The sequence below is a fragment of the Listeria immobilis genome (assembly GCF_014322765.1).
GTDB lineage: Bacteria > Bacillota > Bacilli > Lactobacillales > Listeriaceae > Listeria > Listeria immobilis.
This window is the reverse complement of the sequence record NZ_JAASTZ010000001.1, coordinates 1-57671: the sequence shown is the minus strand read 5'-3', so window position 1 is coordinate 57671 and position 57671 is coordinate 1. Positions and strand designations below refer to the sequence as shown.

The 57671-nt window shown below is 34.9% G+C and carries 56 protein-coding genes, 1 pseudogene and 1 riboswitch (1 of these 58 running past the window's edge); of the genes and pseudogenes, 19 read left to right on the top strand and 38 right to left on the bottom strand.

What is annotated here, in order from left to right:
- The 9 genes from HCJ50_RS00285 to HCJ50_RS00245 all read right to left on the bottom strand — a co-directional run.
- Window positions 1-113, bottom strand: the start of a protein-coding gene (locus HCJ50_RS00285) for a sialate O-acetylesterase (protein ID WP_185347026.1). Its footprint begins 1312 nt before the window's first position; 113 of the gene's 1425 nt are visible here — the first part of the coding sequence; it begins with the start codon at window positions 111-113; its stop codon lies off the left edge, out of view.
- Window positions 103-441, bottom strand: a complete 339-nt coding sequence (locus tag HCJ50_RS00280) for a PTS lactose/cellobiose transporter subunit IIA (RefSeq protein WP_185347028.1) — start codon at window positions 439-441, stop codon at window positions 103-105. The genes HCJ50_RS00285 and HCJ50_RS00280 overlap by 11 nt, the downstream gene beginning before the upstream one ends.
- A 6-nt stretch (window positions 442-447) precedes the next feature.
- Entirely contained in the window at window positions 448-1806 is a 1359-nt protein-coding gene (locus HCJ50_RS00275; protein ID WP_185335885.1) for a PTS sugar transporter subunit IIC, read from the bottom strand.
- A complete protein-coding gene (locus HCJ50_RS00270; protein WP_187127460.1) occupies window positions 1803-2111 on the bottom strand; it encodes a PTS sugar transporter subunit IIB in 309 nt (102 codons plus the stop codon). Before HCJ50_RS00270 ends, HCJ50_RS00275 begins: the two co-directional genes overlap by 4 nt.
- Before the next feature lie 139 nt (window positions 2112-2250).
- A complete protein-coding gene (locus tag HCJ50_RS00265; RefSeq protein ID WP_185347030.1) occupies window positions 2251-2952 on the bottom strand; it encodes a GntR family transcriptional regulator in 702 nt (233 codons plus the stop codon).
- Between the two features lie 265 nt (window positions 2953-3217).
- Window positions 3218-4090, bottom strand: a complete 873-nt coding sequence (locus HCJ50_RS00260) for an ROK family protein (protein ID WP_185347032.1) — start codon at window positions 4088-4090, stop codon at window positions 3218-3220.
- A gap of 134 nt (window positions 4091-4224) precedes the next feature.
- A complete protein-coding gene (locus HCJ50_RS00255; protein ID WP_185347033.1) occupies window positions 4225-4767 on the bottom strand; it encodes an HD domain-containing protein in 543 nt (180 codons plus the stop codon).
- A gap of 67 nt (window positions 4768-4834) precedes the next feature.
- Window positions 4835-5536, bottom strand: coding sequence for a carbonic anhydrase (locus tag HCJ50_RS00250; protein WP_185347035.1), 702 nt, complete (start codon window positions 5534-5536; stop codon window positions 4835-4837).
- Between the two features lie 334 nt (window positions 5537-5870).
- Window positions 5871-6845 carry a DUF7916 family protein gene (locus HCJ50_RS00245; RefSeq protein ID WP_185347037.1) on the bottom strand — a complete coding sequence of 325 codons (975 nt, stop codon included), beginning with the start codon at window positions 6843-6845 and terminating at the stop codon, window positions 5871-5873.
- Window positions 6846-7063: 218 nt separating this feature from the next.
- Between HCJ50_RS00245 and HCJ50_RS00240 the strand changes: the two genes are divergently transcribed.
- Complete coding sequence (locus HCJ50_RS00240) at window positions 7064-7924, top strand: MurR/RpiR family transcriptional regulator (RefSeq protein WP_185347039.1); 861 nt, start codon at window positions 7064-7066, stop codon at window positions 7922-7924.
- Window positions 7925-8030: 106 nt separating this feature from the next.
- On the opposite strand, the gene HCJ50_RS00235 is transcribed toward HCJ50_RS00240, so the two are convergent.
- The 8 genes from HCJ50_RS00235 to HCJ50_RS00200 all read right to left on the bottom strand — a co-directional run bounded on the left by HCJ50_RS00235 (window position 8031) and on the right by HCJ50_RS00200 (window position 17078).
- Entirely contained in the window at window positions 8031-9317 is a 1287-nt protein-coding gene (locus HCJ50_RS00235) for a PTS sugar transporter subunit IIC (RefSeq protein WP_185381396.1), read from the bottom strand.
- A gap of 905 nt (window positions 9318-10222) precedes the next feature.
- Window positions 10223-11410 (bottom strand): spr1629 family repressor/antitoxin, encoded by a 1188-nt coding sequence (locus HCJ50_RS00230; RefSeq protein ID WP_185347043.1) that lies wholly within the window; start codon window positions 11408-11410, stop codon window positions 10223-10225.
- A 32-nt stretch (window positions 11411-11442) separates the two neighbouring features.
- Window positions 11443-12207 carry a spr1630 family ClpXP-sensitive toxin gene (locus HCJ50_RS00225; protein ID WP_185347045.1) on the bottom strand — a complete coding sequence of 255 codons (765 nt, stop codon included), beginning with the start codon at window positions 12205-12207 and terminating at the stop codon, window positions 11443-11445.
- A 538-nt stretch (window positions 12208-12745) separates the two neighbouring features.
- Window positions 12746-13819, bottom strand: a complete 1074-nt coding sequence (locus HCJ50_RS00220; protein WP_185347047.1) for an ABC transporter substrate-binding protein — start codon at window positions 13817-13819, stop codon at window positions 12746-12748.
- Window positions 13816-14622, bottom strand: coding sequence for an ABC transporter permease (locus HCJ50_RS00215; protein ID WP_185347049.1), 807 nt, complete (start codon window positions 14620-14622; stop codon window positions 13816-13818). Before HCJ50_RS00215 ends, HCJ50_RS00220 begins: the two co-directional genes overlap by 4 nt.
- The gene (locus HCJ50_RS00210) at window positions 14619-15428 is read right to left on the bottom strand and encodes an ABC transporter permease (RefSeq protein WP_185347050.1); all 810 of its coding nucleotides are present in this window, start codon (window positions 15426-15428) and stop codon (window positions 14619-14621) included. Before HCJ50_RS00210 ends, HCJ50_RS00215 begins: the two co-directional genes overlap by 4 nt.
- Window positions 15428-16522 (bottom strand): ABC transporter ATP-binding protein, encoded by a 1095-nt coding sequence (locus HCJ50_RS00205; protein WP_185347052.1) that lies wholly within the window; start codon window positions 16520-16522, stop codon window positions 15428-15430. Before HCJ50_RS00205 ends, HCJ50_RS00210 begins: the two co-directional genes overlap by 1 nt.
- Window positions 16523-16535: 13 nt before the next feature.
- Window positions 16536-17078, bottom strand: a complete 543-nt coding sequence (locus tag HCJ50_RS00200; RefSeq protein ID WP_185347054.1) for a helix-turn-helix domain-containing protein — start codon at window positions 17076-17078, stop codon at window positions 16536-16538.
- Window positions 17079-17282: 204 nt separating this feature from the next.
- Here HCJ50_RS00200 and HCJ50_RS00195 point away from each other — a divergent pair, with 204 nt between their 5' ends.
- Window positions 17283-17750 (top strand): hypothetical protein, encoded by a 468-nt coding sequence (locus HCJ50_RS00195; protein ID WP_185347056.1) that lies wholly within the window; start codon window positions 17283-17285, stop codon window positions 17748-17750.
- A gap of 139 nt (window positions 17751-17889) precedes the next feature.
- Here HCJ50_RS00195 and HCJ50_RS00190 read toward each other — a convergent pair whose 3' ends face one another.
- The 3 genes from HCJ50_RS00190 to HCJ50_RS00180 form a co-directional block, all read right to left on the bottom strand.
- Window positions 17890-19944, bottom strand: coding sequence for a Na+/H+ antiporter (locus HCJ50_RS00190; RefSeq protein WP_185347058.1), 2055 nt, complete (start codon window positions 19942-19944; stop codon window positions 17890-17892).
- A 126-nt stretch (window positions 19945-20070) separates the two neighbouring features.
- Window positions 20071-20709, bottom strand: coding sequence for a GTP pyrophosphokinase (locus HCJ50_RS00185; RefSeq protein WP_185347060.1), 639 nt, complete (start codon window positions 20707-20709; stop codon window positions 20071-20073).
- A 156-nt stretch (window positions 20710-20865) separates the two neighbouring features.
- Entirely contained in the window at window positions 20866-21222 is a 357-nt protein-coding gene (locus HCJ50_RS00180; RefSeq protein ID WP_185347062.1) for an iron-sulfur cluster biosynthesis family protein, read from the bottom strand.
- 152 nt (window positions 21223-21374) lie between these two features.
- Here HCJ50_RS00180 and HCJ50_RS00175 point away from each other — a divergent pair, with 152 nt between their 5' ends.
- Both HCJ50_RS00175 and HCJ50_RS00170 read left to right on the top strand, forming a co-directional pair.
- Window positions 21375-22136 carry a blue-light photoreceptor gene (locus HCJ50_RS00175; RefSeq protein WP_185347071.1) on the top strand — a complete coding sequence of 254 codons (762 nt, stop codon included), beginning with the start codon at window positions 21375-21377 and terminating at the stop codon, window positions 22134-22136.
- 70 nt (window positions 22137-22206) lie between these two features.
- Window positions 22207-22406: riboswitch (Lysine riboswitch) on the top strand.
- A 93-nt stretch (window positions 22407-22499) separates the two neighbouring features.
- A complete protein-coding gene (locus HCJ50_RS00170; RefSeq protein WP_185347073.1) occupies window positions 22500-23960 on the top strand; it encodes an amino acid permease in 1461 nt (486 codons plus the stop codon).
- Window positions 23961-24009: 49 nt separating this feature from the next.
- Here HCJ50_RS00170 and HCJ50_RS00165 read toward each other — a convergent pair whose 3' ends face one another.
- Window positions 24010-24471 (bottom strand): MarR family winged helix-turn-helix transcriptional regulator, encoded by a 462-nt coding sequence (locus HCJ50_RS00165; RefSeq protein WP_185347121.1) that lies wholly within the window; start codon window positions 24469-24471, stop codon window positions 24010-24012.
- Between the two features lie 255 nt (window positions 24472-24726).
- On the opposite strand from HCJ50_RS00165, the gene HCJ50_RS00160 reads away from it, so the two are divergent.
- The 4 genes from HCJ50_RS00160 to HCJ50_RS00145 all read left to right on the top strand — a co-directional run bounded on the left by HCJ50_RS00160 (window position 24727) and on the right by HCJ50_RS00145 (window position 27828).
- A complete protein-coding gene (locus HCJ50_RS00160) occupies window positions 24727-25257 on the top strand; it encodes a YceI family protein (protein ID WP_185347075.1) in 531 nt (176 codons plus the stop codon).
- Window positions 25258-25365: 108 nt separating this feature from the next.
- The gene (gene rarD, locus HCJ50_RS00155; protein ID WP_185347077.1) at window positions 25366-26292 is read left to right on the top strand and encodes an EamA family transporter RarD; all 927 of its coding nucleotides are present in this window, start codon (window positions 25366-25368) and stop codon (window positions 26290-26292) included.
- 89 nt (window positions 26293-26381) lie between these two features.
- Window positions 26382-27023, top strand: coding sequence for an NAD(P)-dependent oxidoreductase (locus tag HCJ50_RS00150; protein ID WP_185347078.1), 642 nt, complete (start codon window positions 26382-26384; stop codon window positions 27021-27023).
- 103 nt (window positions 27024-27126) lie between these two features.
- Window positions 27127-27828 (top strand): DUF554 domain-containing protein, encoded by a 702-nt coding sequence (locus tag HCJ50_RS00145; protein ID WP_185347080.1) that lies wholly within the window; start codon window positions 27127-27129, stop codon window positions 27826-27828.
- Window positions 27829-27914: 86 nt separating this feature from the next.
- On the opposite strand, the gene HCJ50_RS00140 is transcribed toward HCJ50_RS00145, so the two are convergent.
- Complete coding sequence (locus HCJ50_RS00140) at window positions 27915-28565, bottom strand: DUF5105 domain-containing protein (protein ID WP_185395446.1); 651 nt, start codon at window positions 28563-28565, stop codon at window positions 27915-27917.
- A gap of 119 nt (window positions 28566-28684) precedes the next feature.
- Between HCJ50_RS00140 and ybaK the strand changes: the two genes are divergently transcribed.
- On the top strand, window positions 28685-29161 hold the full coding sequence (gene ybaK / locus HCJ50_RS00135; protein WP_185347090.1) for a Cys-tRNA(Pro) deacylase: 477 nt from the start codon (window positions 28685-28687) through the stop codon (window positions 29159-29161).
- 103 nt (window positions 29162-29264) lie between these two features.
- Here ybaK and HCJ50_RS00130 read toward each other — a convergent pair whose 3' ends face one another.
- The 3 genes from HCJ50_RS00130 to HCJ50_RS00120 all read right to left on the bottom strand — a co-directional run bounded on the left by HCJ50_RS00130 (window position 29265) and on the right by HCJ50_RS00120 (window position 36169).
- Window positions 29265-33695 (bottom strand): 2-hydroxyacyl-CoA dehydratase, encoded by a 4431-nt coding sequence (locus HCJ50_RS00130; protein ID WP_185347092.1) that lies wholly within the window; start codon window positions 33693-33695, stop codon window positions 29265-29267.
- 266 nt (window positions 33696-33961) lie between these two features.
- Complete coding sequence (locus HCJ50_RS00125) at window positions 33962-35341, bottom strand: amino acid permease (RefSeq protein WP_185347095.1); 1380 nt, start codon at window positions 35339-35341, stop codon at window positions 33962-33964.
- Window positions 35342-35533: 192 nt separating this feature from the next.
- Window positions 35534-36169, bottom strand: coding sequence for an FMN-dependent NADH-azoreductase (locus tag HCJ50_RS00120; protein ID WP_185347097.1), 636 nt, complete (start codon window positions 36167-36169; stop codon window positions 35534-35536).
- Window positions 36170-36365: 196 nt separating this feature from the next.
- On the opposite strand from HCJ50_RS00120, the gene HCJ50_RS00115 reads away from it, so the two are divergent.
- From HCJ50_RS00115 to HCJ50_RS00090, 6 genes are all read left to right on the top strand, one after another.
- On the top strand, window positions 36366-39182 hold the full coding sequence (locus tag HCJ50_RS00115; RefSeq protein WP_185347099.1) for a sigma 54-interacting transcriptional regulator: 2817 nt from the start codon (window positions 36366-36368) through the stop codon (window positions 39180-39182).
- Window positions 39183-39507: 325 nt separating this feature from the next.
- Entirely contained in the window at window positions 39508-39942 is a 435-nt protein-coding gene (locus HCJ50_RS00110) for a mannose/fructose/sorbose PTS transporter subunit IIA (RefSeq protein ID WP_185347101.1), read from the top strand.
- Window positions 39942-40427, top strand: coding sequence for a mannose/fructose/sorbose PTS transporter subunit IIB (locus tag HCJ50_RS00105; protein ID WP_185347103.1), 486 nt, complete (start codon window positions 39942-39944; stop codon window positions 40425-40427). The genes HCJ50_RS00110 and HCJ50_RS00105 overlap by 1 nt, the downstream gene beginning before the upstream one ends.
- A gap of 170 nt (window positions 40428-40597) precedes the next feature.
- Entirely contained in the window at window positions 40598-41410 is an 813-nt protein-coding gene (locus HCJ50_RS00100; RefSeq protein ID WP_185347105.1) for a PTS mannose/fructose/sorbose transporter subunit IIC, read from the top strand.
- A gap of 17 nt (window positions 41411-41427) precedes the next feature.
- Window positions 41428-42306: a PTS mannose transporter subunit IID gene (locus HCJ50_RS00095; protein ID WP_185347107.1), complete on the top strand. Its 879-nt coding sequence runs from the start codon at window positions 41428-41430 to the stop codon at window positions 42304-42306.
- A 120-nt stretch (window positions 42307-42426) separates the two neighbouring features.
- Window positions 42427-42894 carry an Lmo0779 family protein gene (locus HCJ50_RS00090; protein WP_111143537.1) on the top strand — a complete coding sequence of 156 codons (468 nt, stop codon included), beginning with the start codon at window positions 42427-42429 and terminating at the stop codon, window positions 42892-42894.
- Window positions 42895-42922: 28 nt separating this feature from the next.
- Here HCJ50_RS00090 and HCJ50_RS00085 read toward each other — a convergent pair whose 3' ends face one another.
- Both HCJ50_RS00085 and HCJ50_RS00080 read right to left on the bottom strand, forming a co-directional pair.
- Window positions 42923-43132, bottom strand: a complete 210-nt coding sequence (locus HCJ50_RS00085) for a hypothetical protein (RefSeq protein ID WP_185347109.1) — start codon at window positions 43130-43132, stop codon at window positions 42923-42925.
- A gap of 34 nt (window positions 43133-43166) precedes the next feature.
- Window positions 43167-43840: pseudogene (locus tag HCJ50_RS00080) on the bottom strand (hypothetical protein).
- Window positions 43841-44176: 336 nt separating this feature from the next.
- Here HCJ50_RS00080 and HCJ50_RS00075 point away from each other — a divergent pair.
- On the top strand, window positions 44177-44602 hold the full coding sequence (locus HCJ50_RS00075) for an HTH domain-containing protein (protein ID WP_185347110.1): 426 nt from the start codon (window positions 44177-44179) through the stop codon (window positions 44600-44602).
- 23 nt (window positions 44603-44625) lie between these two features.
- Here HCJ50_RS00075 and HCJ50_RS00070 read toward each other — a convergent pair whose 3' ends face one another.
- Window positions 44626-45060 (bottom strand): hypothetical protein, encoded by a 435-nt coding sequence (locus tag HCJ50_RS00070; protein ID WP_185347112.1) that lies wholly within the window; start codon window positions 45058-45060, stop codon window positions 44626-44628.
- A 409-nt stretch (window positions 45061-45469) separates the two neighbouring features.
- Complete coding sequence (locus tag HCJ50_RS00065; RefSeq protein ID WP_185345004.1) at window positions 45470-45853, bottom strand: hypothetical protein; 384 nt, start codon at window positions 45851-45853, stop codon at window positions 45470-45472.
- 156 nt (window positions 45854-46009) lie between these two features.
- On the opposite strand from HCJ50_RS00065, the gene HCJ50_RS00060 reads away from it, so the two are divergent.
- Window positions 46010-46873, top strand: coding sequence for an ROK family protein (locus tag HCJ50_RS00060; protein ID WP_185345002.1), 864 nt, complete (start codon window positions 46010-46012; stop codon window positions 46871-46873).
- A gap of 38 nt (window positions 46874-46911) precedes the next feature.
- On the opposite strand, the gene HCJ50_RS00055 is transcribed toward HCJ50_RS00060, so the two are convergent.
- The gene (locus HCJ50_RS00055; RefSeq protein ID WP_185345000.1) at window positions 46912-47244 is read right to left on the bottom strand and encodes a hypothetical protein; all 333 of its coding nucleotides are present in this window, start codon (window positions 47242-47244) and stop codon (window positions 46912-46914) included.
- Window positions 47245-47284: 40 nt separating this feature from the next.
- A complete protein-coding gene (locus tag HCJ50_RS00050; protein WP_185344998.1) occupies window positions 47285-48214 on the bottom strand; it encodes a diacylglycerol/lipid kinase family protein in 930 nt (309 codons plus the stop codon).
- Window positions 48215-48389: 175 nt separating this feature from the next.
- On the opposite strand from HCJ50_RS00050, the gene HCJ50_RS00045 reads away from it, so the two are divergent.
- The gene (locus tag HCJ50_RS00045) at window positions 48390-49379 is read left to right on the top strand and encodes an NADPH:quinone oxidoreductase family protein (protein WP_185344996.1); all 990 of its coding nucleotides are present in this window, start codon (window positions 48390-48392) and stop codon (window positions 49377-49379) included.
- A gap of 44 nt (window positions 49380-49423) precedes the next feature.
- On the opposite strand, the gene HCJ50_RS00040 is transcribed toward HCJ50_RS00045, so the two are convergent.
- Window positions 49424-50074, bottom strand: a complete 651-nt coding sequence (locus HCJ50_RS00040) for a GntR family transcriptional regulator (RefSeq protein WP_185344994.1) — start codon at window positions 50072-50074, stop codon at window positions 49424-49426.
- Between the two features lie 21 nt (window positions 50075-50095).
- A complete protein-coding gene (locus tag HCJ50_RS00035; RefSeq protein ID WP_185344992.1) occupies window positions 50096-50848 on the bottom strand; it encodes an ABC transporter ATP-binding protein in 753 nt (250 codons plus the stop codon).
- A gap of 159 nt (window positions 50849-51007) precedes the next feature.
- On the opposite strand from HCJ50_RS00035, the gene HCJ50_RS00030 reads away from it, so the two are divergent.
- Window positions 51008-52120, top strand: a complete 1113-nt coding sequence (locus HCJ50_RS00030) for a GntR family transcriptional regulator (RefSeq protein WP_185344990.1) — start codon at window positions 51008-51010, stop codon at window positions 52118-52120.
- Between the two features lie 88 nt (window positions 52121-52208).
- Here the strand turns inward: HCJ50_RS00030 and HCJ50_RS00025 are convergent, their stop codons facing one another.
- From HCJ50_RS00025 to HCJ50_RS00005, 5 genes are read right to left on the bottom strand one after another with little or no spacing between them, the layout of a single operon-like run.
- Window positions 52209-53237 (bottom strand): glycoside hydrolase family 76 protein, encoded by a 1029-nt coding sequence (locus tag HCJ50_RS00025; RefSeq protein WP_185395448.1) that lies wholly within the window; start codon window positions 53235-53237, stop codon window positions 52209-52211.
- Between the two features lie 3 nt (window positions 53238-53240).
- A complete protein-coding gene (locus HCJ50_RS00020; protein ID WP_185344988.1) occupies window positions 53241-54497 on the bottom strand; it encodes an ABC transporter substrate-binding protein in 1257 nt (418 codons plus the stop codon).
- A 21-nt stretch (window positions 54498-54518) separates the two neighbouring features.
- Window positions 54519-55394, bottom strand: coding sequence for a carbohydrate ABC transporter permease (locus HCJ50_RS00015; protein WP_185344986.1), 876 nt, complete (start codon window positions 55392-55394; stop codon window positions 54519-54521).
- An 11-nt stretch (window positions 55395-55405) separates the two neighbouring features.
- Window positions 55406-56296 carry a carbohydrate ABC transporter permease gene (locus HCJ50_RS00010; protein WP_038406890.1) on the bottom strand — a complete coding sequence of 297 codons (891 nt, stop codon included), beginning with the start codon at window positions 56294-56296 and terminating at the stop codon, window positions 55406-55408.
- Window positions 56297-56312: 16 nt separating this feature from the next.
- Complete coding sequence (locus tag HCJ50_RS00005) at window positions 56313-57611, bottom strand: glycoside hydrolase family 125 protein (protein WP_185344984.1); 1299 nt, start codon at window positions 57609-57611, stop codon at window positions 56313-56315.
- Between the last annotated feature and the right edge of the window lie 60 nt (window positions 57612-57671).

Sequence of the window (57671 nt, the reverse complement as noted above, 5' to 3'; positions counted from 1 at the left end):
AATAATTTTACTTTCGCACCGACTCTTGCCTCTCCGAAAAACAAGATAGGTTTATCCCGTTGCAAAATCATCTGATCCGAAAAAATAGGCGCTAACTTAAAATCATTCGTCATCAGCTTGACTCGTCACCTTCTCTAATTTGCTATATAATACTTGGAACCGCTCTGCTAAATCAATCATAATGTTCGCAGTTGTAAAATGATCTTGCGAATGAATAAGGAGAATCGATTTCTCTATTTCTGTGCCATTCATTTCACTAGTCAACCACCCCGTTTGAATTGCATGCGCTTCATGTAGCGTTTGTTTTGCTTCTTTAACGGTCTGTACGGACTTTTCTAACTCCCCTTTTTCTGCCTCTAAAATTGCATTCATCGCCATTGATTTAGCATTTCCAGCAACAAAAATTAATTGCATCGCTTGTTCTAATTGCGTTTCATTCACTTAAAATCAAACTCCTTTCATTTTTTTCAGATTCATTTGGTTCGCTATACGTATAAATGGAATGTAAATAAGAACCGCGACAGCTAAATTAACTAATTGAACAATTGCACCATTAATCGTTCCTGTAAATAATAATCCAGAAATAAGTGGCGGAACTGTCCATGGTACATTATTAGTAATCACATCAATAAATCCGATATTAGTAAAGAATACTGCTAGATAAAAACAAACTGGTTGCACAAGCACAAAAGGCACAAACATAACTGGATTTAATACAATCGGCAATCCAAACGTAATTGGCTCACTAATATTAAAAACAGCTGGCATTAAAGCTATTTTAGATACCTTTTTTTCTGCGTTAATTTTAGAGAAAATCAAAATCGCTAAAACTGGCGCTAAAGCAAAAGTTCCTGCTGCAATGGTAGAAAAATTCATAAACATTGTCGAATATAAATGTTTCGCTGTTCCTAAAATATTTTCTGTATCTGCAACATTCCAAGTAACACCAAAAACAGGTCCCCAAATGGATGTTGGGTGAATTCCAAACCATTGTAATAGTGGCCAAGTAATTTGAACTACTAAAGCAAAAGCAGCTGTCCCTGAAATAGCCATTGCTGGTTTTTGTAGAATTTGTAATAATAATTCTGGCAATGAAACACCTGCCAAACCAACACTAATCCCCGTCCCAATAACAAATACTGCTAATGTAATAATCCCTGGAACTAATGATTCAAAACTACGCGCAACTGCTGGCGGAACTGAATCAGGCATTTTTATAATAATATTTTTTTGTAATACTTTATTATAGACAAAAACAGCAATTCCACTAATCAAAAGTGCAGAAAAAACGCCCGGTGTCCCTAAGAAATTAGAGTTTAGCATGCCTGTAATTTCTACATTTTTATTATTCACCATATAATCATAGTTCCATGGTAAACAAATAAAGAAAGAAGCCATCGCATATAGAACAGATGTCATATGCTCTTTATTACTTGGAAAGAATTTTTTAGAGAATGTATAGGAAAATACTACAACAATAAGTAAAGAAAATACGGATAAGGCACCTTGAGAGAATAGATTTACCAGCGATTGAATATATGTAAGGGTTTGAGCAAAATCAGAGCTAGCCCAAGCACTCCATGAACCGCTTATTAATTTTCCAATATGTAATCCTTGCTCTCCAAAAATCAAGCCATTTGGATCCAAGAAAACAGAACTAATCATTACAGCAAAACCAGCAATCATTGTAACAGCCGCAACGAGTATAAATGTATCACGAAGCGTAAGTAACAATTTATTTCCAGCAATTTTTCCTACAGTGCGAGTGAAAGAGGCCTGAAATCCACTAAATCCACCTGGCTTCATTCTGGAATCACTCCCTCATCATTTAATCTATTAATAATAGAAACACCATCCATTGCACCAAATTCCGCCATCGTTAAGGAAATTATTTTTTTATCTGGGTGTGCTGCTTTCACTTGATCAAATGCCCACGAAATCTGAGGAGCGATAATGATCACATCTACTTCATTTCCAACCTCATCAATCATTGCAAAATCATAAGCATCGACATCTACGTTTGTTTTCCCCATCGCTTCATACGTTTTTTTCATTTTTGATCCTACGAGACTTGTTGACATTCCACCACTACAAAATAATGCAATTTTCATTTTCATTTCTCCTCACTTTTTTAAATAGAAAACGTTTTCTTAATTAATAGTATAACCAATAAAAATAATAAGTCAATACTTATTAATATAAGTTATAACAAATTTAAATTAAAAAAAGAAATGAATTTTAGCTCATTTCTTAAATAATATTCACTGTTTTAAATTCGTATTCATCCGTTTTTATTTTAGTAAGTGAGTATTCACAAGGCCTGCCATTATCTAAAAATACTGTTTGTTCAATTTCTAGCAGTGGATAGTTCCAGTCTACCTGAAGCCATTTTCCCTCCAGCTTGGAAGGTCTAGAAGCTCGAATGCTACGATGAATACTTTTAGGTGTTAGACTAAGTTCTTCTTCCATAAACGTATATACCGAATCTGCTAAAACGTCCAATCGCATTCCCTGGATTAACTGAATTGGCATAAAACTGCGCTCTATCGCAATAGGTTGGTCGTTCTTCTTTCTTAGTCGATAGATATCATATACAAATTCACTCGAGGACAATTTTAATTTTTGTGCTATATCATCCGGTGATTTAATCACTGTAAAATCTATTACTTCTGTTGTAATCTCTCTTCCATTAAAATTTTCTAGCAGTGTTGAATGTGTGAATTCTTTTGGTTCTATATCTTTAACATAGCTTCCTGATCCACGCCTTTTATAGATATAGCCTTCATTCACGAGTATGTCCATTGCTTTTCTTATAGTGATTCTACTCGCATTATACGCTTTGCACAGGTCTTTTTCGAATGGAAGCTGTTCATTTGGTTCATATGATTTTTCTTGAATTTTCCTGCGTAAATCATTCGCAATTAATTCGTACTTTGTATTTGCTATATCCATTTTATACATCCTTTATTATTTGTCATATCTTTTAATAGTGTAACATAATTTGTATCATAGTACTGCTTTTTTCCTCCATGATGTTCTACTTCTATAATTTTATACAGATAAAGTCCATTTCCCATCAATCGTTTAGGCTCTTCTATTCTAGCAAAAGTAATCCTTTTTGTGTATAAAAAAATGGATTTAATCACTCCTTTTAAAAAGGAATTCTTAAATCCGTTTTTCTATTTACTGAAATCTAAATTTCATTATTTGTATATGATTAATTTGTTTTTTCTGCATCGACAGCAAGTAATACACAACCAGTAATCCCCGCATCATCTTCCAATTTTGGCGGAACGATATATGTTTCTAAATCGGGTAACTGTACATAATTATTTACTAGCGCTTTTAGTTTTTGACGAACTAATGGGAAAAGTTGCCGTTGTTTCATCACGCCTCCACCTAAAACAATTCTTTCAGGAGATAAAATCAATGTATAATTCATTAAGGCTTGGGCAATATAATGAGCTTCTAAATTCCAAACTTCTTCATTATCTGCAAGTTCGGCTGCTTTTTTACCCCAACGTTTTTCAATTGCGCCCCCCGCTGCCAGTCCTTCCAAGCAATCACTATGACTTGGGCAACTACCAGTAAAACGATCTAGCTTATGACGGCGAACCATAATATGACCCATTTCTGGATGAGAAAATCCTTCTAATATCTTCCCAGAAACCACTGCACCTCCGCCGATTCCTGTTCCAATTGTTAGATATACACAACTTGATAAACCTGCTGCTGCTCCAAGACTAACCTCTCCAAGCGCTGCGGCATTTACATCTGTCGTGAAACCAATCGGGATATTAAATTCTTTTTTGATTGCACCAACAATATCATAATTTCTCCAGGCAAGTTTTGGCGTTTGCGTGATATATCCGTATGTAGGACTAGATTTTTGAATATCAATCGGACCAAAAGAACCAATTCCAATTGCCTTTAATTCATCTTGATACTGTTTAAAAAATTGAATTACTGCTTTCATTGTCTCTGCTGGTTCCGTTGTTGGGTAGCTTTCGCGTTTAATAATTTTACCGGATTCTTCTCCAATTGCAACAACAAACTTTGTTCCACCTGCTTCAATTGCTCCATAAACCATCCAAAAAACTTCCTTTCTCGTATGTTTATAACGCTTTCATTTTACATCAGATTTTAAGAAAAAGAAACTTATTTTCTAAAAACTTTCTAAATTAATTCTAAATACCTAAATTAACAGTTATTTTTACTTAAATATTATCTTTTAAAAATCCATCTAACTAAACGAGCATACTCTGCAAAAAAGGGTGGAATTTCAGACGAATTTAGCCCATATTCCATATTATTTTTAATGCCTTCATTATACCATTTTTGCTTGTCATAGCCACGTTTAAAATAATTCCACACTGAATCACCTTCAGAGCTTAAAGCATATCTTACAGAGCTTAGATTATCTAACTTATCTGCAACAATAAGCGCTTTTTCTTCTAAAGTACCCGTACGAACCTGTTCTATTGTGTGCGCTTTCCGTTCTTCCCAAGATAAATCCTTATTTTCTGTATGAGCTGCCACTAAATCTGCCACCTTCTCGCCAAACATATCACGAATGTCTTTATTAGTCATCGAAGTGTCTTCTACTGCATCGTGGAGTAACCCAGCAATAACCACCTCTTCTGAAAAACCCGCACGGCGCAATATTCTTGCCACATTTAAAGGGTGCGAAAAATAAGCCTCTCCTGTAATTTTACGAACTTGTCCACTATGTGCTTCAATCATTTTTTTGCGTGCTTTTTCATACATAAAAATAAGCCTCCACTCGTAAATCTATGCTTATACTATACAAGATTCGAGCGAGGCTTTCTAGTTTTTAGTTGTAAAAAGTAATTTCACGACCATTTAAAGGTTGCACTGGTCGACTGGTATTGCCAATCGCTTTATCTAATTCTGTAAAATCAGCTTGTTTAAGTGACTTCGCATTTTTCAACACAATCCACGTAACACCTTCCACTGTTGGCGGTGTTGTCCGTGAACCTTGGTATGTATAAAAAACACGCTCCTCTGGCATAAATTCATTAACATCTAACGTAATTTCACGTTCTGTTTCAAAATCCACAAAAACTTCTGGGAAATGCTTCGGTAAATCTTTTAATTCCACATTGGTCGTATTATCGATTTCCATCCAAGCACTCATTACAAGCGTCGTTCCATCTGCTTTTTCATGTACAAAATGCCATTCGATTGGATAAATATACCCGTCTAAAAGATGCTCTGCCGGTATATGGGCATGAAATGAAACAAGTGGAAAATATTCACCATTATAGCGTAGCCCTTGTTCTTTATCATGCGGAAATACATGCACGGATTGTTCTATTCGTTTAATCGTATAATCGGTCTCTTTATAGTAAAATTTCATGGTCGATGGTTTGATTTGCTCTACATCAGATTGTTCGATATTCACCGGTGATTGAGCCCTACCAGTATCCGCTATTTCAAAGTCTGAACAAATATGTCCCCACATATCTGGACCGGTCTTTTCATCATAGCCCCACTTCACTTTTTCCACTGTCATAATCAATTCCCCTTTTCAAAAAAATTGCGTAATATTATTTTAGCGGATTGCGGATCTATTCCACAAGTTATTTGCCTAATGTTCGTGTTTCAACTTGGCAAATAACTTGCGTAAAGATACTGATAGCTTTATTTTCGGTACATATTTAATAGGATTTTGTTGCTACTAATTCAAAATTTGCTATAGGACGGCTATCCATATGAAAGCTATTGATATTAGTATTTTCAAGATTAAGTAAGTATTGCTTAAGTTTGCAGACATCATTAGAGATAGACTATTTTTTATAGCATATTGTATGTTCCTCTTAATCTATAAATTATAGAGATAATACTGATTATCTGCCGCCTGCTCCTAGCCTTCTAAAAGTAAGTCTTCTTCCTTTTAAAGCAATTGACATGGTGTATATTCCTTCTGGTGAGCTCATACCACTTAAACCTGCATCACCAATTGCATGAATGTCAGCACCAGTCATTTTAGACCATAGAGCACATTGTCTGATGGAATCATCATCCGCGCCTTCTACAGAGCAATCTAAGAAGGACATTACCAAAGTTCCAGGTTTATAAGTGTGCGTAAAAGTTGTTAATTCTCGAATATCCTCCACTGTGATACCCGGTCTACAGCCAGGCATTGGTAGGCAAATAACATCAGCTCCAGCATCAATCAGTTCTTGTACAAACTGTTTATGAGTAGACATAGGAACTTGTGGATCTCCAAGTACTTTCTCAAAGACACCATCTTCCCACTTTCCAGCAAATAGTAACATTTTATCACCAACAACAGCTTTAGCCTGCCTAGTTGCTTCAACAATTGTCTGATAAGATGTTCGAGTACCTGGATTTCCAGCTAATACAACGAAATCACACTCTTCCTGAATAGCCTTCTCCAAATTTTCTTTTGAAGCAATTCGATCATTTTTAATCAACTGCTTTTCTGGAGCTGTTGAAGTAGTAGCATCATCACCTGCACCACATTCTAAATAGACTCCTAAAGGGACATTAATTAGTTTTTTCATCTCTTTCAAACGATATTGCTTAGTATCAAAAGTTTCGGTAGCTTCATTCCATTCCTCGACAATCAGACCTTCTTGAATAACACTCGTATCCATTGAGTAACCATTAAAGAAAATCATATCTGCCCCAAACGCTTGACTAACTTCTGCGTTGGTAGTTCCTTCACATAAAGTATGACCAATAAAATTTTGACAAAGGACAGTTCTTCCTTCACTTGCCAAAATAGAAGTTTTTAAATCATTGGCACTCATTTTTCTAATTTCACTTCTACTGCTACTAATTAATCTTCTTACCATATCAAATACCTCCTAGTTTTTCATTACATATTCTAAATAAAAAGCAAGCATTCCTCTCTACTTGTCCTCAGTATAGCATTGGCATATACTAAGTAAATAGAATCCAGTTATATTGGAAAATAGTACCAGTTTATTGTTTTTATGCGAAAATAAAAACGGTACTTTTTACCAAAAAGCTGTTGTATAATTAAAGAAACCAAATTAGGAGAGTGAATAAAATGATTCTTACTAAGTTAGCAGATATTTCTCTTTTTTCTGAAAGGGAAACCGAAGTCGCTCACTTTATTTTAAAAAATGGTAATACTGCATGTAATATGAGCATTAAAGAATTGGCTAAAGTTACTTACAGCTCACCTTCAACTATTATGAGGTTATGTAAAAAAGTAAAAACAAGTGGCTATTCCGAGTTCAAAATTAAGCTAAGTAGAGAGCTAGCAGAAAATGAAAAAATATCTCCTACTAGTAATTATAATTTTCCGTTCACACAAGAAGATTCTTATGAGACTATCATTGATAACATGTATTATATTTTTAAAAATTCTATCCGTGAGGTGAAATCTGAATTCAATGTGGAAGAGCTTCATAGTATTATTGATAAAATGAACCAGTCCAGTATCATTGATATCTATGGACAAGGTTCGTCTCAGGCGGCAGCTTACGAATTCAAAAGTAAGTTAATACGGTTGGGTAAAAATGTTCACTTGGAACCTTGTTATACAGAACAGATACATCAAGCAATTAATTCTGATTCTACACATATGGCTGTAGTTATTTCACACTCAGGTGAAAATCCAGAAACGCTAAAAATTTCATATAATTTAAATAAAAGTCAAACGCCAATTGTTGCTATTACAAAAGATAAAGCTACAATGTTAGCTAAAATAGCTGATTATGCAATCTATACAGGAATAAATGAGGCAAAACTATTGAAAGGAAAAATGGAAACTTTTAGTTCTAGTATTGCTACACAATATATTTTGGATTGTATATATAGTTTTATTTATCTAAAAGATTTTGAATCTAATCTTGAAAATACAAAACGTAACGAAATTGATTTGCGTAAACGATTTTTTGAGTAAGTTATTATCAGAAGATTTATCATAAAATCATTTAATATTTCCTGTTATCTAATAAGAATCTACTACGAGACAACTTTTGTCCCATAGTAGATTCTTATTTTCGTTATTATTCTGTAGCAGGAACATCTTCACTTGTATTGATTCTTTTTAACTCTTCCCGTTCAAATGCTTTCACAAATGGGTAATAAATCAAGGCTCCTAAAACAATGTTGAAAATTGCTGCCAGAATATACTTCCAGTCACCAGATGCAATAAAGCCTATAAGAACTGGGGGTGTTGCCCATGGTAATTCTAAAAAGGGTCTTGCAAGTATAGCAATTTGGCAAGCACCATAAGTTAGAAAAGCTCCCAATGTTCCACTAAGAATAAATGGAATAAGTAACATAGGGTTCATCACAATAGGTAACCCAAAAACTACCGGTTCGGCAATGGAGAAAAAGGCAGCTGGAAGGGCAGCGAAAGAAAAGGTTTTTAAATGCTTAACCCTTGAAAACATTAATACTGTTAATAGTCCTAATACTGGTCCTGTCCACAAGCAAGTTCTTTCTAAAGCGGTGGTCCAAATATGGGGTAATGGGTCACCGGCAATTTTTGCTGCACTATTTTCGGCAATCCAAGTTAATTTGAGTGGGTCAAAAATACCTTGAAAGAGGGAGTCGGCGTGAATACCAAAAGCCCAAAGTAATTTTGTAAAGAATCCATAAAATGTAAATACGAAAATATTATCCGTTCCACTAAAGATTGGGCTCATAACATCTCTCATGATTTCTGTAATGTTAAATTGTAGCATCGTTCTAAGGAACCAATAAAGAAGTCCGATAGTTACAAAAGGAATCAGGGAGGAGAACGCTTGCCCAACTGCTGGCGGAACACCTTCTGGCATACGAATAACAATATTTTTATTAATAAATATTTTGAATATCTTTAAAGCTAAAATGGAAGTGACCATTGTTGGAAAAAGTGCGTTTGCTCCAAATGAAGAGACATCAATAGTCCCATCAGTTACTTTATCTATATTTATCATTAAAAATGACATTAAACTCACAAGTGCAGCATTTATTTCATTAAGCTTATATTCTTTCGCATAATTAAGTCCAATTGAAACAGAAAAATATAATGTCATAAAGCCCATTGTCAAAGAGTTCATCAATCCAATTTGATCCGTATAATTTGCCAAAAAAGGAAGTATTGGTTTCTCAGTTCCCATTGATGTTGTTCCTAGTAAAGACACAAGTAGCGTGACACTTCCAAATAGTATGAAAGGCATAATGTTAACCATACTATTTTTAATAATATTTAATGTTGGACGATTAAATATTTTCATTAGTACGGGTGTCATCTTGAAAGTAATATAGTCCGTAATTCTATCCATTATACTCAACTTTTTATCCATAGTAATTCCTCCTGGGTTTAATTATCAAAGAGTTTTGATTGGCGCCGAAATCAATATGTTCTTGATAAATGTAGTATAGCATCAAGAAACATTAAATAAATGAAAGTCTGGGTAAATGGAATTTAATTCCAAGAAATCGCTTACTAAAATCCAACTAAGCGGTAAATTTTACCGCTTAGTTAGTAAATTTTTGGTAGCATATGTATGGTTTCTGATGTATAAATTTAGTTTAATTGAAAGATTCATTCATGGTATGACAGAGTTTATAATATAAAGGCTGTTTTTTCATAGGTTAGTTTATCAATTATATCTCCTTAGTATTTCGATAATAGACTTTTCTTTTCGCAGTGTCTTCGTTAAGAAAGGAATTCCTATATTAGAAAAGAAAGAGTTGATTTTTACGGCAAGATCATTCATCAGAGACATATTTTAAAGCTTTGTCATTAACTGAAAAAAGAACTTCCTTTCGGGCTCTGAATGATTTTCCAGAATGGCAAGAAAAACAATCTCCATTACGATTCGGGCATTTTGCTATTTCAAAAGAATTATTTAGAGTAATTGTCTCGGCAATGGGATTTCAAAAGAATTGTTTTCTCCATACTGAATAGTAAGTAAAAAAATAAGCGCGAAACAAAATTCTCTTAAAACAAAAAATATCCTAGTGAAAATCAGAATAGCTGATAATCACCAGGATATTTTTTTGTATTGAGTAGATTAAGCTAATTTATAGTCAACTTTTTCAAATTTAACACCATCAGCCAAAGCTAACTACAATTGATAGAAACGAGTGTAATACAACAAAAACACGCTGCTACTATAGCAATATTTAATATTCTGACCATCAAAAATGGGAAACTAGAAAAAAACACTTATGGAGTCAGTACATATAAGAACATTTTTCGATATTAATTAGTTTCCTTAGTGAATAAAGAAACAACATTTGAGTTATTAAAATATTCTCTATTTGACTCTTCAGAGTACTTGCTTAAAAATTCATTTTCAATCCCCAATAGAGATTCTAAAAATGAACGTTCAATATAATAATCATTTAAAATATTATTTAATGAAAATAAGTGATTTTTAAAAATTAAGTCTAGCAAAGAACGAACTTTTCCAGGTCTAATAATCGAGATATCTTCATCTAAAGGTTCATTTTTTTTGTAACCTTTTCGATTTAGAGCTGCGTAAAAGTAACGATTTTCTTCAAATGTCAGTAGTCCCATTTTATAAGCACGATACTCTAACGCACCAATTGATACCATATATTTCATTTTCAAATCCAAATAAGACTCAGGATTTGATTTCTTTGAGATAGTTAAAAAGTCTTTTAAAAATTGATTTTTTGGAAGGAGGAAAAAAGAGGCAAAATCATTTGCTTCTTTTTCAATTATTTTATGCTCATCTTTTGTTAAGCTGTCCATATCAATCTTGTAATGCAGTAACAAGTGCCCTAATTCATGGGCTAAATCAAAATTTCTACGAACCGCAGATTTTTTTTTATTGCCAAGTATAATAAAAGGTTTTTCTTGACTAGTCCAAGTACTATATGCATCAATACTTACTCCCATATTTTTTTCTAAAATATATATTCCTGAAAGTTCAAGCTTGTAAAGAAGCTCTGAATTTGATTGTACGTCCAATTTTTCTCTAGCATTTTCAGCAATAATCTCTAATTGTAAGAGTCTGTCACTTGCTTCTGTTGACGTATTATAAAGTTGAATTGATTCGTTTCTTAATTGTGAAAGGAGACTAGCTTGTAAATTGAGCTTACTTTCAAACTTATCTAAAAAATAACTAGTAAAATCAATAAAAGTCGTTTCCATTTTTGTTTTTTTACGAGCCTCCCTATCCTCAGCTCGATAGGCAATGCTTTCAACTTTAGAAATATTAGTTACAAATGACTCTGTATAGAAAAATTGAGCTTTTACATTAAAAACTTTTTTTAGTTCATTAACCACTTCAAATTTTGGTACAGTATACTGGTTTTCATACTGCCAGATTGCTTGTTCACTTAAACTTAATTTGTCAGCAAGTTCCTTTCTGGAGAGACCATTTAATTCTCTGACACTTTGTAATTTCTCTCCGAAAAACATTATAATCACATCCTTGCTTTTTAGTTGGAAATTTAGTTTCCAGATTCTTCTTTTTCTTCTTCAGGTATAGAATAACCAAATGCGTTTGAATCACCTGAGAAGATAGTCTGATCAGATATTTTTTCATTCATAATTGGTTCTACATCTTCAATAGTAGCTTCATACTCACTAGCTTGTATAAGATAACTTAAATCTTCAATTAGCTCTAGATTCATTGTTTGACGATTAGGCATGGTTAATTGAATGGATTTAATAATTTTAGTTTCATCATCAATCTCGTATGTAACAATATAAAAGCGTGCGTATTTTTGAGTTACGTTTAGTTGCTTGCCTTCTATAACAGCTCTTATTTCTTCTGGGTCATTTAATTCAAGTTCAAGCTGTTCTGATTGAGCAACAAAGTTTTGCTTGCTATTCTTTAAAACATCTGTATTTATGTCAGCAAAATTAACTAAGTAATTATCTTCATTGACTTTCTTTTTTTGATCATCAAAAGATTTTTTCACTCGTCTAGAGTTTTTTACGATAACCATATAGTTTTCAGCATTTTCGCTAACTGTAAACTGTAAATATTCCCAAGTATAGCCAGCTTTTTCAATTTTAAACTGTACATTATGGTTTTGTCCAATTTTAGAAACTTGATCGTCAATGTGATTTCCTTTTGTCCAAGCATATGCACCACTAACACTCATTGACTCTTTTTTGCTTTTTCGCTCTTCAAGATACTGTAAGTACCCTTTCAAAGTACCATCAACTATTACTTTACTGATTGCTTCGTCTAATTTAAGTTCATCCATCCTTAAACCTCCAATCTATTTGTCTCTGTAAGTATACAACATTTTTAAAATAAAAACATTATTTTTCGGTTTTATTTAAAGTGGATGTCTTTTTCGATTAATAAATTTTTATTTCAAAGCAGTAAAACAATAAGAAATAGCTACAGTATAACTTCTATTTTCACTATAAAAGCATACATATTCTAGTAATTAATCTGCCTCGCAACATGCACTCTAATACACTTCTAAAAAATCCTTACTTTTTTAATAATAGAGTATAAACATCTTCAACACTTACAGTATATATTTTAGTTCTTTAAAAAAAACTATTCTTAACAAGCTTTTTCAAATGATAATTTTTCTCTAAAAACATTTATGCTTATCCCTATACACATCAAGCTTTCCAGCCAAAAATCTCTGGTAGAATTCTCTGGTAGAAAACACCAAAAAAGCGACAATTTCGTCGCTTTTGGTAAACTTTTGGATAACTAGCTATAAAAACGATTGCTTATACTCCTGAATGCTTGCTGATATGACACGTTTTCGCCGAGTTTCCCGATCACTTGCGATACATCTTAAACTCTAAGAAAAGTTCATTATAATAAGACAACATTCGTTTTCCTAAGTTATCATATACTTCTAAATTCGTCAGCTCATCCATATTTGGATAAAAACGTTCGTCACTAGAAATTTCTTTTGGTAATAGTTTCACTGCTTTTTCATTTGGTGTGGCGTAACCGACATATTCGGCATTTATGGCTGCATTTTCTGGTTTTAACATGAAGTTGATAAATTTATGCGCTCCATCAACGTTTTTCGCGGTTTTCGGAATGACCATATTATCAAACCATAAATTCGAGCCATCTTTTGGAATCACATATTCTAAATCTTCATTTTCACTCAGCATTTCTGCCGCTTCTCCAGAAAATGTTACCGCAACGCCTGCTTCATTATCAGCCATGAGTAACTTGATTTCGTCACCAACAATTGCTTTCACGTTAGGTGTCATCGTTTCAAGTTTGTCACGTGCTTCCATTAAATGTACTTTGTTTGTGTCATTGAGGGAATATCCTAAGCTGTTTAATCCAAGACCCATTACTTCACGGGCTCCATCAATTAAGAGGATTTGATTTTTCAAGTCAGGATCAAATAACGCATCCCACGTATCAAAATTCTTATTTGGGAACATTTCCTTGTTATAAATAATTCCCAGTGTTCCCCAGAAATATGGCATTGAATACTTATTATTATCATCAAAAGACAAATCCATAAAGCGCGGATCGAGATATTTTTCATTGGGTAATTTTGAATGATCAAGTGGAATTAGTAAATTTTCTTCTTTCATTTTACTAATCGCATAATCACTTGGTACTGCAATATCAAAAGTAGTACCACCTTGCTCGATTTTCGTCATCATGGCTTCATTCGAGTCAAAGGTTTGATAAATAACTTTCATACCCGTTTCTTTTTCAAATTTCGTTATTAAAGATGGGTCAATATAGTCGCCCCAGTTATAAATCGTTAGTGTGTTACTCCCAGCGTAACCTTCTGAACGGTTCATCGTTGTTGCAAGTAGCATCATAAGAAGTGCCACCACAATAACTGGCACAAAAATTTTCAGCAATTGCTTCATTCTTTCGTCGCCCCCGTTCGAATATTTTTGCTTGTATTATGCTTGCTAATAAAGTAATAACCGATAACAAGAACAATCGTAAATAGGAAAATAAGTGTAGATAAAGCATTGATAGAAAGCGAAATCCCTTGTCTAGCACGTGAATAAATTTCTACTGCTAATGTGGAGAAACCGTTCCCTGTTACGAAAAAAGTGACTGCAAAATCATCTAATGAATAAGTTAGCGCCATAAAGAAACCAGCTAAAACACCTGGCATAATGTAAGGAAGAATCACCTTAGAAAGCACTTGCCACTGACTCGCCCCTAAGTCCCGCGCCGCATCCATTAATGTTGGGCTCATTTCTTGCAACTTCGGCAAAATCATTAGTACGACAATCGGAATACTAAATGCGATATGAGAAACCAGCACCGAAATAAAGCCCAGTTTCACCCCTAAAATCGTAAAGAATATCAAGAAACTAGCTCCAATAATTACATCCGGGCTGACAATCAACACATTATTCAGGCTAAGCAACGAATTTTTCGCAAAAGGTTTTGGCATAAATTTTATCGCCAATGCTCCAAAAACCCCAATCACTGTCGCAATCACTGAGGAAAGCAGTGCAATAACAAAGGTATTTAAAACAATAATTAACAATCGCGTATCTTGAAAAACTTCCTTGTAATAATCAAGTGTAAACCCGCTAAAATTATGCATTGTTCCACCTTTATTAAAAGAATAGAAAATCAAGTAAAAAATTGGTGCGTATAAAATCACAAAAATAAGTACTAAATAAATTGTTCCCCATTTACTTTTCTTCATTTACGCACACCTCTTTTCTTTTTAGAGCCTGTTAAAAACATAATTAAAATCATCGCAATTATTAAGAACACACCAATCGTTGAACCCATTCCCCAATCTTGCGTGACAAGGAAATGTTCTTCAATAGCTGTACCAAGCGTAATCACCCGGTTTCCAGCAATTAATCTTGTAATCATAAATAAAGATAACGCCGGAATAAATACAGCCTGACAACCAGATTTCACCCCATCTGCTGTCAAAGGAAAAATCACTCGTCGAAACGTCGTCAAACTGGATGCGCCTAAATCGCGAGACGCTTGAATCAAAGTTGGGTTAATTTCCTCAATCGCATTAAAAATCGGCAAAATCATAAACGGAATAAAAATATAAGTTGATACAAATAAGAAACTAAAATCAGTAAATAATATTTGTTTTGAACCAATTCCCATCAATTCCAAAAACTGATTTGCCGCCCCGTAAGTCCCAAAAATCCCAATAAAGGCATATGCTTTCAAAAGTAAATTAATCCAAGTTGGCAAAATAATTAACAGCAACCACAATTGTTTATGTTTCAATTTGGTTAGCAAGTAAGCTGTTGGGTAAGAAATCAGTAGCGTAAAAACGGTAATTAAAAACGCATACCAAAACGAACTAGCCGTCATTTTCAAATAAACGGGCGTGAAAAAGTGAATATAATTATCCATCGTCAAATTACCATCGACATCAAAAAATGAGTAATAAACAATTAATAAAATTGGTGCAACAACAAAAAGTAAAATCCAAAGTACATAAGGAATAAGGTATACCGTCCGAGTGCGTCTATTCATTACTGCACCTCATCATAGCTATCCAGCCGCTTATCGAATTCTTCCTCCGTTTCCCCAAGACGCATAACATGAATTGCCTCTGGATCAAACGCTAAGCCAATCTTATCACCAACACGAACTTTTCTTGTAGTATGAACGAGCCACTCATTTCCGTCCGTATCAATACAACCCACTTCATAATGCACACCGCGAAATAGCATCCAATCCACCGTTACTTGAAGTTTCCCTTTTTCAGCAGAAGTTATTTCAAGATCTTCTGGTCGAATAACTACTTCTACAGTTTCATTTGGACGGAAGCCTTGGTCAACACATTCAAAGCGTCTTTCTACAAATTCCACTTCAAAGTCTTGCATCATTTTACCAGTGACAATATTTGATTCACCAATGAAATCTGCTACAAATTTATTAATTGGTTCATCATAAATATCAATTGGTGTTCCGCTTTGCTGGATTTCCCCTTTATTTAATACAAAAATCTCATCACTCATTGCAAGTGCTTCTTCTTGGTCATGTGTCACAAAAATAAACGTAATTCCAAGCCGTTTTTGCAAGTCACGAAGTTCATATTGCATTTCAGTCCGAAGTTTTAAATCAAGCGCCGAAAGTGGTTCATCTAGCAAAATAACTTCCGGTTCATTAACAATCGCACGCGCAATTGCAACACGCTGTTTTTGCCCACCTGACATTTCGCTAATTTCTCTTTTTTCATATCCTTTTAAATTAACAAATCGTAAAGCTTCTTTGACTTTTTCGTCTATAGCTTCTTTTTTTAATTTTTTTATTCTAAGTCCAAAAGCGACATTTTCGTATACATTTAGATGTGGAAATAGGGCATAATCTTGGAATACCGTATTAACTGGGCGTTTATTTGCTGGTATTTGATTAATAACTTTTTCACCAAGGAAAATTTGCCCTTCTGTCGCTTCTAAAAAGCCAGCAATTAAGCGTAAAATAGTTGTTTTCCCACACCCTGAAGGACCTAATAATGTATAAAATTTTCCTTTTTCTATTTCAAAACTGACATTGTCTAGTACGGGTGGATCATTGTCAAATTGTTTTGTTACATTTTCAAAACGAATAATTGTTTCTGTCAAAATAGTTTCCCCCTTATAAATATGAATCCGTTGCAACTAAAATGAGTGTCGCTTTTTGATTTGATCTGTTAATGATTTGGTGCTCATCTGCTGCATGGAAATAAATAGCTTCTCCGGTTTTTGCGATATACTCATTTCTTCCAAGTATCACTGTCACTTCTCCGTTTAGCACATAGCCAAAAGTTTCAGAAAGCGATGGTTCAAAGTTTTTAAAATAGCTATTTTCTTCTATTTCAAGTAGTACAGGTTCCATTTCTTTTTCATTCGATTCCGGAACCAACCACTTAATTCTGTATCCCTTCTCTTCATCTTCAAAAAATGTATGCTCTAACTCCCCATATATTACTTTTTGATTATGTTCTTCCTCATCAAAAAAGTCTTTTGGTGTCGAACCAAGCACTTCCAAAATAGCAAACAAGGTTTCAATAGATGGCGAACTTAAATCTCGCTCTAATTGTGAAATATAACCTTTAGTTAAATCAGTCCGCTCGCCTAGTTCCTCTTGCGTTAAATTCTTGCTAAGCCTAAGATTTTTAATACGTTTGCCAATTTCCATGTCTGTTTCCTTTCTTTCAAGTTTAGTGATAATAAACCTCAAGTTAGATAAGTTTACTAATATTAAACATAGAGTTTACTTACAGCAAGATACATTATACAACAAAGCTATCATACGGACAATAGTTTTTTATGTTTTATTAGCTAGACAAGGATTTTTTTAATGCTAAGATTTTATCATTACAACAAGAGGCTGGTGGCATCCATGACGGAATATCGATTTTCAAAATATACTATGAATATTACGTTAGTTGTGCCAGTAATTCTAGCAACTTTTTTAATTGGAATACTTGCACTTATGGCTATTTTTCTAAAAATAACCGACCTCAAGTTTTACTGCCTTTCCTTTGGATTCGTTGTAGCATTCGGCTTCTACTTCAAACAATTTTTCCTTGGTGTTTTCTTTATTAATAAAAATGCCTTTTATCATAAAAGAGGATTATTTGATAAAGTATATCCATTTAGTAGATACTATGTGGAATGTGATAAAAATCAATATCGTTATGGCCCAAAAAAACTTCCCAATTACAAAATTTTTATTTTAGATTTAGAAACTGGGAAAGAAACTATTATTACTATTAATGATACCAGTAGAAAATATCAACGTGCTGACTTAAAAATGAAAGAAGAAATTTGCCGATTTAGTGACCATTTAAGAAAAGTTCAATCGTAAATCTATCCATACGTAATAACCTCGCTCCTTTTTCCCACGTTCTGCGAGGCTTTTTAGTTTTCTTTAATCAGCTTCTATTTTCCAACAGTAAAAAAATCGCCTATACACCTCTTTAGATATATAAGCGATTATAATCATTTTAATCGGTTCCCAAAAAATCATCATATAAGTAAGTCTCAATCATATTTAAATTTTGACGGAGTTCACGTGCCAAATCTCTTGAAATTCCACCTGTTTCAAATAGATGCTGAATAATATCACGTTCAGTTTGGAAAGCCACAATTTGAACCTCGCGTTTTTTCTGTTCGGATTTTGCACGTTTTCTACGAGTTATATTACTATCATTCCTAATTCGCTCTAAAAACATTGTATGTTCTGTAATAAGTGGACCGATAATATCCGCATTTTCTTTTGTAAGTTGCTCTTTTAATTTTTGGATAACTAGTATCTCATTTTCTTCTCTTAACTTACGAATTGCCTGGAAGCGTTCATTATCTTTTGAAATCCCTTTTTTCATTTTATGACTAATTTTGTACCATTTTTTCGGGTGAATGACAAACATCATAAGTCGAACAAAGAACATCCATGCTGTTTTTATTTTTGTTCGGAAGCGTTGTTTAATTGCTTGCTCCACCATATTTAGATAGTGTTGATAGCGATAACTATCGGTTGCCACCAATTCTCCGCTATCCGCTTTTTTCTGCGTATTCATTCGTTGCCATTCAATGATTTCTAACCGTTTCTCTCGCTCTCTCTCATCCATCTTTTTATTTGAACTATTATGCTGTAAATCATAAATCCGTCTCCGATAGTCTTCAATCACTTCATCTGTTGCTGCTTTCGTCTCTGGTAAAGTTTGCTCTTTCAGCTCCCTAATCACATTTCTTAAAATCCGAATTCGAGTCGCTTTTTCTGCTCGTTCATCTTCCGTTGTTACTTCTTCATTTTTAGCTAACAATGGTAAAATAAATGTCGCAATTACTAATGTACAAAGAATAACACCAGACGCTAAGAAAATAATTAATGCTCTTTGTGGGAAAAGTGTCCCATCATCTAGGAAAAATGGAATTGCAAGCGCACTGGCTAATGTTACTGCTCCACGTACTCCAGACAAAGAAGTAAGTATTACTGGGCGCAGTTTTGGTCGTGTTGTTTTTTTGTTATGTTTATCCCGTTTTTTTGCACCAATATTCCATGACATATACACCCAGACAAAGCGAAGTAAAATTAAAGCAGCTGTGATGGATAAAATATAGGCAGTCACTTGCCAGTTGCTGATACCTGAATCATTCCAAACTACTTCAATTATAGAAGGAAGTTGGGTACCTAAAAGTAAAAACACAAGCCCATTTAAGACAAAAATAATAACTGACCAAGTACTTTGAGATACAATATTTAGTTTAACTGATTGTGGATCGATTTTCTTTCGTTCCATTGAGTGCATAATTCCTGCTGCGACAACCGCTAAAATTCCAGAAACATGAAATTCTTCCGCCACTAAATAAATAATAAATGGTGTCAAAATTTGGATAAGCATGTGGAAAGTAACGTCTTCCATTCCAAGCCCGCGTACCCACTTAAGAAATCTAAATTTTAACCAACTAAGTACTAATCCGACTAAAACACCGCCGATTGCAATAACAAAAAAGCTAATACTCGCATCCAGTAAACTAAAAACACCTGTTACCATCGCTGCAATCGCAAATTGGAAAGCAACTAAACCTGATGCATCGTTAATTAAAGCTTCTCCTTCCAACAAATTCATTATTCGTTTAGGTAAATTTATCCGCCCTGAAAGCGAACTCACAGCAACGGCATCTGTAGGCGCAAGTGCAGCAGCAAGCGCAAAAGCAGCAGCTAGTGGAATGGTCGGAATCATCCAATTTACAAAATAGCCAATAACCACTACCGTTGCAAACACAAGCCCGAGTGCTAATACCAAAATTGGCATCCGCATTCCCCATAAGGCTTTCTTATCAGTTCGTCTTCCATCATTAAATAACAATGGCGCAATAAACATCACCAAAAAAAGTTCCGGGTTTAATTTTAAATCGAACGTAATTGGTACAAGCGCAATCATCACACCTAAGCCAATTTGAATAAGTGGTACTGATACAAAGGGCACAAAGCGATTGACTAAATTAGAAATAAAAATAGCTACAAGTAATGCTAAAACATATAAAAATATTTCCATTATGTACGCCCCTTTCGTTTTTTCTCCTATATTATTATGAAGCAAAAATAATTATCTCGCAAATATAAAACAGCTTTATTTCTTTGCAACGTATTGGCCTGCAAAGAAATAAAGCTGTTTTATCATTTATTTTTCTTTTTCCTTTTTATACTGGTCAATTTGGTCATTTAAGTTTTTCATTTTTTCATCTAAATGAGTAATGATTCTTGCCGCATCTTGTAATTCTTTAACCAATTCCTCTGGAGCTTCTTTCTGATACTTATAATAAATCTTATGCTCCAAACTTGCCCAAAAATCCATCGCGACGGTTCGAATTTGAATTTCAACTGTCATTTTTTCAGAACGGTTTGTTAAGAAAACTGGTACTTCACAAAGTAAATGTAAACTCCGATAGCCATTTGGTTTAGGATTCGTCACATAATCTTTAACACGCAAAATGGTAATATCGTTTTGTCCTGCTAACATCTCATGAATTCTAAAAATATCTGATACAAAAGAACAGGTAATCCGAATGCCGGCAATATCATGGACATGTTTTAAAGCATTTTCTGGTGTAATATCCAACTCTTTTTTTTCTAATTTTGCCCCAATACTTTCTAATGACTTCACCCGAGATTTCAAGTGTTCCATTGGGTTATAATCATGAATAAATTGAAATTCTTCATTTAATATTTTAAGTTTTGTATTCACTTCTTCTAAAGCAAAGCGATGGAGCAGCATAACATTTCTCCAATTCTTTAACTCATCTACTGATGGTTGTTCCATCGTAACACTCCTTCCTTATGTAAAAAACTTCCCTATTCTATGTTACTACAATTCGGAAGCTAGTGTCACTATATGTTGAAAGTTTCACTACATTCTCATGAAAATTTCATCAAAAAACCTAGAATAATAATATTTATCCTAGGTTTTTTGATGAAATTATTTTACACTAACAGGGCAACTAATTACTTCGTCCGACTCTGTTACTAATAGTAAATTACGATTATAATACTGTCCATCACTTTTTAGCATCATTACCTTCGCTTTATCATCATAATCAATGATTAATTCTTCCTCTAAAAATATCTTTGTCCAGCGTTTAATTAAAATCGGACCAATGTTTGACTCCACTTCATCATCTTCTTTTGTTTGTTTTTCTACTAAACGAAGCGTAAAAATGCCGCTATTCTCACATGCACAGCCTTCTGTATCGTAATACAAATGTAGTTGTCCAGGTAACCCAGATCGAAGTACTTCAAGCCGTTTTTTAGCACTATTTGTAAATCTAATAAACATAACGTATCACCTCTACCTTAATTATACACCCTCATTGATATATTTTCTCGTTACCGATTTTCCTTATTTTAAATTCACAAATTTGACATTGGGCTTTCGCGCATCATCGTGTTATGATATAGATGTATTTGCAAAGGGGGCGAAACACGCAGATGTCTGCTTATCCAAAATTTGATATTATCTTAGAAGCATTAAATTTATCGAGTGTTGGGGTAATTATTACTGATGCTGAACAAAAAAATAATCCAATTATTTTTGTAAACACAGGTTTCGAAAATATTACCGGCTATACGAAAGCTGATGCACTTGGTTCCAATTGTTACTTTTTACAAGGGGAAGATACGGATAAAAATGAAATCCAAAAAGTTCGTGATGCAGTTGTAAACAAAACCACAACAAGAGCATTACTAAAAAATTACCGAAAAAATGGTTCATCTTTTATGAATGAACTAACGATTGAACCGATTTATGATGATAACGGACATTTATATTTTGTTGGTATTCAAAAGGATATTACAACAGAACATAATTACCAGTTGGAACTCGAAAAATCCCTAAGAGAAATCGAAAAACTTTCTACACCCATTGTACCTATTAAAGATAATATATGTGTTTTACCACTTATTGGCTCGCTTACGAACGACCGGTTTCAGCATATGTCTGAATATGTAAGTGACTATATGGATAATGGCAAGGAAGATTACTTAATTATGGACCTTTCCGGACTTGCGGATTTTAATGAGGATGCAGTGATGAATCTTGTGAAATTTCACGGATTTATGAAATTAACTGGAGTAGAGTTAATTATTACAGGTATTTCACCTAAGTTCGCCATGACATTAATTCGCTATGAAGAAAATCTATCCACTTTAACAACTTACAGTACTATCAAAGAAGCCTTACAAAATTATTAAAAAACGTATTGCAAAATGAGTTATTTTCCGTTATTATGAGTAAATAATCAAATACAAACCCTCATCCAAATGGTGAGGTAGAGGTTGCGAGATTCACTAGTACTTTTTTTAGAGGCGAAACAAAGACGCCAATGACAAAAAACGAACAGGATGATCGCCGAAGTGACTATTTTATCTTTGTTTAAGAAATAGTTGTTGGGACAGTTGCTCAAAAGCGCTGGACTGCTATAAGAATTTGTCAAATTTTCTTATGGATGTGCTATCTGACAAGAAGATGTTGGTAAAATATGTAACAGCCAATTTCTTGAAGATTGGCTGTTTTTTTTGCGCACTTTCCTCTAAAAATAGAAAGGAAGATATATTTTGAAAAAAGAAACACATGGCGAAATTCGTCGTGACTTAAAAACGAGACATTTATCCATGATTGCTATTGGTGGATCTATTGGAACTGGGTTGTTTTTAGCTAGTGGAAATGCCATCCATACAGCTGGGCCAGGCGGAGCACTCGTTGCCTATATCGCTATTGGTATTATGGTTTACTTTTTAATGACTAGCTTAGGCGAAATGGCCACCTATATGCCGGTTTCAGGTTCATTTAGTACATATGCTACTCGTTTTGTGGACCCAGCATTTGGTTTTGCACTTGGTTGGAATTATTGGTTTAACTGGGCAATTACCCTTGCAGTTGATATTTCTACCGCAGCCATTATCGTTCAATTTTGGCTACCGAATACACCTGCATGGCTATGGAGCGCTATATTCCTCATCCTAATCTTTGGTTTAAATGCCTTGTCTGTAAAAGCTTACGGCGAATCAGAATATTGGTTCTCCATCATCAAAGTAGCAACTGTAATTATTTTTCTTATTGTAGGAGTGTTAACCATTGTTGGAATTCTTGGTGGAGAAGCAATTGGCTTTTCTAATTTCACCACTGGAGATGCGCCGTTCAAAGGTGGTTTCTTTGCCATCCTTGGAACATTTTTAATCGCTGGTTTCTCTTTTCAAGGAACAGAGATGGTCGGAATTGCTGCTGGTGAAAGTGCTACCCCAGAAAAAAGTGTTCCAAAAGCAATTAAACAAGTTTTTTGGCGGATATTATTATTCTACATTTTCGCGATTTTTATTATTGGGATGATTATTCCTTATACAAGCCCGCATTTACTAAGTGCAGATGCGACAGATGTTGCTATTAGCCCTTTTACACTTGTTTTTGAGAAAGCGGGACTTGCTTTTGCTGCTTCGATAATGAATGCAGTTATTCTTACTTCGGTATTATCTGCCGGGAACTCTGGTTTATATGCTTCAACTAGAATGCTTTGGGCTATGGCTCGTGACAAAAAAGCGCCACGTTTCTTGGGAAATGTAAATAAGCGCGGAATTCCAATGGCTGCTTTAATTGTAACAACCATTATTGGCGCTATGACCTTTATCACTACATTAACAGAAAACGGAACCGTAATTTATACATGGTTACTATCTGCTTCTGGATTAACAGGTTTTATTGCTTGGGTTGGTATTGCCATCAGTCATTATCGCTTCCGTAAAGCATTTTTAAAACAAGGTCATGATTTAAACGAACTAAAATATAAAGCGAAATTTTTCCCGTTTGGACCGATACTTGCATTGATATTATGTATTTTGGTTATTATCGGACAAGATTATGCTGCCTTTTTAAAACCGGAATTCACAAATCCTGCTTGGTGGCAAAAAATAGGTATTTCTTATATCGGCCTACCTATTTTCCTGATTTTCTGGTTATCGTTTAAATTCGTAAATAAAACCAAAGTTATTCCACTAGAAGATTGTAAATTCGATAAAAAATAAAAAAACATCTCTTGTTCATTCAGGCTAACCTGAGTGACAGGAGATGTTTTTATTTACTCTTTTTTAATAATGTTTCTACTTTTTTATTCAATCGAAGCAATTCTTTTACTTCCGATTCGTTAAGATTTTCAAAAACTTTCATCATTGCTTTATACATAAACGCATTTGCTGTAGATCGTTTGGACAAATCCTCCCCTTTTTTAGAAAGTTTTAAGGTTAAATCCATACTATCACTTGGAATTGTTTTATTTAATTTCACTACTAATCCTAAATTTATTAATCCGTCAATATTTGCGGCGGCGGAACTTCCGGTAATGATTAATCGCTTCGTTAATTCTGCAACTGAAATTCCTGGAGCGCTGTATACTACATTAATAATCGCCAATTGTTGTATGGTTAAACCTAAACTAGCTGCATTTTGGTCAGCATACCCCGCTGAAATCCGCTGAATCGACCAATATGTTTTTAAAAGTTCGCTAATATTTTCTGTATCTTTATTAATAATTGTCATCATCCAACCTCCTCTTACAACCTATTCTACGCACTTTATGGTAAAAACTCAATTAAATTTACAAAAAAAATATATTTATTATTACGATTTAATAGTTGCTTATTAAAAGTAAGTATGATATAGTTTAGCTATTAACAGTTAAGCTACTTGCTTACTTAATTCATAAAAGTATTTTGTACTAAGTTTAATCTCAGCCCAAATAGGTTAGATTATAATAGAATACTTTTATAAAAAACATATTTGGAGGAATGAAAAATGACAGTAGAAAAATGGAATGTAGACCCAGCGCATAGTTCAATCGAATTTCAAGTAAAACATATGATGGTATCAAAAGTAAAAGGAGCATTTAATAGCTTTTCAGCGGATATCGAAATGGATCCAGAAGACTTAACAACTGCAAAATTAAACTTTTCTGTAGATGCTGCTTCAGTTGATACACGTCAAGCTCAACGTGATGGTCATTTAAAAAGCGAAGACTTCTTTAATGTAGAGAAATATCCTAATGTAACATTCACCGCAACTAAAATTACGCCAGATGGTGACGATGAATATATGGTTACTGGTGACCTAACTATTCGTGATGTAACTAAACCACTAACACTGGAAGTTAGCTATGAAGGAACTGGAAAAGATCCTAATACTGGCAACATGGTAGCTGGTTTTGAAGCAAAAGGTAAATTCAATCGTAAAGATTTTGGTCTTAACTACAATGCAGCCCTTGAAACTGGTGGCGTATTAATTGGCGATGAAGTGAAACTAAACATCCAAATCGAAGCAAGTAAATAATTTTTTAAAAATGCGAATAGCTTACCCTATTCGTATTTTTATATAGCTTTCTTTCCCCTTTTGCGCTAAAATAGTCTTATTGTTTAAAAAAGGGGGACTAATATCACTATGGAAAATAAACAAAATGGACAACTAGGCGGGATTATGGCTGGCGCTCTGGCTTATGTGTTCTGGGGAGTCCTTCCGATTTACTGGAAGCTAGTAACAAACGTCCCTCCAATGGAAATTTTGGCCTATAGAATACTATGGTCTTTTATTTTTATGCTATTTTTGATTGTCTGTTTACGAAAAGCATCCATGGTTTTGGAAGAAACGAAAGCAATTTTACTTAAGCCAAAAACGCTTATTGCCATTATTACAGCTGCTTTTTTAGTAACAGGAAATTGGTATTTATTCATTTATACAGTAAATAGTGGGCATGTAACTGAGGCAAGTCTTGGTTATTATATAAATCCACTTGTAAATGTTCTGCTAGCTACCGTAATTTTAAAGGAACGTTTAAGTCGTGGGGAAATAATTGCAGTTATATCTGCTACTATTGGTGTACTAATTTTAACCTGGCACTTAGGCTCTGTCCCATGGGCTGCAATTGGTATGGCTGTTACCTTTTCACTTTATGGTCTAATTAAAAAACTTGTTCCGGTTTCTGTTTGGACAGGTTTAACACTGGAAACACTGATTATCACACCATTCGCACTTATATATGTCTTATTTTTTGCAACTAATGGTTTAATGCAATATCCTACAAATACAAATATTATTTTAGTTGGTGCAGGAATTGTTACCGCTATTCCATTACTTCTTTTTGCAACTGCTGCGAAAAAAATCAGTTATACGATGGTTGGTTTCTTGCAATATATCGGACCTACATTAATGCTTGCTCTCGGTGTTTTGCTTTTCAAAGAAAGTTTTGACCATATCCAATTATTCGCCTTTCTATTTATCTGGTTAGCATTAATTATATTTACCATTTCTCACATCTACTCAGCAGCCAAAATCAAACAATTAGCCGCTGCTGCAAAAGAACAATCTTAAAAATAAATGTTTTCGAGCCCCTTCTTTCGGGAATAATTCTTCTATCAAGCGAGAATCTATTCCAGAAAAATGAATAGGGGGCTTTTTTTATGAAGATAGGAATAATTGGCGCTACGGGGCGTGCTGGTTCACGAATTTTAGCCGAAGCAAAAGACCGTGGTCATGAAGTAACAGCTATTGTAAGAAATGCGGGGAAAATCACCCAAACACATAAAGATATTAATATTTTACAGAAAGATATATTTGAGTTAACACTTTCTGATGTATCTGATCTAAATGTTGTTGTGGATGCTTATGGTACAAGTCCAGAAGAAGCTGAGAAACATGTTTTATCCTTGCAACATTTAATGCGAGTTTTAAATGGAACTGTATCGCCGCGACTTATCGTTGTAGGTGGTGCAGCTAGCCTTCAAATTGATGATACTGGCAATACGCTGCTCGAATCTAAAGGGTTAAAAGAAGCTCCATACTATCCAACTGCCAAAGCTCAAGCAGAACAATTAACACATTTAAAAGAAAATGAATCACATTTCAGCTGGACATATGTTAGTCCTCCTGCAATGTTTGAGCCAGGTGAACGAATTGGCACCTATCAAGTTGGAAAAAATCATCTGCTATTTAATAGTAAAGGCAATAGTTTTATTAGTATGGAAGACTTTGCTATCGCCATTTTGGACGAAATAGAACGACCAAATCATTTAAATGAGCGCTTTACAGTTGCTGAAAAGTGAATTTTTAGTCGAAGGGACTAGATTATTAGTTCCTTCGATTTTTTATGCCCATTCCGCGTGAGTTGCTGTATAATAAGAATATTGATTAAAAGGGAGGAATAAAATGGTATTACTTGGTGCGCTAGTTAATGGACTAGGAATTTTGATTGGTTCAGTAATTGGTATGAAATTACATAATATCCCTGAACGTATAAAAGACACTGTAATGAAAGGAATGGGTTTGTCCGTTATTGTTCTTGGTATTCAAATGGGGTTTAAAACAAGCAATTCACTGATCGTTATTTTAAGTATTTGTTTTGGTGCAGTTATCGGGGAATTAATTAATATAGACTACCATCTCAATCAGCTTGGTCACTGGATTGAACGCAAAGTTGGAGCTAATGGAAAAAGTAATATCGCCAAAGGATTTGTTACATCAACCCTTATTTTTGTTATTGGTGCAATGGGGATTATCGGGGCGCTTGATAGTGGTATTCGGGGTAATCATGATGTTTTATATACAAAATCGGTCATGGATGGTTTTATTGCACTACTCCTTAGTACGACTCTTGGCTGGGGAGTTATGCTATCAGCTATTCCAGTATTTCTTTTTGAAGGAATCATTGCTCTTTTTGCCACACAGATTGACCAATTTATTCCAGCTGAATTAATGGAACTAATTATTAATGAGATAACTGCAACAGGTGGTATTATGATTTTAGCAATTGGTCTAAATTTACTTGGTTTAACTAAAATCCGAGTTGCAAACTTAGTTCCCGGCATTCTTGTAGCAGCAGTAATTGTTGCGGGGCTTTATTATTTTTAACTAATCGCTATAAATAAAACAGGCACCTCCGTGATGAGAGTTGCCTGTTTTTATCAAAAATTATTTTGTACAGCTTTTCCTTAATTTTACATGCCACCCATAAAGAATGCGGTAGTTAGTTCTTGCATGAAGGCCATGTCATTCTCCATTTTCCAAAGTGAATCATCTTTTGTATTTACAGTTAATTTAAGATTTACATTTTTTGTTTCAGATACTGCATCTGCATTTTGTACTGCTTTTGTGTAGAGTTCCATTGTTTTCTTCGCCAATTTTTCATTGTCAGTAGCGATAGATGGATCAGCAGTTAATTCTTTTGTTAATTCTGTTGTTAGCTCTGCTTGAACGCCTTTCATGTCCAATCCTTTTACAGCAAATTGAATTTCTGGATTTTCTTTGTCGTCATTTATTACTTTAGTAGTATAAGATGTTTTTTCATTTACTTGTTTGCGTAATGCATTGTAGAAATCGTCTACTTCTTTGTCTATGTTAACATCACCAGAAAGACTAGCGCTAAATGTGCTGATAAAGCTTTCTTTAAAGCTTTTTTCGAATTCTTTTTCAAACGCACTACCGTCTTCACCATAGACATCTTTCACTTTGTCAGTATCTTTATTGTAAACAACTGCATTTACAGTAATTTCTCCTGCTTCTTTTGGCTCTATTCTTGAAGCTCCACATGCTGTTAAAACTAACATCATGGCAAGCAACATAATCATGCTAAATAAACCTTTTTTCATTAAAATCTCCCTCTCCTTTTTTGATACCTTATTATTGTACCAAACTTTCTAAAAAAACCAATGGAAATAGCCGGATTGTCATAATTTGTACATAAACAAACTAGATTTGAGGTGAATTTATGAATAAAAAAACAAATGTTTGTCGAATATTAGATCAGCAAAAAATCCCTTACCAGCTTCAAGAATATGCTTGGGATGAGGATTCACTAAATGCATTACATGTGGCACTAGAAACCGGTAATGATCCGGCTCATATTTTTAAGACTATTTGCTTAACAGGAGATAGGACTGGGCACCTTGTAGCATGTATCCCAGCAAGCAAATCCATTAATCTAAAAACTATCGCTAAAATTAGTGGTAATAAGAAATGTGAGTTAGTTCCTGTAATAACGCTTGAAAAATTAACTGGTTATGTCCGTGGTGGCTGTTCTCCTATTGGAATGAACAAGTTATTTCCTACATTTATTGATAGTAGTGCAGAGTCATTGGAAACAATACTTATCTCAGCTGGAAAAAGAGGCTTGCAAATCCGTATCGCGCCAATGGATTTAAAACAAGTCATTCATGGTAAATTTGCTTTGATTACTGAAAAATAAAAAACTGTAAGCAATTAGGTTTTGTAGTGCCCTTCAAAAAGTTAGACGAAAAATCTTACTTTTGAAGGGCAGTTCCTTTTCCTATCTGCTTACAGTTTTTTTACTAATCGTTATCTGTTTGAATATGTTCACTACTTGATGATGCAACATGTTTTACTTTTTGAGCAATTGCACCTACTGGATCAGCTTCTCTTGCTTGTTTCACTTTATTGCCAATCATTTCAACTGGAGCGCTCTCTCTGACTTGTTTTGCTTTCCCAAGAATTTTTTCTCTTGGGTTAAATTTAGTATTAGTTTCTTTTTCAGTGACTACTTCAGTTGTTTCTAGTTGTTTTCTAGCAATCGAAAGCATTAATTTAATTCGGTTTAATTGGTTTACAGAACTTGATCCCGCATCATAATCAATAGACATGATATTCGCTTCTGGATACATTTTTTTCAAGCCTTTAATCATTCCACGACCTGTGATATGGTTTGGTAAACAAGCGAATGGTTGTAAACAAGCAATATTCGGCACATTACTATCTAGTAGCTCAAACATTTCTCCTGTTAAGAACCAACCTTCTCCCATTTTATTTCCAAGTGAAAGTAATTGGCTTGCTTTTTCTGCAATAGATTCAATACTTGCTGGTGCTTCAAAACGTTCACTTTTCTTCAGTGCATCTGTAACTGGTTTACGGAATTGATTGATTAGCGGAATTGCCACACTTTGTTTTGCGAAAGATTTTACTTTTGAGCGACCAAATGTATTTGCAGCAAAATGGTCATCGTAACAGCAATATAAAATAAAATCAGTCAAATCTGGTACTACAGCTTCTCCGCCTTCTTCTTCAATTACATCAACAATATTATTATTTGCACCTGGATGGAATTTCACAAGAATTTCACCAACAACACCTACACGCGGTTTGATTTCATTTGTAATTGGTAGTTGATCGAAAGCTTGAACCATTTCATTTGCAAGTTTTTTATATCCAGTAAAAGAATAATCCTCCATTAACTCACGACCAGCATCAAGGTATTTACGGAATAACTTATTGGCACTACCTTCTTCTACTTCATAAGGTCTAGTCCGATAAAGCATCCGGTCAAGTGCATCCCCCATACTAATTCCTGCTAAAAGACGAACGAGTATTTTAGGGGTTAATTTAAATCCTGGTTGTTTTTCTAGGCCATTTGCATTCAGTGAAATTACTGGAATATGGTCAATTCCCGCCTCACCTAATGCTTTTTTCAACATGGAGATATAGTTGGTTGCCCGACATCCACCACCTGTTTGCGTCATTAAAACAGCTAAATTATCCAAATCATAATCACCATGTTTTAACGCATCCATCATTTGCCCAATCGTCAAAATAGCTGGATAACATGCATCATTATTGACATAGCGTAAACCTTCATCCACTGCACGAGGCGTAACGGCTGGAAGTACTTCTAAATTATAGCCACCAACCTTAAACGCAGCTTCCAACATTTCAAAATGAGTTGGCGCTAACTGTGGTGCTAAAATAGTGTATGTTTTCTTCATTTCTTTTGTAAACATTACGCGCTCTTTTGGTTTTTTCATTATGCTAGGTTTAACATTATTTTTCTCACGCTCTTCCATTGCAGCTTTCAAGGAACGGACGCGAATTCTTGCTGCACCAAGGTTATTGATTTCATCGATTTTAAGCAAAGTATACACTTTATTATGACCTTCAATAATTTCCTGACACATATCTGTTGTAATAGCATCTAGACCACAACCAAATGAAGTCAATTGCACGAATTCTAAATCTTCACTTTTAGCTGTAAAACTTGCTGCGCGATAAAGTCTTGCATGATATTTCCACTGATTTTCAACGCGAAGTTTATGGTCAATCTCACCCAGATGGGAAATCGAATCCTCTGTTAATACTGCCATTCCATTCATGGTAATCAGTTCTGGAATTCCGTGATTTACTTCTGGATCAATGTGATAAGGGTGTCCTGCGAGAACGATACCTTTGATTTTATTTTTCTTAATGTAAGTAAGTGCTGCTTCTCCTTCTTCTTGAATATCTTTACGACACATTTCCGCTTCAAGAAGCCCTGCTTTTACTGCTTTTTCCATATCTTCTGCTGGGATTTCAGGGAACGCTAAAATCATTTGGCTAATTAACGCTTTTTCATTATCTAATGTTAAAAATGGGCTAATCATTGGAATATTTTTCTCTTCTAGCGCATCAACATTGACACGAATAACTTCTGGATAGCCTGCAACAACTGGACAGTTAAAGTTGTTTGTTGCTTCACCAAATTCTGGTTTTTCATATACAACCGATGGGTAGAAAATTCGTTCGGCTTTTTTCTTAATCAAATCCATAATATGACCATGTGTTAATTTAGCTGGGAAACAAACTGCTTCTGATGCAATTGTTTCAATTCCTTTATCATAAAGATTTTTAGATGATTTAGAAGAAAGTACCACACGGAATCCTAAATTCGTTAAAATTGTATGCCAAAGCGGATAGTTTTCAAACACATTTAATGCACGAGGAATTCCAATAGTTCCTCGAGTAGCCTCTGATTTTTTGAGTGACTTATAATCAAAAGTTCGTTTTAATTTATATGCATATAAGTTTGGTAAAACATTTCGTTTTGTTTCAACACGTTCGCCACGTTCACAACGATTTCCACTAATAAATGTCCGGTCATCACCAAATCTAGTAACAGTCAGCTGACATGTGTTACTACAAAGATTACAGCGCGATTGTGAAGTTTCAGCGCTAAATTCACGTAATTTTTCAAGTACGAGCATTTCCGTTACTTCACCAGTTTCGTAATGTTCTCTAGCAATTAGCGCTGCCCCGTATGCTCCCATCATTCCAGCAATATCCGGACGAATAACTTCCCGACCAGTCAAAAGTTCAAAGGCACGTAGAACAGATTCATTATAAAAAGTTCCGCCTTGCACAATCACCTTTTCGCCAATATCTTTAGGGCTACGAAGTTTGATTACTTTTTGTAGTGCATTTTTTACAACAGAATAGGCTAGTCCAGCAGATAGATCTTCCATACTGACGCCTTCTTTTTGCACTTGTTTTACTTTGGAGTTCATAAACACTGTACAACGTGAACCAAGATCCACTGGTGCTTTTGCTTCAAGCGCACGTGCCGCAAATTCTTCAATAGATAAATTTAGCGTTTGAGCAAATGTCTCTAAGAAAGAACCACAACCAGCAGAACACGCTTCATTAAGCATTAAACTATCAAGCGCTCCTTTTTTGATTTTCATACATTTCATATCTTGTCCGCCAATATCCAAAATAAAATCTACATCAGGTAAAAATTCGCGAGCAGCACGGTAATGAGCGACTGTTTCGATTTCCCCAACATCAATTTTTAGTGCGGCTTTAATAAGCGATTCACCATAACCGGTTATACCCGATTGCGCAATTCGCACTTTCTCTGGCAAAATTTCATATAAATCACTCGTCGCATCAATAACAGATTGAAGCGGATTCCCATTATTACTAGAATAAAATGAATATAAAATTTCATTAGTTTGGCTCATCAAGATTAGTTTTGTAGTCGTTGAGCCAGCATCAATACCTAAATAAGCGTCACCTTCGTAATCTTCCAACTTCGCCCGTTTAGCTTTCATTTTATTGTGGCGAGCTCGGAAGTTTTCTAGATCCGTTTCATTTTCGAATAATGCTGGTAAGATTACTGTATCTGTTGTCATGGTTGTCATATCCATATTGGAAAGTTGGTTAACCATATCTTCTACTTTAATTGGAACATCATTAAGCCCTGTAAATGCCGTTCCAAGTGCAATAAAGTATTCTGCATTTTGTGGAGCAATAATATCGCTCTCTTTCATTTTAAGCGTCTCCGTAAAACGGTATCGTAGTTGATCTAGAAATGTTAGTGGACCGCCAAGAAAAGCTACTTTACCACGAATTGGACGTCCACATGCAAGTCCACTAATTGTTTGTGTAACAACACTTTGAAAAATAGATGCCGCAATATCTTCTTTTCTAGCTCCTTCATTTAATAGCGGTTGAACGTCTGTTTTAGCAAAAACCCCGCATCTTGAAGCTATTGGATAAATCGTATTAGCATTTTGCGCTAATTCATTTAAACCAGTTGGATCCGTTTGAAGAAGAGTGGCAATTTGGTCGATAAAAGCTCCTGTACCGCCAGCACAAGCATTATTCATTCGTTGTTCAATACCACCACTAAAATAAATAATTTTCGCATCTTCCCCGCCAAGCTCAATCACTACATCTGTCTCAGGAATAACTTGTTCCACTGCTTCAGTACAAGCGATAACTTCTTGCACAAATGGTACTTTTAAAAATTTGGAAATAGCTAATCCAGAAGATCCCGTGATTTTAAAAGTCATTTCTGTCATACCGCATTTTTTTTGCATATCTTGCATAATTTCGAGTGTTACTTTTTTAATATCCGAATAATGTCTTCTGTACGTTTGAAATAAAATATCCCCTTGATCGTTCAACGCTACGGCTTTCGCTGTGGTTGAGCCAACATCTAACCCTGCATGAATCATTTACCTCATTCCTTTCGCTACGCTTTATCTTTTTATGTATAGAAATTCACATATAAACGCTCAATTGTAGAAAACTTCACATTAAAACCATGAAATAAAAATGAGTGAGTACTCACTCGAAATGCATAAGCACTGTAAAGTCTCTAAACACCTATCATTCTACACGATTTTCATGATTTGTAAAGAATTTTGCGGCGATTTTTCTTAGCAAAAAAAAAGACCCCCACTGCTAAAACTGCTTTGGTTGGCGATGGAGGGCTTAATCGTTAATTATGTCGAATTTTCGACTTTTTATTTTTAGTTATTTTTAAAATTTGATATGCAATTCCTAAGATTAAGAACCATACTGGCGTTACAAATAGCGCGATTCGTGTATCTGCCGCAAAGCCTAGAATGATTAATAATCCACCAAAGAAAATTAAACTAACCCAGTTCATAAATGGTGATAAAGGCATCTTAAATGTACTTCTCTCCGCAATTTTTGGGTATTTAAGACGAAAACGTAAATGCGCAACTAAAATTACTCCCCAAACCCAAATAAAACAAATTGTTGCTATACTTGTTACCAAAATAAATACTTTCTCCGGCAAAAAATAATTTAAAAATACACCAATAAGTAAACATGCGGTTGATGTAATTAATGCCGTTGCTGGCACTCCATTAGAACTTAAATGATGCATTTTTTTCGGTGCTTTACCTTCAGCAGAAAGTGTATAAAGCATCCGGCTCGTGCTAAATATCCCACTGTTACATGAAGACATTGCCGCAGTTAATACAACAAAATTAATAATCCCGGCAGCTGCTGGTATACCAATCATTGAAAACACACTAACAAACGGACTTGTGTTTGGATCAATATTACTCCATGGATAAATGGACATTAAAACAAGCAATGCCCCAATATAGAAAATCAAAATCCGAATGGGAATATTATTAATTGCTTTTGGTAATGTGCGTTCTGGATCATCTGCTTCCCCAGCCGTTACCCCCACAAGCTCAATACCCACAAACGAAAATGTCGCCATTTGAAATGCAAGTAAAAATCCAACTATTCCATTTGGGAAAAAGCCACCATAATCTACTAAATTGGAAAATGACGCAGTGCTTGTTCCATGTTTATAGCCAATAAATACTAAAACAAAACCGATAACAATTAGCGCAATGATAACAACTACTTTAATAATAGCAAACCAAAATTCAATTTCACCAAATGCTTTTACAGTAGCTAAATTAAAAAGGAGTAAAATTAACACACACGCTAGCGCCGGTATCCATTGTGGCAAATCTGGTACCCAGAATTTTACATACATTCCAACTGCTGTGATTTCAGCAATACCTGTGACAATCCAACAAAACCAGTAAGTCCAACCTGTTATAAAGCCTGCCCATGGTCCAATATATTGTTCTGCAAATTTTGTAAATGACCCGGTTGTCGGGTTATGTATTAATAACTCACCCAAAGCTCGCATTACAAAGAATAAGATAGCCCCAATAATTAAGTAAACTAACATGATAGATGGACCAGCTAAATGAATCGTTTTTCCAGCTCCTAAAAAAAGCCCTGTTCCAATTGCCCCGCCTATTGCAATCAACTGAATATGTCTATTTTTCAGCCCTCTTTGCAATTCTTCTTTCTGCTCCGCCATCCTAATTCATCCCTTTCGAATAATTAAACAGAAAAAAGTGCTAAAAAATTAGCACTTTATCCTTGAATTCTTCTATTCTACTTTACCAATATCTTTAGGGATTAGCAATCTTTTTCTAAGTGTTTATCGGTCTAGACAGTTGATAATACTACCTTATCAATTAAAAGTATTAATAATTTTTTCACAAAGTTTTTAGAATTTAGCAGCACTTTCACGCGCTACCGATTTAGCAGCTGCAACAATCTCTGCTTCTTTGCTTGGATTATGATCAATACCTTCTACAAAAATGGTTGGAGCAACTTCAATACCGATAAATTGTAAAATGGTATTTAAGTATGGTTCTCCGTGCGTATAGGAATTTGCTTGTCCAGCAGAATAAACACCACCACTACCATGAATTAAAATAGCTTTTTTATTTTTTAGTAATGGCTCTGGACCATGTTCTGTATAGCGGAATGATTTACCTGCAACAACAAAAGTATCCACATACGCTTTTAGTAGTGGCGGGATTCCAAGATTCCAAAGTGGGAAGACAAAAATATATTTATCTGCTGCAAGGAATTGTTCCGTAAGCGCATTATAAGTATTCAATCTGTTTTGTACTTCTGGAGCTAAATCAGTAAATGCTTTGCCAGCTTGTAGTTCTCTTCCAGCCGTCATTAACTCTAAATCGAGTAATGGCACTTCTGTATTATATAATACTAATTCCTCTATTGTATCTGATGGATTTTTCGCTTTGTATTCCTCGATAAATGTTTCTGCTACTTGCGAACTTCTTGATACTTCATTTGGAAGTGGCGATGCTTTAATAAAAAGTACTTTTGACACTATGAACACCTCATTCGTTTTATTTGTTACTTCTATAATATTATTACTTACTTAGTGAGAGTAGTCAATTTGTTTTTTTATTCTATTATCATTGACTTTTTCAGTGGTCATGCTAAACTAAATACAGAATTTATAAGTGTATTAACTCGTTTTAATACACTAATCGTTTCCGGATACACTAAAGGGAGGTATTTTAATGAAGCGTATTGACCGTATTTATAAATTTATTTTAGAAAACCCCTCCACCATGACGATTCGCGAACAGCTTGAGAATAATGAAGGATTTACCGCCACAACTATTTCAGAAACCTTAGATATCCTAAGAAATAATGTCAGTATGGAATTAAATGAACTACACAGACAAGGGAAAATCATCAAAATCATTGGTCGTCCAGTGCTTTATTTTCCAAAAAAACCTGTTGAAGAAGAAATAGGCCGTAACTTAGCTGATAATGAACTTGAATTTGAAAGTTCTGCATCCCTTTTAAAATTACTCAAACCAAAAATCGCCGAAAGAAGCCCTTTCGATGATTTAATTGGTGTAAATGATAGTTTAAAGACTCCTGTTGAACAAGCAAAAGCTGCTGTCCTCTATCCACCTAATGGATTACATACAATGATTCTTGGACAAACTGGTGTTGGTAAAACACTTTTTGCTAATTTAATGTATCGCTTTTCGCAACATGCCAAACGTCTACCAACGGATGCGCCATTTATTATTTTCAATTGCGCAGATTATTATAACAACCCGCAATTATTAATGTCCCATATTTTTGGTCATGTCAAAGGCGCTTTTACTGGTGCCGATAATGACAAAGGTGGACTTGTTGAAAAGGCAGAAGGCGGTATCTTATTCCTTGATGAAATTCATCGTCTACCTCCTGAAGGTCAAGAAATGATTTTTTATCTAATGGACTCCGGAACCTATAATAAACTTGGCGAAACTGATCGAACACGAAAATCAAATGTATTAATAATTGGCGCCACTACTGAAAACCCTGAATCCTCTCTCTTAAAAACATTTATGCGACGGATTCCCATTATTATTACATTACCAAGTTTGGAAGAGCGAACAGCTTTTGAACGTGTTGAACTGCTTAAATACTTACTTTCTAGTGAAGCACATCGTGTAAATAAACCCATTCGAATTGAAGATGAAGCAGCAAAAGCTTTACTTGGAAATACTACTTATGGAAATATTGGACAGTTAAAATCAAATATCCAACTTGTTTGTGCACAAGGTTTTTTAAATAGTTTCGATAAAGATGATGAAATTCTAATTGATTTTAAAACTTTACCGATTAATATTAAAGACGGATTTTTCCACTTTAGCAATCGCCGCAAAGAACTTCAAGCAATCGCCGAGTATTTAGAGCCTTATACAACCATTTTTCCAGAGCTTAATAATACATTAATTACGTCGGATGAATATGAACCAAACTTCAACTTATACAAAATTATTGAAGATAAAGCTTCTATATTAATGAATCAAGGTGTAGAAGATGATGATATTAAAAAATTCATTAAAATGGATATTGATATTCACCTCAATAGTTTTTACAACAAATTTAAAAATACGATTCATAACCGCGAAAATATTTTAAAAATTGTCAATGAAGAAATCCTTAATTTTGCCGAAAGTGTGGAACAACGGATTGAGCATCAACTTGGCAAAAAATTAAATGAACGCTTTTTGCTTGCCTTTAGTCTTCATTTAACATCCTTTATTAAGCGAATAGAAAGTAATAAGCCACTTAAATATACAAATATCGAAAATGTAGTTAATGACCAGCCAGAAGCTTATGAACTTTCACGAGAAATTAAAGATGATATTGAAGCAACTTTCCACATTCGCGTTCCAAATATGGAAGTAATGTACTTAACATTACTTATTAGTTCGCTTTTAAAAGACCAGGAAAATGCCCGAGTTGCAGTACTTGTGGCGACTCATGGTAATAACACTGCGAGTAGTATGGTTAGTGTTGCTAAGAAACTGCTTGGTGAAGGTTTAGTAGAAGGAATTGATATGCCGCTTGACCAGAGCCCCAAAATTGTCCTAGATAAATTAACTGAACGTGCACGAGAAATGGATATGGGACGAGGCCTCTTACTACTTGTGGATATGGGATCTCTGACAAGCTTTGCGCCGGTTATTTCCGAACGTACGGGAATTCCAGTTCGTTCTATTGATATGGTTTCCACCGCAACTGTCATTGAAGCTGTTCGAAAATCTAATATTTTGGATATGGAGTTAGACAGTATTTATGACTCTTTAAAAGATTTCCGAGGCTACGGGGGCTATACTTCTGAAGACGATTCACTTGATGCAAATCAAAAACCCCATGCTATTGTTACTATTTGCGCGACTGGCGAAGGAACCGCGGAAAAACTTCAACTATTTATCGAAAATATTTTAGATACAATTACAACAGATGCAATTAAAGTGATTCCAATTGGCTTACACGAGATGGATGCACGGTTGGAACAATTACAAGAAGACAACGATATTTTAATGGCAGTTGGTATTCAAGATCCGAAAATCCAAATCCCATTTATTCCACTTGAGCGGCTTTTTGGTGATGATGGTGAGGAACAACTTGTTAGCCTTGTTAAACAGCGCAATATCATTGTAAAAACTGGTGAAACAGGACGAATTGCAAAAGAAATTATTGAAGAAAGCTTAAATGAATTCTTAATGTACTTAAATCCAAAGAAAACAATCGAAATTCTCACTTCTTTTGCTAATGTACTTGAGAAAAAGCTTGGCTACGAACTTGATAATACCTTTAAAATTAATTTACTTATACATGTTGGATGTGCGCTTGAACGGATGGTTTTACATGATGGTCTTACTTATCATGATGCCAAAACGATGACCGAAACCCCTATTTTCAAAGCACTGGAAGAAACCAACAAAGAAGTTATTTACAAAATGAATTTAAAACTCACAAATGACGAATTATGCTATTTATATGATATTTTAAATGAAATCCAACCAGAAGTAATTTTATAAGTATTATATCGAGCTAAAACAACTGTTGTAATTTTGATCAATAGCTGTTTTAGCTTTTTTTATTAAAAATGGCCAAAGATTTACTAGAAAGTTTCCTAGCCAGTTTTTTAGGGTAAGGTGGTATGTGTGTCTAAAAAAAGAGTTTTTTAGTGTATTAAGGTATTTTTGTAGCGTATCACAGACTCAGCCAACTTTCATTCAATGCTTATAAAGGCCTTGGAACACTTCTATTATTAAAGGGGGCGTTTGATACAGAAAAGTTGGCATGGTTATTGCGTTACTATTTATGGAGGAGTCATATCCACGCTTTAAGGAGGAGATACTTATGCCAGTTGGGATTATTATTGGCACTCATGGTGAATCTGCACGTGAACTCTTAAAATCAGCCGAAATGATTATTGGTAAACAGGATAATGTGGAATTTATTACATTTGTTCCTGGAGAAAACACAGATACGCTAATTACTAAATTCAAAGAAAAATTAGAAATACTGGATACTTCTGAAGGCGTTATTTTTATGGTTGATTTATTTGGTGGCAGTCCATACAATGCATCCAGCCAAATTGCACTGCCAGAAGAAAATATGGACGTTGTCACCGGCGTCAATATTCCGATGTTACTTGAAACACTATCCATGCGTGCAGCAAGTAATCAAAAAGATTTAGTTGAAACTGCCCTTACAGCAGGAATCGGTGGCGTTAAATCACTTAAAAAATCATTACCACAAACAGAAAAACAAGTCGGGGAGGACGATTTATAATGGAAATTCGCTTAGCACGTATTGATGACCGTTTAATTCACGGACAAGTAGCAACAGTTTGGACAAAAGAAACACAGGTAGAACGTATTATCGTTATTAGTGACGATGTAGCAAAAGATGAGGTTCGTAAAACGCTTCTTACACAAGTAGCACCTCCTGGAGTGAAAGCAAGCGTTGTAGATGTACAAAAAGGAATTCGTGTATATAACAATCCCAAATATGCTACTACTCCGGTAATGTTGCTCTTCACAAATCCAACAGATGTATTAACTTTAGTCGAAGCTGGTGTAAACATCACAACCGTTAACATTGGAGGTATGGCTTTCCGCGAAGGCAAACATATGATTACCAATGCTGTTTCAGTGGACGAAGCAGATGAAGCAGCTTTCCATAAATTAGATGAAAAAGGAATTGAACTTGAGATTCGCAAAGTTGCTTCTGATAACAAAGTAAAACTCATTCCATTGCTTGATAAAGAAAAATAATTCACCCTTGGTCTTATTTTTTAAGCCCTAAGAAAAGTGCAGACGTTCAGAAAAAACCTTTAAAGGGGTGATTTATGAATAAAAGCACCTGTAATAAATATCTGGGAATTCAATTACCAACTTGAAATTATCTTTTTTATCATTTTAAAGAAAAATTGGGAGGGAAAAATATGACTACAGTACAATTAATCCTTGTATTCCTTGTATCATGTATTAGTGGTATGGGTAGTATTTTGGATGAGTGGCAAACGCATCGACCATTAATTGCCTGTACACTAATTGGTCTTGTTCTTGGGGATATTACAACCGGCATTATCATTGGGGGTACGCTTGAAATGATTGCCCTTGGATGGATGAACATTGGGGCGGCAGTTGCACCAGATGCTGCGCTCGCATCAATCATCTCCACTATCTTAGTTATCACTGGTGGACAAGATATCAGCGTAGGTATTTCACTAGCAATTCCTTTAGCTGCTCTTGGACAAGTACTTACAATCCTCGTTCGTACAATTACAGTTGCTTTCCAACATATGGCTGATAAAGCTGGTAAGGAAGGAAACCTCCGAAGTCTCGACTGGATACATGTTTCAGCACTATTACTTCAAGCTATGCGTATCGCTATTCCAGCAATGATCGTTGCCGTTACAGTTGGGACAAGCGCCGTAGAAAATTTACTTAATGCTATACCAGAAGTGATTGTAAATGGTCTTAACGTAGCTGGTGGCTTTATCGTTGTTGTCGGTTATGCCATGGTTATTAATATGATGTCAGCGAAATATTTAATGCCTTTCTTCTTCTTAGGTTTTGTTGTCGCTGCATTTACAGCATTCAACTTAGTAGCGCTGGGTGTTTTAGGTCTAGTTGCAGCAATTATTTATATTCAACTAAATCCTAAATACCAATTAAAAGATGCTATAGAACAATATGGTGGAGGCGGCGGCAGACGTCAATCTGATGATCTCGACGACGACCTTGACGACTAAGGAAGGGGGAGAAAAATATGAGTGAACAAATTATCGTAAATGAGAAGAAAATAACGAAAAGAGACTTAATGGGCGTATTCATTCGTTCCAACCTCTTCCAAGGGTCGTGGAACTTTGAACGGATGCAATCTCTAGGCTTTTGTTTCTCTGTAATCCCAGTCATTAAACGTCTTTATCCTGAAAAAGGTCCGGAAAGAGAACAAGCAATCAAACGTCACTTAGAATTCTTTAACACCCATCCTTATATGGCCGCACCGATTTTAGGTGTTACAACAGCAATGGAAGAACAAAAAGCAAATGGCTCCGATATAGACGATGGTGCAATCAATGGTATCAAAGTTGGTTTAATGGGACCACTTGCAGGTGTTGGGGATCCTATTTTCTGGGGTACCGTTCGTCCTGTACTTGCCGCATTAGGAGCTGGTTTTGCAACGGATGGTAGTATTATTGGACCGATTTTATTCTTTGTATTATTCAACGCAATTCGTTTAGGCTTCCGTTATTGGGGCGTGTTCTATGGCTATACAAAAGGTACCGATGTTGTATCTGATATGTCTGGTGGTTTACTCCAAAAATTAACAGAAGGTGCTTCTATTTTAGGACTATTCGTAATGGGTGCGCTCGTAAATAAATGGACCACAATTTACGTACCGCTTGTAGCTTATACAACAGAAGATCCTAAAACTGGTAAAGACATTCCAACTACTGTTCAAAGTATTTTGGACCAATTAATGCCAGGTCTTCTTGCCCTACTTCTAACCTTCGCATGTATGTGGGTACTGAAGAAAAAAGTCAATGCACTTTGGTTAATTCTAGCACTATTCGTAGTTGGTATTTTAGGCTACTGGTCAGGTATCTTAGGACTTCCGCCAGCAGGTTATTCACCACTAGGTTAAGAAATTAGCTTTAACTTATATGTGGGGAATCGGAGTCAAGTCCGGTTCTCCCTTTTATTTGAGTAATTATGTTACAATATGTTTAAATGAAATCTATATTAGATTGTGAGTGATTTAAAAATGGTCTGGGATGCTACGAATATCTTCTTATTTGTTGCCAACATATTAACTTTACTGTATATCTTGTATAATGATGCAGTAATTCCACTATGGAAAGGCAAATCTGTTTTAACCGTCAAATTACGTTCTCGAGGTCGTTGGGATGGCTATATTTTCGTTGGAATTATCGCGCTACTGTTTGTTTCCAATGCGTTTTTCCGAGAAGGTCCATTTTCCACTTCGGTATTACTAGCAATTATGGGCGTGCTTTTTATCTACATTTGTTTTTTCCGTAGTTCAAGAGCAGTCTTTAAAAAAACCGGTATTTTCTACGCCTTATTATTCTTTCCTTATGATAAAATTGAACGAATGAATTTATCGGAAGACGGCATCCTCGTGATTGAAACAAATCGTCAACGGTTAATGTTGTTTGCTAGGTCTGAGAAGGATTTGGAGAAAATGCTTGCTGTGTTTGCTACATATAGTTAAAAAAAGCTATGCCTCATTTTCCTGTTTGTTAGGAATGGAGACATAGCGTTTTTTGTTTATTAATTAATTTCTTTTTTGCATTTCGGTATCTTAAAATTTGGAATCCTATCCCCATAAATGCTATAAATCCTAAGACTAGTATGAGCTTAATATCTGTTGCAAAATATATACAAATGCATGCAATAACTTCAAGAACATAAACTCCAATAAGCCATTTTTCCGTTTTCACTTTTTTCATTATTTTCTTCCTCCTATAATGGGGAACTCTCCAACTAATACTCCTTCAAAACCTCTTTGTAGAGTTCTTGATAAGTATCCTTCATATCCTCCGTTTCTTCCATGATTTCCCCATCTTCTAAAAATAATTCATCTTGTTCTACCTCTGCCACAGGATACTTACTTAAAAGAGCGTTAGTCAAAACATAATTATCTCCCGACGTGCTCTTTCTAAGGAAAAGTGTATATTCTTCGCCCGCTTGCATATTTTTATATCCGTCAATCGTTAAATCATATTTTTCACCATCTACTTCTACGTTCTCTACACTATCTTCTAACACGTTGATTTTTTGTTTTCTTTCAAAATTCCTGATTCATCTTTTTGAATATTATTTATCGTTACTTCACTCATTGTATAAAAATCAGTTGGTATCTCACTATCTTTAGATTCTCTCGTTATAGACGTTTTTTCAGATTCCTTGGTGACAGTAACTATAACTGGTGAACTGTCATCAAGTTCTTCTATATTATCAGCTAATTGAAGATATTTCCCATGATACGAAACAACGCCACTTTTCGGTTTCACTTGCTCTATTTCATTCGTTTCCAAAGGCTTTTCTTGGGTGCTTTTATCATTCGAACATGCGGTTAAAGCCGTACCAGTACACGAGTAAAATACTATTAATGACACTGCAGAGATAGATATCCTTAATCCCCTTTTTTTGCTCATGTTGTTAGCTCCTTTTTATAATTAAGTTGTAAAAAAGTTCAATAAAATGTTTAAATTAGAGTCGTTATTCATGAATTATTCAAACATCGGTTATTATTGCCTCAAAACGGAATCAGTGGATAGTCCAAATTGTATTCTCTGACAAAAATGATTCTGAATAATTACACTATCTTATAGAAAATACTTTCATGTCATAGCATTCTAGCAAATAATTTCGTCTAGCTTGAATTCCATATACACTCGCCAAAATATTGTAACTGAACACTATGAATTTAATTGGTTTTTAATTGACATTATTACTCATCAATACTATGTTTGAATAAAGGAGATGGTTATATGTATATCGACATCGAAAATTTCAAAAAAAATATAATTTCACTAAAAGAAGATTTTCATTTTTCAAATGATGATTTTAAACGATTTTTTAATTTTGACTATGAAACTCTTCTTGATTTTGTAGAAGAAGACCTAAACTATCAAGAATGTTTAGAAAAAAGTATGTTACTTACAGTTTCTTTTGTAAATCATGATAGCGATTATCGCTTAAAACATCTAATCGAAGTTTTGCATGTGGTTTACAGCTTATCGTATGAAACTATTTCGCGATTTGCGGGTCTTAAACAAGAACAAATTTTGAATTATTTAAAAGATGCAAACACTATAACAGAAGACCAAAAATTCGAGTGTTGTAGTAGATTAGCTCTATTGGATAGAATTATTTCAACCATGGTACCAACTAAACATATATTTGATGAGGACTAATATAGCTAAAGTGATATATAATCTTAATTATTCCAACGGATAGCTGATGAACCCATGGCATAACCTACTGGAGTAACCTTACCACTTACAGAAGCCATATATTGACTTTTTAACATTGGTTGAGATATATAGCCTTTTAATCCAGAGACGCTGACTCTTTGAGTAGAACCATGATAAAGATCAGCAATGTTTAACATACCTTTAAACCCCGTAGCTTTGTATGGAGGAGTCATAGTAACTTTCCAATTTATTCTTTTAGGTGAATTGGTTACCCATATCTTCATTTCACCAACTCTTTTAGGTGCTTTCAAATTGCTTCGATTGTTCTTTTCCGGATTCTTAGACAATTGAATTTCTTCCGTTGCACTTGTTATAACATTAGCTCTTACTACAAGTGGGGTAAAATTAAAACTTAAAATACTAACTAATAATACTGTAATGATTTTTTCATATTTCAACACTCCTTCAGTTCTATGATTATATAAAGAATAACAAAAAAAATTAATGTATAACCAAAAATGTAATGAAATGTCCGATTCTTGTCATGAACGACTTGAAAAAGGCTTGTTTATAATAATTACTACACAAATTGTGTATAAATGTAGTTTTGCGAGTGTGAAAAAACCACAATTCGAGTCATTATTCACAAATTATTCATCCAAAAATAAAATTGTCACAAAACGTTCAATTATTAACATTTTTCATGTATTTTTAATCGCAATTTTAAACTTATTCTTAAAATAGTTAACGTTTTCAAATCACACTAAATGAATAACCATGTATATTTATTAGTCCTATATTTCCCTACAAAAAAACTCATTCTCTAACAAAGCGTTAAAGAACAAGTTTCATTTCTTTTTATTAAAACTATATACCAACATTACTTAATTTAATTTCTGGAATAACAAATTCGACAAATCTACCATGAAGCATTTCGATTTCTTCACTGAACTTGGTGTCAAAACAAATAATACTTTCTTCCAATCGAAGCACGGCGAATCCATCTTCCTCGTAGTCTTCCAACTTCCCTACTACGTGTACTAAGCCTTCTTCATCTATTTCTAACACACAATGTTTTTCTTCACTTTCATGCAAAAGTTCTGCACTAATCATATCAGGTATCGTAATCTCTACCGTGTAATTCCTACTTGGTTCTGGGTCTTCATCGGCCCAAATCCCAACGCATTCACCATATTCACTACTAAAAGCGATTCTGCCGTCAGCCAATTTTTCTTGAACCTTTATCTCCACTAACTGTTTCCTCCTGCGCTTTAAATTCTTGCTTTATTATAGCACAAAACTAGAAATTGACGTTAATTTTTAGCTAAGTATTTTCACTTTTTATTTGTTATTTGTCTGATTTAAAAGTATTATAAGTATATACTTTTAATTAAAGGAGAACAGACTATGACGATTCTTGCATTTGATATGGGCGGTACAGCAGTGAAGTATGGCGTGTTAACGAAACAAGGTGAGTTACTTGAGAAAGGAAAATTTGCTACTCCTGATAATTTGGATGAACTAATTCGATTACTTGTCGAGGTAAAGGAAAGCAATACGCATTCTTTCGAAGGAGCCGCATTTAGTTGTCCTGGTGCGGTAAATAATGAAACCGGCGTCATTGGCGGAGCGAGTGCAATTCCTTATATACATAATTTTCCGTTTCGGCAACTTTTGGAAGAAAAATTAGCGCTACCTGTGACAATGGAAAATGATGCTAACTGTGCTGCACTAGCAGAAGTTTGGCTTGGTGCTGCGAAAAATAAACAAGATATTATTTTTATGATTATTGGCACTGGTGTTGGTGGAGCAGTGATTCAGGGCGGAAAAGTTCATCACGGAGCAAATTTACATGGCGGCGAGTTTGGTTATATGTTAATGAATCAAGAAGGAAACACCCTAAGCGATCTTGGAACTGTGGTGAATGCTGCGAAACGAATTGGTGAGAAACTTACACCAGCAGAAAAAATTGATGGAGTTCGAGCTTTTGAACTTAGAGAAGAAGGTAATTTGATCGCAACTAGCGAGCTTAAAACCATGTTTAATTGTTTGGCTCGAAGCATTTTTAATTTACAATATGCACTGGATCCTGAATTAGTAGTTATTGGCGGGGCAATTAGTGAGCGTACTGGCTTTATCGAAGAACTAAATACCTATGTAGATGAAGTAAAAGCAAGCGTTCCAATTGCCAAAATTCGTCCGACGGTGGTTGGCTGCGAATTTGGTAATGATGCCAACCTTATTGGTGCAACGGCCTTTTATTTAGCATAAAAAAAGAAGCTGGACACGTTTTTTGCGCCAGCTTCTTTTTATGCTAATTTTTCAGATTCGCCGCGACTTTCTAAAACATTCGCAACTGCTTCGAGCCATTTTTTCTGTTTATTAACAACAAATTGGTATTTTACACCAGAAATCATATCTATTTCTAGAATGTTGGACAACAGTGGTTTACCGAGAATTTTAGTACGAACACCACGAATCTTCCTCACTCTATCTAATTGGATATTGATTTCCTCATCAAAATAATCATTTGGCTTGTGTACGATATAGGTTTTTGTTAAATATAGTTTCCCTGGGACTGCCTTAAAACCATTTTTTGCGTTGGCTAGACCTTTATGAATGACATCTAATTCTTCTTCCATAAAGCGTATCATCTCCTTGTTTTCTATACTTTATTATAACCTATTTCTTTAGTACAAATGGACCGAAACGCTTTTTGCTGCTTTCTTTTGGTGCAAGAATGTTTAAATGACTTCCAAGTACTTCAATTTCTGCTGGAACGCCTGGACCTGGATCGCCATCGACATTAATACTTAAATCATCTCCACTTGCATCAATAGTTAATTTCTTTGTTTTAATATAAACTACGCCGCCGCTATTTTTCAAATTACCACGAATTAGTTGCGGAATCATATTAGCAGCATCCAGCAAGCCAAGTTTTGTCAAAATAACGATGTGCAAGTAGCCGTCGTCGATTTTTGCGTCTGGTGCCCATGATTCAATTCCGCCAACAGACTTTGTTAAGCCAGCTACAACTAATGCAGCCTCACCTTCCCAAACTTCACCGTCATACTCTAATTTAAAGTTCAATAATTCATTCCGGTTAAAAGCTTTTAATCCTTCTAAAAAGTAAGCTACGGAACCAAATTTGGTTTTTTGTTCCACACTCACTTGGTCAACTGCTTGAGCAATCATTCCAATTGCTAATACATTCATAAAGTACTGGTCGCCAATCCGGCCGATGTCCATTGGTACTCCCTCTGCATGCTCTAATGCCTGAATTGCTTTTTCAGGTTTTAATGGAATACCTACCGATCTAGCTAAATCATTCACCGTTCCAAGTGGCACAAATCCAAAGTCCGGGCGGTTTTCATGGATAGCAAGCCCATTAATCGTTTCATTTAAAGTTCCGTCTCCGCCCATCGCAATTACTGCATCAAACCCCTGTTTAGAAGCCCAAGCAGCAAATTCCGTAGCATCTCCAGCTTTTTCCGTTAAACGCACTTCTACTTCATCGTAACGTTTTTTTAAGACTGCTTCTGCTTTTCCTTGGTATACTTTTCCTTTTTCTTTACCTGATGATGGATTCACAATTAATAATGCCTTCCCCATCGTACTCACCCTTTCTTGCCAAAAAATCTATTGCTATTATTACACATAGTTAGGCATCTTATCTATTATAGTTTACCTTGAAATGCAGATTAGTACCAGCACCAGCCTTGAAAAATCCTTAAAAAAGTCGTAAAGTGATGAAGAACACAAAATCGATTGGTGGAGGAATTTTTAGATGAAATCATTTCAAGCCCTTTTTATTGAAAAAGAACAAGAAAAGATCTCACTTCATTTTAGAGAAACTAGCATAGATCAATTACCGGAAAACGATGTACTTATCGAAGTACACTATTCAGGGATTAATTATAAAGATGGTTTAGCAGTGCTTCCCGATGGCAAAATTGTTCGTAGTTATCCTTTTATTCCTGGTATAGATGCGAGTGGTGTTGTTGTAGAATCGAAATCAGCGCTGTTTCAAGTTGGTGATGAAGTCATTGTAACTAGTTATGATTTTGGCGTTAGTTATTTCGGTGGATATAGTGAGTTTATTCGTGTCCCTGCTGAATGGGTTGTTCCGTTACCAGTTGGCCTATCACTTAAAGAAGCAATGATACTTGGGACAGCAGGATTCACAGCAGCTCTTTCTGTAGATGCACTTGAGTTTAGTGGTGTAACTCCAGAAGATGGGAAAATTGCTGTAAGTGGTGCCACTGGGGGTGTGGGAAGTCTTAGTTCAGCCATACTTTCTAAACGTAACTATCAAGTCGTAGCTGCTTCCAACAAAGCGGATGCAAAAGAATTTCTACAAAAGTTTGGCGTTTCTGAAGTTGTTTCCCGAGAAGCGTTTCAACCAGAGAAAGTTCGTGCGTTAGATAAACAACTATTTGCTGGTGCGATTGATTGTGTTGGTGGAAAATCGCTAGCTTACTTGTTAACTGCTATTCAGTATGGCGGTGCAGTAACAACATGTGGTATGTCTGCTGGTGGGAAATTAGATTCCACTGTCTATCCATTCATTTTGCGCGGTATTCAACTTTTTGGGATTGATTCCGTACTTTGTCCAATGCCAAAACGTAAACGAATCTGGAATCGCCTTGCAACTGATTTCCGCTTAACTAATTTGGATGAATTAGCAACTGAAATTTCGTTCACTGATTTACCAACTGCCCTTCATCAAATAATGAACGGTGGTATTACTGGTAGATATTTAGTGAAAATTAAATAAAAAATGAGCATCTGCTTCTTTTAAAAAAGCGGATGCTCATTTTTTCATCGATAAGCAACTAATACGTGTGCATCAATCACTTCATCAATAATCATTAAACACCTATCATAATCATGAACAACAAGTGCATTAATAAAATATTCAATATTTTCAATGGTTTTAACAGAAGCATTTTGCGCAATTTTAATAACTTCCTCATCGCCAAATTCTTTTATATTACTAAAAAAATCTTCACTTATTTTTAAGTAATAATTATTTTTCAAATAAGTAAGCAAATCTTGAATAAACCATTTTTCATAATCAATATAGACTGTTGGATCTGTTTGCTCTTCTTGTTGTTTTATTTCGGTTAATTTATTTGTCACTTTTAATTTATCAAAACTTATTTTTTTGGTTCGGATTTTATGAATCGCTTGTTTTAAAAATAAACCTAAGATTTCTGTCATTTCAAAGTAGCGTTCTTTGTTGATGATGCTGTCTTTAACAAAAGCTCCTCGAAAATCATTATATTCAACATAACCATCTGCTGCTAACATACCAATAGCTTTACGAATTGGCGTGCGACTAATTTCTAGTTGTTGCGATAGTGTATTCTCGATTAATCGGTCTCCTGGCTTTAATTCCCCGTTGCGAATTTTCTTTTTGATTTCTCGATAACAAACACTTTCTCTTGTCTCTTTGCGTTTGGTTGTCATGATGATGCCTCCTAAATAGGTCTATAAAAAGGATCTTGATGTAATAATCTCTTTTAAAAAATCATTTTCATTCACTTTTTTCTCCATCGCTAAAAATGGATGATAACTGGTATTTTCACTGACTAGCATAGCTGTTTGAATGGCGATAATTTCTTTTGTTAGTTCGTGCTCTTTTCTTGCATTTAGTTCGGAGTGAGAACGAAATATTCGCATAATAAACGTACCTATTATATATAGAATAATCGCCATCACGATGATTAAAACAGCAGCAATAAGTCGCTCTACAACATTATCTACAAAAAATAGAAATGATCCCCCTAAAATAGCCAAAAAAGCAGCAACAAATACGCCTACAATCGAACTTAACGGTTTATTGTTTTTCTTTTCTTCTGCCATTTCTGAGTGAATAAAGCGAAGTAGTTTTTCCAAATCATCTCTAGTGCTAAAACCGCTTTTTTCTAGATATGCAAATAATAAATAGCGACGCATCGTTATTAATTCCGAAAAACTTCTTAGTTGATAACGAACACGAATAAATTTTTTTGCACGGGTATAAATCAAGATATAGTAAAGAAGCGGCACACACACCAAGCTTAGTAAAATGGTTGGAATAAAGTAACGAGAATCCAATAGCCCAATAATGACTATATCACTAATAATTAATACTATTACTAACAAAAAAAATGCTCTCCAAAAACCTTTTATAAAGCTATGTATTAAATTCCAGTTTCCTAATTTTTTAAAATAAAAATCATTTAATTTTTTGATGGCCATTTCTACACCTTTTCCTTTTTTCCTAGCTTTAAGTTTAACATGAGTCATCCATTTATTAAAGTTTGTAAATGAATTTTCACTTTTTTATTGTAATTAGTTTACTTTGGTGTCGAAAATAAATATAATTAATATTATAAAATATATTTAATGGGTGAGTAAATGAAAAAACTATTGTATCAGCAAGTCTATGATCAACTTAAACTGGCTATTCAAGATGGTGAAATCCCAATTGGAAATAAACTGCCAGCAGAAAAAGAACTAATGGATCAATTTGATGTGAGTAGTATTACGCTAAAAAAGGCACTGGAACTATTAAAAAAAGATGGTTATATTTCCAGACGTCCCCGTGTTGGTACTTTCGTTATTAGTGCATCTCCAAATAGTGAACAAGTGGAGACTAGAATGTTTGATAAGCCTCTATTTGGTTGTATTATCACTAACTTCGATGACACTTTTGGCACGATTTTACTTTCGGGAATGTTAGAGCATAGTAACTCGAAGGCACATATTGTTGTTAAAAAATCACTTGGGGATACCGAACGAGAAGAAGAAATTTTACAGGAATTTATTGAAATGAATGTAGCTGGTATACTGATTTTACCTGCTAGTTCAAAATTTGTTTCGCCAACTTTGCTGGAACTTGCTTCTCAAAAATTCCCCTTAGTTGTTATTGACCGCACATTGGAAGGTTTACCAATTTCATCAATTAGTTCTGATAATACGGAAGCGGGTAGGATTATTACCGAAAAGTTATTTGAGCTGGGCCATAAACATATTGGGATGATTACTTCTACAAGTCCGGTTTCAACCCTGGATAGTCGTGTGAATGGCTTTATCCGTGGACATGCTTCATTCCATACGGCATTTCATTCTGATTATGTATTTCGCGAAATCGAGTCAGTAATGCCCAATTCAACCGTTTCAATTCAAACGGATATTAATAAAATTGCCCTGTTTTTAGAAACGCATCCAGAAATTACTGCGCTGGTTGCAACAGAGTACAATATTGCGCTGTTAATAAAGCAAGCTTGTATTAAACTGAATAAGCGCATCCCTGAAGATTTATCGGTTGTTTGTTTTGATCACCCAGATAATTTCTTTGATGCATCGACTTTTCGCTTTACCCATATTAAACAAGCACAATATAAAATCGGTGTTAAAGCGGTTGATATGTTGTTAAAACAAATTAATCAACCTGACGCGTTTAAAAAAGAAATGTTACCCCCACTTCTTGTCGAGGGAGACTCTGTCAACGCACATAAGAAAAACTAAAAAGCCTCCACTACTGTCGTAATCTCCAAAAGTCAGATTAAGCATTCTAACTTTTGGAGGTCGATTCACTAGTGGAGGTATTTTTTATTTATTTTTCTAGTTTTGCTGCCATCTCAAGTGCTATCATTCCACTTAACTCTGCTGAATAAGGAATTTGACCACTTGGTTTTTCTTTCCAGTTCATTCCCATTAGCAAGTATCCGTCAACCATCGCATTGTCAATTAACACTTGGCAACTACTTGTAACAAAATCCCGGAATGTTTGATTATTTGTTTCTTCCATTAAATCAGTAAAGTAACGATAGAAAATCCCTTTGAAAAGTCCTTCGTCCCCGCCACTTCCTTCTTCTTTGAAAATACCGTTTTCCGTTAGCTCTTGCAATGAAACCTCTGCTGTTTTGTTGGCCATTTCAAGGTATTTACTTTCTTTTGTAATTCGGAAAAGCTCTAAACTCGCACCAATGTATACACCTTGATTATAGGTAAACTTCCATTCCATGTCGATAGCGCCATCTTCTAAACGATTAATCCCATCTTCTACAAACCCATCGGCACGAACAAGGACCTTTGTTTGCCATTCATAGGTTTTAAGCGCCCAATCAAGGTGTTTTTGTTCGCTTTGTTCATTATAAAGCCAGCATGATAAAATGATAAATGGTGCATTCACTGGGGTATTTTTATAATACATTTGCGGTCTGCGCCAAGCAAATCCTCCACCCATCGTATCATTCCAACCAGTATCAACTAAATCTTGCCATACTAACTTTGCGTCACTCAAATAGATATCTTTACCAGTTACTTTGTATAACCGGAAAGCTGCAAGTGCATTCCACAGCATATCATCATAGAAATCATGAATAAGTGTTCCGCCATTACGGTTCTTATTATGCGCATATGTCCATTCTGCTACCTCTAAATCAGTTTGCTTATTTGTCCGCAAGTAAGCATCTAATCTTACTTCTACTAGATGTGCTAGCCACCAATAATTAAAAACTTTATTATCTTCCTCAATATTTTTGATTGGATAAAAGTTATTTAAAAACTGCTCTTCTGTATCAGCTTTATAAAATTTCTCTAAACTTTCTTGTCCTAAAGTTGCATAATCTGACCATTTCATCAATTATTTATCTCTCTCTTCTTTTAAAATTTGATTACCTTCTTTTTCCGATTGTGATAAAGCTTTTTCAGCACTAATATTTCCGTTCATGAATTTTTCGAATTGTGGTTTCATCGCTAATCCTTCAACGTCTGCGTAACCAGCTACAGTTGGACGGATTTTCGCATATTTCATCGTATTAACAAAAACAGAGTAATTGGGATCATCTATGAAATAAGCATCTTCAGCAGCGACTTTGTTTGCTGGTAACCAACCGCTAATTTTAGCAAATTCTACCCCATTTTCTGGTTTTGTTGTCCACCATTTCATAAAGTCCCATGCGCCATCTTTATGTTCTGCTTGTTTTGGCATTACTAAACCAAATCCGCCCATGATTGCGCCTTTATCTCCGTTTGGTCCTGTTGGTGGTTCTACTACACCATAGTCAAGATCTTCTACTTTATTGTAATCAGCAAGTGCCCATGGTCCATTAAATGTCATGGCTTCTTTTCCTGCAGCAAATGCATCTGTTCCATCATCAAAACCACGTTGATACACTTTTAAATCATTTTGCATTTTATCCCAATAATTAAGTACTTCTAACCCTTGTTCTGAATTAAAAGCTGTTTTTTTGTTGTCACTAGTTACTAACTCTCCACCCGCTTGCATTAAGTAAAGATTGAATAAGCCCACATCTTGTAATGACATACCTGCTTGTGTCATCTTTTTACCGTCCCATTTAGAGGTTTTCTGAGCTGCAGTAGCAAGCTCGTCCCAAGTTGTTGGTGGTTTTACGCCTGCTTCATTTAGTAACTTTTTGTTGTAAAATAAAACACGGTTATCATTTAAAAGTGGCAAACCATATAATTTATCGTTGTATGTCATTTCTTTAACGGATTCTTCATAGAAGTCACCTAGCTCCACTTTATCGTCTTTAACTAGCTTATCTATAGGTTCAAGCACATCTTTTGGAGCATAAAGTGCCGTTTGATAACGATCCCACATAATTAGGTCTGGAAGTTCTCCACCAGCAATTCCTGTTAAAAGTTTTTCTTCTACATTTTCTTGTAATACATATTTTACTTTATAAGTGTCTTGAGATTCATTATAACTAGCAATTTGCTTATCTAATTGTTTAATTTGATCCCCTGACCATGACCCCCACATAATAATTTCTTCTTTTCCATCTTTTTCTTTACTACTAGTATCTTTGCCACCACCACAAGCTGCCAAACTAAGTAATAACACTGTGCCAAGAATTGCTAAAAGTACTTTCTTCATTGTATACACTCCTTTTTTCGTTTATTTACCGCCGTTATGGGCAATACCTTCGACAAAATATTTCTGTGCAAAAATAAATACAAATAATACTGGAACTGTGGAGATAATTGTCCCCGCCATCAGTGCCCCGTAATTCGCGCTCTCATTATACTGGAAGGAGGCGAGTCCGACTTGCACAGTCATCATTTTCTGCGAGTTGAGGACAATCAATGGCCACATAAACTGATTCCACCCTGCTTGAAAAGTCATAATTCCAAGTGTAGCAAGGGCAGTTTTTGCAAGTGGCATATAAATTTTCCAGAAAATCTTAAATTCAGAGCAACCATCAATTCGCGCTGCTTCCGAAAGTTCATCTGGAAGTGTTTCAAAAAATTGTTTCATAAAGAAAATTGAGAACGCGCCAGCTGCTCCGGGAATTAGAATTGCCCAGTAAGTATTAATAAAACCCATTCCACCATGACCAGTAATATCATTTCCACCCACCAGCGGAAAATTCTTTAAAACTAGAAAAGATGGAATCATTGTTACAACTGCGGGAATCATCATACTTCCTAGGAATGTCATAAACAATCCTTTTTTTCCTTTAAATGGCAACTTAGCAAAGGCATATCCGGCAAGTGAGCCGAAAAATAGATTTGTTAATACACCACCAACTGCAAGTATCAGTGAGTTTACTAAATAGCGTGCAAATGGAGTCGTGCTAAAGACATCTTTGTAATTATCCCAAGTAAACATTTTTGGAATTAAATTCATACTATTACTCAAAATTTCACTTGCTGGCTTAAATGATGTTGATAAAGTCCAGATAAGTGGAAATACCGTAATTACGCTAATTAATATGACAGCAATGTACCAAAGTACCGATTTACTTATTTTTTTCAATTTTATGGTGTTCATTTTAAGCCTCCTTAAACTGTCCTATCTTCTTTATTTATGCGCATATTAATAATCGAAAATACTAAGATGATTAAAAATAATACAAAAGAAATCGCGGAGGCGTAACCCATTTTCAAGCCACCAAAGCCTTCATTGTAGATATAATAAACAAGTGTAATCGTTGAGTTCCCTGGTCCGCCCTTCGTTAATACATACGCTTGGTCAAATACTTGAAATGCATTGATGATTAACATTGTTGTCACAAGAAAAGTTGTTCTTGAAAGTGATGGCCAAGTAACATAGCGAAATGTCTTCCATCTAGATGCGCCTTCGATTTTTGAAGCTTCATATAAATTGGCTGGAATTCCTTGAAGCCCTGCAATGAAAATCATCATATTTGTTCCAAAAGTCATCCAGACACTCATCACAACAATCGCAAACATTGCCCAATTAGAATCATAAAGCCAAGCGGGACCATTTATCCCAAACCATCCTAACACACGATTAATTAAACCGTACTGTGGATTTAAAAGCCAATACCAAATTGTCGCCGTAGCAACTGTGGAACAAAGTACTGGAACATAAAAGAATGTTCGAAATAACCCTGCTCCTTTTTTACTCATATTTATTAAAATAGCTGCTCCAAGTGATGCTACAAGCCCAAGTGGAACAAATAATGCTGTATAAACGATTGTATTTTTCAATGAAATGAAGAAATATGGATCGTGGAACATCTTGACATAGTTATCAAAGCCAATCCAATTTGGTGTATTAATAATATCGTAGTCGGTAAAACTTACTACTAGCGCCATACCTATGGGCAAAATCATAAAGATTGCTAATAATAAAACAGGAAGAGCAATAAAAAGATACGCCATTCTTTGTTGATGTACTTGGACAGATTTATTTCTAATTTGTGCCATGATTAGCCTCCTTTCGTTACTTCGGTAAAGCACCCACCAACTTGAACCCTGCTGTATCAAGCACTAATTCACAAAACATCATATTCGCCCATGAAAACCATTCACGAGTAAAGTCTGCTGGATTATCTGGGTGAAATGATTCATGCATTAAGCCAGTATCTGCATCCGTTCTAAGCAACATATCAAGAATGCTATTTTTTTCCGTTTGGTCTGTTGCAGTTAGCCCCTGAATCGCAAGCCCAATTGGCCAAATATAACCGTTTGGTGTATGAGGACTACCAATACCTTTTGCATGTTCTCCTTCAAAATAATATGGATTATCTTTACTTAAAATATAATTTCTTGTATTTTGATAGATTTTCTCTTCTTTCTTGCTATAGCCAATAATTGGCAGTGAAAGTAAGCTCGGAACATTAGCATCATCCATTAATAATTGATTACCAAAACCATCAACTTCAAATGCGTAAATCTCTCCAAAAGTCGGATGGTTATACGTGCCAAATTTCTCAATTCCAGTTTGAATATCAGCTTTCAAAGTAGCTGCTTGTTGTAATGTTTCTTTTTCATCTGGATAAAATGCTTCGATAATTTCTTTCGCATAGCCTAGCACCACAACTGCAAACATGTTAGATGGGATAAGATAGCCATATTCACATGCATCATCACTTGGTCTAAAACCAGACCAAAGCATTCCAGTATAAGTTGTTTCGGTACCTCGGCCATCTCGTTTTAATGTGTCGGACGGTACACAGTCCATTCGTTCAAATCGATAACTAGATTTTGTTTCATGATGTTGCTCCACTTGCCATAATGCAAAAATTGATTGCAACATTTTTAAAAAGGCTTGATCAAATTGTTCTGTTCTACCTGTGATGTTCCAAATATAGTATGCTAATTGAATTGGATAACATAAGGAATCAATTTCATATTTTCTTTCCCAAACTTGTGGATGCATTTCTGTAATATCTGCTTGATGTCCGGCACCATTAGCAGTCTCATTAAAGGCATTTGCATAAGGATCAATCGCTACTAATTTAGCTTGTTCTTTACTAAGACCAATTAACATCGATTGAATTTCTTCATTCTCTGCTGCAAAAAATAAAAACGGACGAACCTGACAAACTGAGTCGCGTAGCCACATCGCCGGAATATCACCAGTTAAAATAAATGTCATCCCACTTTCACGAATTTTAATTGTTGTATCTAGCGTATTAATCATGCAACGCTCATACATTTCTACCAACTTAGGATTATGTAATTCCTTTTTTATTTGTGCCGCACTTGATTGGATAAAAGCACGATTTTTAATAACCAAATTCTTCACTCCATTTCAATTAATTATACTTCATTATTATGTAACAAATTTAAATAATAC

What these genes read in the sequence shown, in the direction of transcription:
- HCJ50_RS00275 (WP_185335885.1), bottom strand. Translation starts at nt 1,806, where the DNA reads ATGAAGCCAGGTGGATTTAGTGGATTTCAGGCCTCTTTCACTCGCACT.
- HCJ50_RS00270 (WP_187127460.1), bottom strand. Translation starts at nt 2,111, where the DNA reads ATGAAAATTGCATTATTTTGTAGTGGTGGAATGTCAACAAGTCTCGTA.
- HCJ50_RS00265 (WP_185347030.1), bottom strand. Translation starts at nt 2,952, where the DNA reads ATGGATATAGCAAATACAAAGTACGAATTAATTGCGAATGATTTACGC.
- HCJ50_RS00260 (WP_185347032.1), bottom strand. Translation starts at nt 4,090, where the DNA reads ATGGTTTATGGAGCAATTGAAGCAGGTGGAACAAAGTTTGTTGTTGCA.
- HCJ50_RS00255 (WP_185347033.1), bottom strand. Translation starts at nt 4,767, where the DNA reads ATGTATGAAAAAGCACGCAAAAAAATGATTGAAGCACATAGTGGACAA.
- HCJ50_RS00250 (WP_185347035.1), bottom strand. Translation starts at nt 5,536, where the DNA reads ATGACAGTGGAAAAAGTGAAGTGGGGCTATGATGAAAAGACCGGTCCA.
- HCJ50_RS00245 (WP_185347037.1), bottom strand. Translation starts at nt 6,845, where the DNA reads ATGGTAAGAAGATTAATTAGTAGCAGTAGAAGTGAAATTAGAAAAATG.
- HCJ50_RS00240 (WP_185347039.1), top strand. Translation starts at nt 7,064, where the DNA reads ATGATTCTTACTAAGTTAGCAGATATTTCTCTTTTTTCTGAAAGGGAA.
- HCJ50_RS00235 (WP_185381396.1), bottom strand. Translation starts at nt 9,317, where the DNA reads ATGGATAAAAAGTTGAGTATAATGGATAGAATTACGGACTATATTACT.
- HCJ50_RS00230 (WP_185347043.1), bottom strand. Translation starts at nt 11,410, where the DNA reads ATGTTTTTCGGAGAGAAATTACAAAGTGTCAGAGAATTAAATGGTCTC.
- HCJ50_RS00225 (WP_185347045.1), bottom strand. Translation starts at nt 12,207, where the DNA reads ATGGATGAACTTAAATTAGACGAAGCAATCAGTAAAGTAATAGTTGAT.
- HCJ50_RS00220 (WP_185347047.1), bottom strand. Translation starts at nt 13,819, where the DNA reads ATGAAGCAATTGCTGAAAATTTTTGTGCCAGTTATTGTGGTGGCACTT.
- HCJ50_RS00215 (WP_185347049.1), bottom strand. Translation starts at nt 14,622, where the DNA reads ATGAAGAAAAGTAAATGGGGAACAATTTATTTAGTACTTATTTTTGTG.
- HCJ50_RS00210 (WP_185347050.1), bottom strand. Translation starts at nt 15,428, where the DNA reads ATGAATAGACGCACTCGGACGGTATACCTTATTCCTTATGTACTTTGG.
- HCJ50_RS00200 (WP_185347054.1), bottom strand. Translation starts at nt 17,078, where the DNA reads ATGGAAATTGGCAAACGTATTAAAAATCTTAGGCTTAGCAAGAATTTA.
- HCJ50_RS00195 (WP_185347056.1), top strand. Translation starts at nt 17,283, where the DNA reads ATGACGGAATATCGATTTTCAAAATATACTATGAATATTACGTTAGTT.
- HCJ50_RS00190 (WP_185347058.1), bottom strand. Translation starts at nt 19,944, where the DNA reads ATGGAAATATTTTTATATGTTTTAGCATTACTTGTAGCTATTTTTATT.
- HCJ50_RS00185 (WP_185347060.1), bottom strand. Translation starts at nt 20,709, where the DNA reads ATGGAACAACCATCAGTAGATGAGTTAAAGAATTGGAGAAATGTTATG.
- HCJ50_RS00180 (WP_185347062.1), bottom strand. Translation starts at nt 21,222, where the DNA reads ATGTTTATTAGATTTACAAATAGTGCTAAAAAACGGCTTGAAGTACTT.
- HCJ50_RS00175 (WP_185347071.1), top strand. Translation starts at nt 21,375, where the DNA reads ATGTCTGCTTATCCAAAATTTGATATTATCTTAGAAGCATTAAATTTA.
- HCJ50_RS00165 (WP_185347121.1), bottom strand. Translation starts at nt 24,471, where the DNA reads ATGACAATTATTAATAAAGATACAGAAAATATTAGCGAACTTTTAAAA.
- HCJ50_RS00160 (WP_185347075.1), top strand. Translation starts at nt 24,727, where the DNA reads ATGACAGTAGAAAAATGGAATGTAGACCCAGCGCATAGTTCAATCGAA.
- rarD (WP_185347077.1), top strand. Translation starts at nt 25,366, where the DNA reads ATGGAAAATAAACAAAATGGACAACTAGGCGGGATTATGGCTGGCGCT.
- HCJ50_RS00150 (WP_185347078.1), top strand. Translation starts at nt 26,382, where the DNA reads ATGAAGATAGGAATAATTGGCGCTACGGGGCGTGCTGGTTCACGAATT.
- HCJ50_RS00145 (WP_185347080.1), top strand. Translation starts at nt 27,127, where the DNA reads ATGGTATTACTTGGTGCGCTAGTTAATGGACTAGGAATTTTGATTGGT.
- HCJ50_RS00140 (WP_185395446.1), bottom strand. Translation starts at nt 28,565, where the DNA reads ATGAAAAAAGGTTTATTTAGCATGATTATGTTGCTTGCCATGATGTTA.
- ybaK (WP_185347090.1), top strand. Translation starts at nt 28,685, where the DNA reads ATGAATAAAAAAACAAATGTTTGTCGAATATTAGATCAGCAAAAAATC.
- HCJ50_RS00130 (WP_185347092.1), bottom strand. Translation starts at nt 33,695, where the DNA reads ATGATTCATGCAGGGTTAGATGTTGGCTCAACCACAGCGAAAGCCGTA.
- HCJ50_RS00125 (WP_185347095.1), bottom strand. Translation starts at nt 35,341, where the DNA reads ATGGCGGAGCAGAAAGAAGAATTGCAAAGAGGGCTGAAAAATAGACAT.
- HCJ50_RS00115 (WP_185347099.1), top strand. Translation starts at nt 36,366, where the DNA reads ATGAAGCGTATTGACCGTATTTATAAATTTATTTTAGAAAACCCCTCC.
- HCJ50_RS00110 (WP_185347101.1), top strand. Translation starts at nt 39,508, where the DNA reads ATGCCAGTTGGGATTATTATTGGCACTCATGGTGAATCTGCACGTGAA.
- HCJ50_RS00105 (WP_185347103.1), top strand. Translation starts at nt 39,942, where the DNA reads ATGGAAATTCGCTTAGCACGTATTGATGACCGTTTAATTCACGGACAA.
- HCJ50_RS00100 (WP_185347105.1), top strand. Translation starts at nt 40,598, where the DNA reads ATGACTACAGTACAATTAATCCTTGTATTCCTTGTATCATGTATTAGT.
- HCJ50_RS00095 (WP_185347107.1), top strand. Translation starts at nt 41,428, where the DNA reads ATGAGTGAACAAATTATCGTAAATGAGAAGAAAATAACGAAAAGAGAC.
- HCJ50_RS00090 (WP_111143537.1), top strand. Translation starts at nt 42,427, where the DNA reads ATGGTCTGGGATGCTACGAATATCTTCTTATTTGTTGCCAACATATTA.
- HCJ50_RS00085 (WP_185347109.1), bottom strand. Translation starts at nt 43,132, where the DNA reads ATGAAAAAAGTGAAAACGGAAAAATGGCTTATTGGAGTTTATGTTCTT.
- HCJ50_RS00075 (WP_185347110.1), top strand. Translation starts at nt 44,177, where the DNA reads ATGTATATCGACATCGAAAATTTCAAAAAAAATATAATTTCACTAAAA.
- HCJ50_RS00060 (WP_185345002.1), top strand. Translation starts at nt 46,010, where the DNA reads ATGACGATTCTTGCATTTGATATGGGCGGTACAGCAGTGAAGTATGGC.
- HCJ50_RS00055 (WP_185345000.1), bottom strand. Translation starts at nt 47,244, where the DNA reads ATGGAAGAAGAATTAGATGTCATTCATAAAGGTCTAGCCAACGCAAAA.
- HCJ50_RS00050 (WP_185344998.1), bottom strand. Translation starts at nt 48,214, where the DNA reads ATGGGGAAGGCATTATTAATTGTGAATCCATCATCAGGTAAAGAAAAA.
- HCJ50_RS00045 (WP_185344996.1), top strand. Translation starts at nt 48,390, where the DNA reads ATGAAATCATTTCAAGCCCTTTTTATTGAAAAAGAACAAGAAAAGATC.
- HCJ50_RS00040 (WP_185344994.1), bottom strand. Translation starts at nt 50,074, where the DNA reads ATGACAACCAAACGCAAAGAGACAAGAGAAAGTGTTTGTTATCGAGAA.
- HCJ50_RS00035 (WP_185344992.1), bottom strand. Translation starts at nt 50,848, where the DNA reads ATGGCCATCAAAAAATTAAATGATTTTTATTTTAAAAAATTAGGAAAC.
- HCJ50_RS00030 (WP_185344990.1), top strand. Translation starts at nt 51,008, where the DNA reads ATGAAAAAACTATTGTATCAGCAAGTCTATGATCAACTTAAACTGGCT.
- HCJ50_RS00025 (WP_185395448.1), bottom strand. Translation starts at nt 53,237, where the DNA reads ATGAAATGGTCAGATTATGCAACTTTAGGACAAGAAAGTTTAGAGAAA.
- HCJ50_RS00020 (WP_185344988.1), bottom strand. Translation starts at nt 54,497, where the DNA reads ATGAAGAAAGTACTTTTAGCAATTCTTGGCACAGTGTTATTACTTAGT.
- HCJ50_RS00015 (WP_185344986.1), bottom strand. Translation starts at nt 55,394, where the DNA reads ATGAACACCATAAAATTGAAAAAAATAAGTAAATCGGTACTTTGGTAC.
- HCJ50_RS00010 (WP_038406890.1), bottom strand. Translation starts at nt 56,296, where the DNA reads ATGGCACAAATTAGAAATAAATCTGTCCAAGTACATCAACAAAGAATG.